Annotated in this window: 56 protein-coding genes; 25 read left to right on the top strand and 31 right to left on the bottom strand. The window is 70.9% G+C overall.

Going from position 1 to position 54,795, the window contains the following annotated elements; all coding sequences use genetic code 11:
• Positions 1–399: 399 nt before the first annotated feature.
• The gene (locus tag QWU11_RS05020) at positions 400–660 is read right to left on the bottom strand and encodes a hypothetical protein (protein WP_290103809.1); all 261 of its coding nucleotides are present in this window, start codon (positions 658–660) and stop codon (positions 400–402) included.
• Between the two features lie 545 nt (positions 661–1,205).
• On the opposite strand from QWU11_RS05020, the gene QWU11_RS05015 reads away from it, so the two are divergent.
• Both QWU11_RS05015 and QWU11_RS05010 read left to right on the top strand, forming a co-directional pair.
• Entirely contained in the window at positions 1,206–1,718 is a 513-nt protein-coding gene (locus QWU11_RS05015) for a DUF6879 family protein (RefSeq protein WP_290103808.1), read from the top strand.
• Positions 1,719–1,753: 35 nt separating this feature from the next.
• A complete protein-coding gene (locus QWU11_RS05010; protein ID WP_290103807.1) occupies positions 1,754–3,895 on the top strand; it encodes a tetratricopeptide repeat protein in 2,142 nt (713 codons plus the stop codon).
• A 23-nt stretch (positions 3,896–3,918) separates the two neighbouring features.
• Here the strand turns inward: QWU11_RS05010 and QWU11_RS05005 are convergent, their stop codons facing one another.
• Positions 3,919–6,756 (bottom strand): LuxR family transcriptional regulator, encoded by a 2,838-nt coding sequence (locus QWU11_RS05005; protein WP_290103806.1) that lies wholly within the window; start codon positions 6,754–6,756, stop codon positions 3,919–3,921.
• Positions 6,757–6,967: 211 nt separating this feature from the next.
• On the opposite strand from QWU11_RS05005, the gene QWU11_RS05000 reads away from it, so the two are divergent.
• A complete protein-coding gene (locus QWU11_RS05000; protein WP_290103805.1) occupies positions 6,968–8,080 on the top strand; it encodes a nitronate monooxygenase family protein in 1,113 nt (370 codons plus the stop codon).
• On the opposite strand, the gene add is transcribed toward QWU11_RS05000, so the two are convergent.
• Entirely contained in the window at positions 8,067–9,083 is a 1,017-nt protein-coding gene (gene add / locus QWU11_RS04995) for an adenosine deaminase (protein ID WP_290103804.1), read from the bottom strand. The genes QWU11_RS05000 and add overlap by 14 nt on opposite strands.
• Positions 9,084–9,150: 67 nt before the next feature.
• On the bottom strand, positions 9,151–10,287 hold the full coding sequence (locus QWU11_RS04990; RefSeq protein ID WP_290103803.1) for a GDSL-type esterase/lipase family protein: 1,137 nt from the start codon (positions 10,285–10,287) through the stop codon (positions 9,151–9,153).
• A 116-nt stretch (positions 10,288–10,403) separates the two neighbouring features.
• Here QWU11_RS04990 and QWU11_RS04985 point away from each other — a divergent pair, with 116 nt between their 5' ends.
• Entirely contained in the window at positions 10,404–11,042 is a 639-nt protein-coding gene (locus tag QWU11_RS04985; RefSeq protein ID WP_290103802.1) for a DJ-1/PfpI family protein, read from the top strand.
• 2 nt (positions 11,043–11,044) lie between these two features.
• Here QWU11_RS04985 and QWU11_RS04980 read toward each other — a convergent pair whose 3' ends face one another.
• The 10 genes from QWU11_RS04980 to QWU11_RS04935 all read right to left on the bottom strand — a co-directional run bounded on the left by QWU11_RS04980 (position 11,045) and on the right by QWU11_RS04935 (position 20,053).
• Positions 11,045–11,371, bottom strand: coding sequence for a hypothetical protein (locus QWU11_RS04980; RefSeq protein WP_290103801.1), 327 nt, complete (start codon positions 11,369–11,371; stop codon positions 11,045–11,047).
• Positions 11,372–11,429: 58 nt separating this feature from the next.
• Positions 11,430–12,206, bottom strand: a complete 777-nt coding sequence (locus QWU11_RS04975) for an SRPBCC family protein (RefSeq protein WP_290103800.1) — start codon at positions 12,204–12,206, stop codon at positions 11,430–11,432.
• Positions 12,203–12,682, bottom strand: coding sequence for an SRPBCC family protein (locus QWU11_RS04970; protein ID WP_290103799.1), 480 nt, complete (start codon positions 12,680–12,682; stop codon positions 12,203–12,205). The genes QWU11_RS04975 and QWU11_RS04970 overlap by 4 nt, the downstream gene beginning before the upstream one ends.
• Positions 12,679–13,026 (bottom strand): metalloregulator ArsR/SmtB family transcription factor, encoded by a 348-nt coding sequence (locus QWU11_RS04965; protein ID WP_290103798.1) that lies wholly within the window; start codon positions 13,024–13,026, stop codon positions 12,679–12,681. The genes QWU11_RS04970 and QWU11_RS04965 overlap by 4 nt, the downstream gene beginning before the upstream one ends.
• Before the next feature lie 111 nt (positions 13,027–13,137).
• Positions 13,138–13,611, bottom strand: coding sequence for a MarR family transcriptional regulator (locus tag QWU11_RS04960; protein ID WP_290103797.1), 474 nt, complete (start codon positions 13,609–13,611; stop codon positions 13,138–13,140).
• 138 nt (positions 13,612–13,749) lie between these two features.
• On the bottom strand, positions 13,750–15,330 hold the full coding sequence (locus QWU11_RS04955) for an acyl-CoA synthetase (RefSeq protein ID WP_290103796.1): 1,581 nt from the start codon (positions 15,328–15,330) through the stop codon (positions 13,750–13,752).
• A gap of 13 nt (positions 15,331–15,343) precedes the next feature.
• Positions 15,344–16,501, bottom strand: coding sequence for a thiolase domain-containing protein (locus QWU11_RS04950; RefSeq protein WP_290103795.1), 1,158 nt, complete (start codon positions 16,499–16,501; stop codon positions 15,344–15,346).
• Positions 16,502–16,504: 3 nt separating this feature from the next.
• Complete coding sequence (locus QWU11_RS04945) at positions 16,505–17,551, bottom strand: thiolase domain-containing protein (RefSeq protein ID WP_290103794.1); 1,047 nt, start codon at positions 17,549–17,551, stop codon at positions 16,505–16,507.
• A complete protein-coding gene (locus QWU11_RS04940; protein ID WP_290103793.1) occupies positions 17,551–18,486 on the bottom strand; it encodes an OB-fold nucleic acid binding domain-containing protein in 936 nt (311 codons plus the stop codon). Before QWU11_RS04940 ends, QWU11_RS04945 begins: the two co-directional genes overlap by 1 nt.
• Positions 18,487–18,505: 19 nt before the next feature.
• The gene (locus QWU11_RS04935) at positions 18,506–20,053 is read right to left on the bottom strand and encodes an acyl-CoA synthetase (RefSeq protein WP_290103792.1); all 1,548 of its coding nucleotides are present in this window, start codon (positions 20,051–20,053) and stop codon (positions 18,506–18,508) included.
• Positions 20,054–20,184: 131 nt separating this feature from the next.
• On the opposite strand from QWU11_RS04935, the gene QWU11_RS04930 reads away from it, so the two are divergent.
• Positions 20,185–20,997, top strand: coding sequence for a crotonase/enoyl-CoA hydratase family protein (locus tag QWU11_RS04930; protein ID WP_290103791.1), 813 nt, complete (start codon positions 20,185–20,187; stop codon positions 20,995–20,997).
• On the opposite strand, the gene QWU11_RS04925 is transcribed toward QWU11_RS04930, so the two are convergent.
• Entirely contained in the window at positions 20,984–21,604 is a 621-nt protein-coding gene (locus QWU11_RS04925; protein ID WP_290103790.1) for a TetR/AcrR family transcriptional regulator, read from the bottom strand. The genes QWU11_RS04930 and QWU11_RS04925 overlap by 14 nt on opposite strands.
• A gap of 67 nt (positions 21,605–21,671) precedes the next feature.
• Between QWU11_RS04925 and QWU11_RS04920 the strand changes: the two genes are divergently transcribed.
• The 3 genes from QWU11_RS04920 to QWU11_RS04910 all read left to right on the top strand — a co-directional run bounded on the left by QWU11_RS04920 (position 21,672) and on the right by QWU11_RS04910 (position 24,829).
• Positions 21,672–22,715: an aldo/keto reductase gene (locus tag QWU11_RS04920; RefSeq protein WP_290103789.1), complete on the top strand. Its 1,044-nt coding sequence runs from the start codon at positions 21,672–21,674 to the stop codon at positions 22,713–22,715.
• A gap of 24 nt (positions 22,716–22,739) precedes the next feature.
• Complete coding sequence (locus QWU11_RS04915) at positions 22,740–23,084, top strand: VOC family protein (protein ID WP_290103788.1); 345 nt, start codon at positions 22,740–22,742, stop codon at positions 23,082–23,084.
• Between the two features lie 617 nt (positions 23,085–23,701).
• Entirely contained in the window at positions 23,702–24,829 is a 1,128-nt protein-coding gene (locus QWU11_RS04910) for a methyltransferase domain-containing protein (protein WP_290103787.1), read from the top strand.
• On the opposite strand, the gene QWU11_RS04905 is transcribed toward QWU11_RS04910, so the two are convergent.
• The gene (locus QWU11_RS04905) at positions 24,777–25,706 is read right to left on the bottom strand and encodes a LysR family transcriptional regulator (protein ID WP_290103786.1); all 930 of its coding nucleotides are present in this window, start codon (positions 25,704–25,706) and stop codon (positions 24,777–24,779) included. The genes QWU11_RS04910 and QWU11_RS04905 overlap by 53 nt on opposite strands.
• Before the next feature lie 95 nt (positions 25,707–25,801).
• Here QWU11_RS04905 and QWU11_RS04900 point away from each other — a divergent pair, with 95 nt between their 5' ends.
• Positions 25,802–26,341 carry a cysteine dioxygenase family protein gene (locus tag QWU11_RS04900; protein ID WP_290103785.1) on the top strand — a complete coding sequence of 180 codons (540 nt, stop codon included), beginning with the start codon at positions 25,802–25,804 and terminating at the stop codon, positions 26,339–26,341.
• On the opposite strand, the gene menC is transcribed toward QWU11_RS04900, so the two are convergent.
• The 4 genes from menC to QWU11_RS04880 form a co-directional block, all read right to left on the bottom strand.
• Positions 26,317–27,438, bottom strand: coding sequence for an o-succinylbenzoate synthase (gene menC, locus QWU11_RS04895; protein ID WP_290103783.1), 1,122 nt, complete (start codon positions 27,436–27,438; stop codon positions 26,317–26,319). The genes QWU11_RS04900 and menC overlap by 25 nt on opposite strands.
• Positions 27,435–28,196 (bottom strand): GNAT family N-acetyltransferase, encoded by a 762-nt coding sequence (locus tag QWU11_RS04890; protein WP_290103782.1) that lies wholly within the window; start codon positions 28,194–28,196, stop codon positions 27,435–27,437. The genes menC and QWU11_RS04890 overlap by 4 nt, the downstream gene beginning before the upstream one ends.
• A gap of 52 nt (positions 28,197–28,248) precedes the next feature.
• The gene (locus QWU11_RS04885) at positions 28,249–29,277 is read right to left on the bottom strand and encodes an MCE family protein (protein ID WP_290103781.1); all 1,029 of its coding nucleotides are present in this window, start codon (positions 29,275–29,277) and stop codon (positions 28,249–28,251) included.
• 227 nt (positions 29,278–29,504) lie between these two features.
• Complete coding sequence (locus QWU11_RS04880; protein ID WP_290103780.1) at positions 29,505–30,719, bottom strand: MFS transporter; 1,215 nt, start codon at positions 30,717–30,719, stop codon at positions 29,505–29,507.
• Between the two features lie 71 nt (positions 30,720–30,790).
• On the opposite strand from QWU11_RS04880, the gene QWU11_RS04875 reads away from it, so the two are divergent.
• Positions 30,791–31,651 (top strand): LysR family transcriptional regulator, encoded by an 861-nt coding sequence (locus QWU11_RS04875; RefSeq protein WP_290103779.1) that lies wholly within the window; start codon positions 30,791–30,793, stop codon positions 31,649–31,651.
• 21 nt (positions 31,652–31,672) lie between these two features.
• On the opposite strand, the gene QWU11_RS04870 is transcribed toward QWU11_RS04875, so the two are convergent.
• Positions 31,673–32,560 carry a serine hydrolase gene (locus QWU11_RS04870; protein ID WP_290103778.1) on the bottom strand — a complete coding sequence of 296 codons (888 nt, stop codon included), beginning with the start codon at positions 32,558–32,560 and terminating at the stop codon, positions 31,673–31,675.
• Positions 32,560–33,297, bottom strand: a complete 738-nt coding sequence (locus QWU11_RS04865) for a Clp protease N-terminal domain-containing protein (RefSeq protein WP_290103777.1) — start codon at positions 33,295–33,297, stop codon at positions 32,560–32,562. Before QWU11_RS04865 ends, QWU11_RS04870 begins: the two co-directional genes overlap by 1 nt.
• Positions 33,298–33,485: 188 nt before the next feature.
• Here QWU11_RS04865 and QWU11_RS04860 point away from each other — a divergent pair, with 188 nt between their 5' ends.
• On the top strand, positions 33,486–34,052 hold the full coding sequence (locus QWU11_RS04860) for a hypothetical protein (protein ID WP_290103776.1): 567 nt from the start codon (positions 33,486–33,488) through the stop codon (positions 34,050–34,052).
• A 3-nt stretch (positions 34,053–34,055) separates the two neighbouring features.
• On the opposite strand, the gene QWU11_RS04855 is transcribed toward QWU11_RS04860, so the two are convergent.
• The 7 genes from QWU11_RS04855 to QWU11_RS04825 form a co-directional block, all read right to left on the bottom strand.
• Entirely contained in the window at positions 34,056–34,691 is a 636-nt protein-coding gene (locus QWU11_RS04855) for an MBL fold metallo-hydrolase (RefSeq protein ID WP_290103775.1), read from the bottom strand.
• Positions 34,692–34,733: 42 nt separating this feature from the next.
• The gene (gene lysA, locus QWU11_RS04850) at positions 34,734–35,993 is read right to left on the bottom strand and encodes a diaminopimelate decarboxylase (RefSeq protein ID WP_290103774.1); all 1,260 of its coding nucleotides are present in this window, start codon (positions 35,991–35,993) and stop codon (positions 34,734–34,736) included.
• Complete coding sequence (locus QWU11_RS04845) at positions 35,990–36,277, bottom strand: Lrp/AsnC ligand binding domain-containing protein (RefSeq protein ID WP_290103773.1); 288 nt, start codon at positions 36,275–36,277, stop codon at positions 35,990–35,992. Before QWU11_RS04845 ends, lysA begins: the two co-directional genes overlap by 4 nt.
• Complete coding sequence (locus QWU11_RS04840) at positions 36,274–36,579, bottom strand: SAV_915 family protein (protein WP_290103772.1); 306 nt, start codon at positions 36,577–36,579, stop codon at positions 36,274–36,276. Before QWU11_RS04840 ends, QWU11_RS04845 begins: the two co-directional genes overlap by 4 nt.
• 143 nt (positions 36,580–36,722) lie before the next feature.
• Positions 36,723–37,016 (bottom strand): Fe-S cluster assembly protein HesB, encoded by a 294-nt coding sequence (locus QWU11_RS04835; protein WP_290103771.1) that lies wholly within the window; start codon positions 37,014–37,016, stop codon positions 36,723–36,725.
• Between the two features lie 123 nt (positions 37,017–37,139).
• The gene (locus QWU11_RS04830; RefSeq protein WP_290103770.1) at positions 37,140–38,084 is read right to left on the bottom strand and encodes an LLM class F420-dependent oxidoreductase; all 945 of its coding nucleotides are present in this window, start codon (positions 38,082–38,084) and stop codon (positions 37,140–37,142) included.
• A 10-nt stretch (positions 38,085–38,094) separates the two neighbouring features.
• Complete coding sequence (locus QWU11_RS04825; protein WP_290103769.1) at positions 38,095–38,868, bottom strand: SDR family oxidoreductase; 774 nt, start codon at positions 38,866–38,868, stop codon at positions 38,095–38,097.
• Positions 38,869–38,946: 78 nt separating this feature from the next.
• On the opposite strand from QWU11_RS04825, the gene QWU11_RS04820 reads away from it, so the two are divergent.
• Genes QWU11_RS04820 through QWU11_RS04810 form a run of 3 tightly spaced genes read left to right on the top strand, consistent with a single transcriptional unit; the run spans position 38,947 to position 42,551 of the window.
• Positions 38,947–39,732, top strand: a complete 786-nt coding sequence (locus QWU11_RS04820) for an SDR family oxidoreductase (RefSeq protein WP_290103768.1) — start codon at positions 38,947–38,949, stop codon at positions 39,730–39,732.
• A 24-nt stretch (positions 39,733–39,756) separates the two neighbouring features.
• Complete coding sequence (locus tag QWU11_RS04815) at positions 39,757–40,737, top strand: phosphotriesterase-related protein (RefSeq protein WP_290103767.1); 981 nt, start codon at positions 39,757–39,759, stop codon at positions 40,735–40,737.
• Positions 40,738–40,772: 35 nt separating this feature from the next.
• Positions 40,773–42,551 carry a hypothetical protein gene (locus QWU11_RS04810; RefSeq protein ID WP_290103766.1) on the top strand — a complete coding sequence of 593 codons (1,779 nt, stop codon included), beginning with the start codon at positions 40,773–40,775 and terminating at the stop codon, positions 42,549–42,551.
• On the opposite strand, the gene QWU11_RS04805 is transcribed toward QWU11_RS04810, so the two are convergent.
• Entirely contained in the window at positions 42,497–42,811 is a 315-nt protein-coding gene (locus QWU11_RS04805; protein ID WP_290103765.1) for an L-rhamnose mutarotase, read from the bottom strand. The genes QWU11_RS04810 and QWU11_RS04805 overlap by 55 nt on opposite strands.
• 41 nt (positions 42,812–42,852) lie before the next feature.
• Positions 42,853–43,629, bottom strand: a complete 777-nt coding sequence (locus QWU11_RS04800) for a FadR/GntR family transcriptional regulator (protein ID WP_290103764.1) — start codon at positions 43,627–43,629, stop codon at positions 42,853–42,855.
• A gap of 145 nt (positions 43,630–43,774) precedes the next feature.
• Here QWU11_RS04800 and QWU11_RS04795 point away from each other — a divergent pair, with 145 nt between their 5' ends.
• The 11 genes from QWU11_RS04795 to QWU11_RS04745 are packed head-to-tail and all read left to right on the top strand — an operon-like array spanning position 43,775 to position 54,698.
• Complete coding sequence (locus QWU11_RS04795; protein ID WP_290103763.1) at positions 43,775–44,608, top strand: fumarylacetoacetate hydrolase family protein; 834 nt, start codon at positions 43,775–43,777, stop codon at positions 44,606–44,608.
• Positions 44,605–45,888, top strand: coding sequence for an enolase C-terminal domain-like protein (locus tag QWU11_RS04790; protein ID WP_290103762.1), 1,284 nt, complete (start codon positions 44,605–44,607; stop codon positions 45,886–45,888). Before QWU11_RS04795 ends, QWU11_RS04790 begins: the two co-directional genes overlap by 4 nt.
• 1 nt (position 45,889) lies before the next feature.
• On the top strand, positions 45,890–46,633 hold the full coding sequence (locus tag QWU11_RS04785; protein WP_290103761.1) for an SDR family oxidoreductase: 744 nt from the start codon (positions 45,890–45,892) through the stop codon (positions 46,631–46,633).
• 8 nt (positions 46,634–46,641) lie between these two features.
• Positions 46,642–47,694: a sugar ABC transporter substrate-binding protein gene (locus QWU11_RS04780; protein ID WP_290103760.1), complete on the top strand. Its 1,053-nt coding sequence runs from the start codon at positions 46,642–46,644 to the stop codon at positions 47,692–47,694.
• Entirely contained in the window at positions 47,691–49,217 is a 1,527-nt protein-coding gene (locus QWU11_RS04775) for a sugar ABC transporter ATP-binding protein (protein WP_290103759.1), read from the top strand. The genes QWU11_RS04780 and QWU11_RS04775 overlap by 4 nt, the downstream gene beginning before the upstream one ends.
• Positions 49,210–50,223, top strand: a complete 1,014-nt coding sequence (locus tag QWU11_RS04770) for an ABC transporter permease (protein WP_290103758.1) — start codon at positions 49,210–49,212, stop codon at positions 50,221–50,223. The genes QWU11_RS04775 and QWU11_RS04770 overlap by 8 nt, the downstream gene beginning before the upstream one ends.
• A gap of 2 nt (positions 50,224–50,225) precedes the next feature.
• Positions 50,226–51,143, top strand: a complete 918-nt coding sequence (locus QWU11_RS04765) for an aldo/keto reductase (protein WP_290103757.1) — start codon at positions 50,226–50,228, stop codon at positions 51,141–51,143.
• On the top strand, positions 51,140–51,934 hold the full coding sequence (locus tag QWU11_RS04760; RefSeq protein WP_290103756.1) for an amidohydrolase family protein: 795 nt from the start codon (positions 51,140–51,142) through the stop codon (positions 51,932–51,934). Before QWU11_RS04765 ends, QWU11_RS04760 begins: the two co-directional genes overlap by 4 nt.
• Positions 51,935–51,938: 4 nt before the next feature.
• Positions 51,939–52,640, top strand: coding sequence for a (Fe-S)-binding protein (locus QWU11_RS04755; RefSeq protein ID WP_290103755.1), 702 nt, complete (start codon positions 51,939–51,941; stop codon positions 52,638–52,640).
• Between the two features lie 40 nt (positions 52,641–52,680).
• Positions 52,681–54,075, top strand: coding sequence for a lactate utilization protein B (locus tag QWU11_RS04750; RefSeq protein WP_290103754.1), 1,395 nt, complete (start codon positions 52,681–52,683; stop codon positions 54,073–54,075).
• Positions 54,057–54,698 carry an LUD domain-containing protein gene (locus QWU11_RS04745; protein WP_290103753.1) on the top strand — a complete coding sequence of 214 codons (642 nt, stop codon included), beginning with the start codon at positions 54,057–54,059 and terminating at the stop codon, positions 54,696–54,698. The genes QWU11_RS04750 and QWU11_RS04745 overlap by 19 nt, the downstream gene beginning before the upstream one ends.
• Positions 54,699–54,795 lie beyond the last annotated feature (97 nt).

Here is a 54,795-nt window from a genome sequence, read left to right as displayed (position 1 = left end):
GAAGAACGCCCGCAGATGGAGGAAGACGCCGCCCGCCTCTACGACCAGGGCTGGACCATTCGCCAAGTGGCGGAGAAATTCGACTACGGCTACGGCCGCATGCGCCGCCTCCTCCGCGAGAACACGACCTTGCGCCCACGCGGCGGGTGACTGTGATCGTCGGCCTTGGGAAGACCGTGCTAGGCGGCTGTGCCGGGGGTGTTCAGGCAGGACGCCCCCGGCCGGAATCGGGGGCGTTGTCCGAGGCGGTCGACGCCCGTGGCGGTTATGAGCGGTCCCCGGCCGGCACGGCGTCGAGTCGGCCTACGACGCCGTCCGCATGGCGCTGGCTGATCTCAGTGGCGTCTGTGGGGGACAGTGCACGGTACTGCTGCGCCTCAGTCCGCCGGTGCCGGGCGATCAGGTTCGCCGCGATCCCGTACAGCAAGGCTGGGCATCCGGGCGGGACAGGCCGTAGCGTTCACGCCGGTCGAACGCAGTCACGAAGGTCTCCGCCGCCACGTCGTCGGCCGTGCTCCGGCCCAGCCGGGCCGCCGCGAAGGCGTAGAACTGGGGGTGGTCGCGGTCGAAGACCGCGGCAAAACATTCGGGCTCCCGCCAGGGCCATTCGATGATCGCGGCATCGCCGAGGGCCTCCGTCGGAAGTTTGTGATGACGCATGATGCGCCAGGTCCGCTACGTCGCATGTGGCGTGGCCTGCTTACGGAGCGTAAATATACTATTACTGATGCTGTCGCGTAGACGTATCATCAAGACGCTCCAGGGCCATCGGCTGCGCATATTGCGAGTCGACATATTGAAAATAAGTGAGCCATGTAGCTCGGAACGAGCAGGATGGTCCTATGGTGAGTGGAGTGAATGTCGCCGCAGGTGACTCGGAGGAGTGGAAGCGGTTCTGTGTGGTTGGAAAACTCTACCCTTGACCCGCTGATTCTTTAGAGTGACCCTTACCTGAAGAAGCCCGGACTCTGCACTGGAGGCGACAGCAATGAAGCTAAGATTCATTGGGATCGATCCGGGTACCAACGGTGGAAACTGCCCGTCGGTCTGGGTAGACGACGAGACGGGTGACTTCCTCTTCCAGGGGTGGGAGGTCACCGACGGTGTAGCTCTGTCCGAGGTCTCGAGCAGGAGTCCGATTGCTGGTCATGAGCGGGTCGTGAGGCTGCCAGCGCGCATGCGGGAAATAATCCAGGAGGCATGTAGTGGCGGAGCGGCCGACCTTCAATGAGCTGTTCTCGGAGTGTAAAAGATCGGCAGTCCATCTGGAAATACGGGATGTCTACACGCCTGATGATTCGGCGTATGTCGCCTGGAAGGCCGGGGTGCAAATAGATCCGATCGAATCCTTTCGTGAATGGTATGACTTGATTGTCGACACGGTAAGTCGTGGCGTGGAAGTGCGTCGTGCGCGTGTCGTGTCGGAACCCATTACTGATTTCATTCGACATGAATATGAAGTAACATCCCGAATGAACATCCCGGCGGGCGAGCGTGTGCGCTGGCTGCCGCGGTGGAGGGCCTTAGATCTGGCCCTTCCGGCCAATGATTTTTGGGTCTTCGATGATCGGGTCGTACGGTTTGGGAATTTTGCTGGCGATGGGTCGTATCTAGGCCATCAGATCACTGAAAGATCTAATATTGTTAAGATGTGTGTCGAGGCGTTCGAGGCCGTGTGGGAACGTGCAACTGACCACTCGGATTATTGGCCGGATTGACGACAACTTGATATCGAGCGATCCGGCGATGGCCGATGGCTGAGGATCCGGGCGTCACCAACGATTTTTCGGGAACAGCCAACGTCGTCGTGCAAGCCGGATCCATTAATGGAGATGTGTACCTGTCGAACGCTCGCGGTCGGTCAACACCGCCTCGCCAGCTTCCGCTGGGGCCGAGTTCGTTCGTCAATCGCCGCGACGACGTCCGCAGGCTCGATGAGTTGCTCGACGCCCGTGCCGGCGCAGGTGGCGAGTGCTGGGCGACCGCCGTCGTATCCGTGGTGGCAGGGGCGCCCGGCGTCGGTAAGACCGCCTTGGCGTTACACTGGGCACACCGCATAAGTGATCGCTTTCCGGATGGCGCACTCTATGTCGACATGCACGGATATGGCTCCGGGTCGGTACTCACGCCCGAGCAGGCGCTCGACCTGTTCCTGCGCGCGTTGGACGTACCCGCTGATGGCATCCCGGAGACGCTCGACGAGCGCGCTGCGCTCTTCCGGACGATTGTCGACGGCAAGCGGATCTTCGCGCTCATCGACAACGCCGCCTCCTCGACCCAGGTCCGTCACTTACTTCCGGCGTCGCCCGAGTGTTGTGCCGTCATCACCAGCCGAAGTTCACTCCCAAGTCTGGTAGCAAGAGAAGGGGCCGTACGCGTGACTCTGGATGTTCTCTCACCGGGAGAGTCCGTCCAATTGCTCGCTGAGTTGATGGGGGCGTCCCGAGTGGAGGCCGACTCGGCGAGTGCGCTCCGGGTCGCCGAACTATGCAGCTATATACCGTTAGCGCTGAGAATAGTGGCCGAGCGTGCCGCAAACCGGCCTCGGCTGTCATTGGCGGAGCTGGTCGATGAACTGGCCGGTCAGCAGCGACTCGATGCGGTGGCCTCGGAGGACGACGAACTGAGTGACACCCGCACCGTCATCTCGTGGTCGTACAAAAGTCTGTCACCGGATCTGCGCAGGACGTTCCGCCTACTGGGCATTCACCCTGGTTCGGACATCGGTATCGAGGCCGCTGCGGCTCTGACCGGAGACGACGCGACTGTCGTCACGCGTCGGCTCCGGGCGCTCGCCGACGCGCATCTTCTGCAAGAAAGCGCGAACAATCGGTTCCAGATGCATGACCTGGTGCGTGTCTATTCGGTAGAACGCGCGCAGGCTGAGGAGAGCCAGAAAGATCGAATAAAGGCCATCCGGCGTATGCTGACGTGGTACCTGCTGGCTGCGGACAAAGCTCGCCGCGCGATTCTGCCGTACTCCGCATCCTTCCCTCTCGTTCCGGCAGGAGAGATAACGCCGATCGAGGGGTTCGGGAGCGGGCCGGAGGCGATGCGCTGGTTCGACACCGAGAGACGCAACCTGCAGGTGCTGTTGCGGCAGGCATCTGAGCTCGCCCAGTTCGACATCGCCTGGAAGCTTGCGATCGCCGTGAGCGGCTATCTTGAGCTGGGGGCATATTGGACGGAGTGGGAAGAGGCCGTATCAACAGGCCTCACTGCGGCACAGACCCTCGGAGATCGTTTCGGCGAAGCAGCCAGTCTGTCCATATTGGGCGACGTCTCATGGCGCGACGGCCGGCCCGACGAAGCGATCGAACGGTATGAGCGAACCGTAGCCATCGCCCGCGAGATAGCCGTGGGCTGGCTTGAGGGATTCGGGCTACGCGGCCTTGGCCTCATCAATGAAGAACGCGGACACTTGGAGGCCGCGTCCGGCTTCTTCGAGTCGGCGCTCGAGGTGTTCCGCTCCAGCGGCTTCCGGCGTGGAGAGGGAATGTCGCTGCTCAGCCTGGGCGCCTGCGCGCGAGCTCTGGGCGATCCGCGGAGTGCGACGGCCCGGGATGTCGCCGCTGTGGAGATCTTCGAGGAGATCGGTGACAGGTGGACCGTCGCCTGGGGCAGTGTCGACCTCGGGAAGAGCTATGTCGCCGAAGGACGCCTCACCGAAGCACTGAGCGTGCTCCGGACCGCTGTCGCGATCTTCGATGACTTCGGCGATCGACGTTGCCAAGCCCAGGCGTTGTTCCTGCTCGGTGATGTCTTGCGTGAATCGGGTGACGAGACCGCCGCGGCCGACTCCTGGCAGCAGGCTATGGCGCTCTACGAGCTTCTCGCCGATCCGAGGGCGCACGAGGTACGCCAACGGCTCGCGGACTTCGACGAGGGGGACTGAGGCGGCTGTACGACCGGAAGCCGTTATGAGGCGGGGCGGTCGTCGGGGTTGTGGAAGGCCGCCAGGCGGGCGATGTCGACGCGGGACCGTACGCCCAGTTTGCGGTACGTGCGGGTGAGGGAGGCCTCGACCGTCTTCACGCTCACGAACAGCCGGGCTGCGATCTCGCGGTTCGTGGCGCCCTCGGCGACCAGGACCGCCACGCGGCGTTCGATGCCCGCCAGTGCCCGCAACGGGTCCGCCTCGCCCGCGACGGTCGGGATGCCGACCTCAAGATGGTCCAGTTCGGCGGCCACGGCCGCCACCCACGGCGCCGCCTTGGCCCGCGAGAACACCCGGTGCGCCGACCGTAGCGACTCTCTCGCGGCCGGTGCGTCGCCCAGGCGGGCCCGCAGCCGGCCCAGTTCCAGCCGCGCGCGGCCCTCCTCCAGCGGATAAGGCAAGCCGGACAGCGTCGTCACGGCCCGCCCCATGGCCTCCGCCGCGGCCTCGACGTCACCCCGTGCCGCGATCACCAGTGCCGCCGAGCGGTCGAGCACCGCCAGGACCCCGCGCCGGCCCAGGCGCAACGCGTCGCGTCTGGTCTCCTCGATGACCTCGGCCGCCTCGTCCGGCTCCCCGATCGCGACGAGGGCCTCGGCGAGGTCGGGGTGCCAGCGGCGCAGCGCGGGTTCGGCCAGTCCCTGGGCGCATTCGAGGCGCCGTACGCGCCGGAGTGCCTCGGCGGCGCCGGCGGCGTCGCCGCGCAGCAGCCGGATGTGGCCGGCCGCGTGCAGGCAGTGCGGCAGGAACAGCAGGTCACCGTCGTCCTCGCTGTGCGCGACCGCGCGTTCGGCGGCGGCCAGCGCGCGGTCCAGTGAGCCCCCGGCCGCCTCGGCGAAGGCCGCCGCGCACCAGGCCGGCCCACGGGAGAGCTCGCTGTCCTCGGCCAGGCGCAGGCACTGTTCGGCCAGGTCGAGAGCGCGGTCGCAGCGACCGCGGAAGATCTCCACCTGCGACGAGCCGTACAGGCACATGAACAGGCTCTCGACCGCCCCCCGCTGGCGTACGGCGTAGGTCAGCGAGCGCAGCTCGGCGCGCGCCTCTTCCAGGCGGTCGTGCAGCAGATGGTGCCGATGGCGCAGGTAGACCGGGCCGTTGTGGTCGAACCGGATCGTCGGGTCCTGCGAGCCGGCCAGCGCGCGGGCCAGGGTCTGCTCGGCCTCCAGCCGCCCCGTGCTGAACTCCGCGAGCGCCTGCTTGGTCAGCGCCAGCACCTCCGTACGGCGATCGCCCGCCTCCGCCGCGAGCCGGGCCGCCAGCGCCGCCTCGTCGCGGGCCTTGGTCGCCGAGCCCTTGACCAGCCAGGCCCGCCAGGCGAGCCGGTAGTGCAGCGGGGCGAGCAGCGCGGGGTCGTCGCGCGCGTCGGCGAGGGCGCGCGGGAAGACGTCGTCGAGTTCGGCCAGCGCCTGGCCGCCGGAGTCGAGCAGCACGATCCAGGCCCGTACGCGCTCGGCCGGGACCGTGGCGTGTTCGAGCACCTCCTCGGCGATGCCGCGTGCCAGCCCGAACTCACCCGACGCGAGGGCGTCCTCCGCCGCGGTGAGCCGCAGGCCGGGCTCGTCCTCACGCCGGGTCGTACGGTCGGCGGCGAGCAGGCCGAGCCGGGCCGCCGCCGCGCGGGCGCCACGACGCCGTGCGGCCGTCGCGGCCTCGCTCAGAGTGGCGGCGACCTCGGCGTCGCGTCCGGGCGCGACGAGGGCGAGGTGGCGGGCACGCTCGACCGGGTCGGAGACCGCGTCGGCGAGCGCGGAGTGCACGGCGAGGCGGTCGTGTTCGGAGGCTTCGGCGTACAGGACCGCCGACAGTAGCGGGTGCGTGAACCGTACGACCTCACCCGGCGTGACGATGCCGGCCTCCCGCGCCTCCGCGAGGTCGGCTCCGGCGTCGGGCCGCCCGGCGCCGCGCAGGAGCACGAGTGTCGGGCGGGCGACCGCGCAGGCGGTGAGGAGGGTACGCCGCGCGTCGTCCGACAGCGCCATCAGCCGCCCGAGCATGAGCGAGCGCAGGCTGTCGGGGACCGGCAGGGGCGCGGCGGCGTCGAGCGGCCCGTCGTGTTCGGCGAGCGCGCGGCCGAGCTCCAGCGCGAAGAAGGGGTTGCCGTCGCTGGCGCGGTGGACCTTGGCGAGGACGGCGCGGGGGAGGTCGAGGCCGGAGAGCAGGCGGGTGACCTCGGCCGCGGTCATCGGGGGCACCTCGAACGCGCTCACCGGCGGCGGGCACAGGCGGGGGCCGGGCCGGGAGTCGGCCGGGTCCGTACGGAGGCCGACCAGGGCCTGGAGTGGCAGGCCGCGTGCGCGGCGCGCGATGAACGCAAGGAGTTCGGCGCTCGGCGCGTCGAGCCACTGGGCGTCGTCCACCACCATCAGGACGGGGCCCGCGGTGCACAGGGCGCGGAACGTCGCGAGTACGGCCATCCGCAGGCCGAGGACGTCGCGTTCGCCGATCGGGTCCGTGCGCCGGAGCAGCGCCGACTCCAGGGCGGCGCGCTGGTGTTTGGGCAGCGTGTGCAGGATGTCGTCGCCCGTGTCGGCCAGCAGGTCGATCAGGCCGAGGAAGGGCAGGTGGCGTTCGGTCTCCGACAGCGAGCACTGCAGCACCTGGAGCCCGGTGAACTCCCCGGCGAGCGCGGACAGCAGAGAGGACTTGCCGATGCCGGCCGGGCCGGTGAGGAGCACACTGCCTCCGCCGGCGAGCTGCTCGCGGGTGTCGGCGAGTAATGACTCATGGCCGACGAGGGCATGCGTGGACAGCCCGCCGACCGGTCCCGCCGCCGTTGGCGGACCGGCCGTCCCACGGACTGCTCCGAACGCTTCGGTCATCCGCGTCGGCCCTCCGGACGCTGCTCTCAGCGTGAGCCCCGGCGCGCAAGTTAACAACGCGTCATACCTGCGTCAACACCCAAGTCTGGACAACGATCGACGTAATTCTGGTACGTGTTTCATCCATCTTTCGCTCACCGCCTTGTGGCGGTGGACAGCAGGAACTAGAACACGTTGCAGTTTTGGGTCATGAATGCGTATTGTCGTGGGCGTGCGGACACGAGCAACGGAACTTCTCGGGATCGAGTATCCGATCTTCGCGTTCAGTCACTGCCGCGACGTGGTCGCGGCGGTGAGCCGCGCAGGCGGCATGGGCGTCCTCGGCGCCCTGTACTTCACTCCCGAGGAGCTCGAGACCGAGCTGAACTGGATCGAGGACAACACCGGCGGCAAACCGTACGGCGTCGACGTCGTGATGCCGGCCAAGTACGAGGGCGCGGACCTCGGCGACGCGGGCGAGATGCTCGACCGCCTGCAGGACATGATTCCCCAGACCCACCGCACCTTCGTCAACGACCTGCTCGACCAGCACGGCGTCGCCCCGCTGAACGACGAGGGCGTCAGCCGCTACCTGCTCGGCTGGACGGACGCCACCGCCCGCCCGCAGGTCGAGGTCGCGCTCAAGCATCCGATCGGGCTGCTCGCCAGCGCGCTCGGCCCGCCCCCGGCGGACGTCGTGGAGCAGGCGCACCGGCAGGGCGTGACCGTCGCCGGCCTGGCCAGCAGCGCCCGGCACGCCCGCAAGCAGAAGGACGTCGGGGTCGACATCATCGTCGCCCAGGGCACGGAGGCGGGCGGCCACACCGGCGAGATCTCCACGATGGTGCTCATCCCGGAGGTGGTCGACGCGGTCGGCCCGGACACCCTGGTGCTCGCCGCGGGCGGCATCGGCCGCGGCCGGCAGATGGCGGCGGGCCTGGCCCTCGGCGCCGACGGCGTGTGGACCGGCTCGATCTGGCTGACCGTCGAGGAGGCCGACACCCCCGAGGCCTCCCGCGACCGGATGCTCGCCGCGACCTCGCGCGACACCGTACGCTCGCGGTCCTGGACCGGGAAGCCGGCGCGGATGCTGAAGACCGCGTGGACCGAGGCGTGGGAGTCACCGGAGTCACCGGGCACACTGCCGATGCCCATGCAGTTCATGCTGATCTCGGACGCGCTCAAGCGCATCAACCGTGCGGGCGCCGGCGACCTGACGACCTTCCCGGTCGGCCAGATCGTCGGCACGATGAACCAGGTGAAACCGACCTCGCGGGTGATCTACGAGATGGTCGAGGAGTACATCGAGACGATGGAACGCCTCAGCGGCCTCATCGAGGACTGACCGCGTCGATCTCCCCGAGGATCGCCGTCTTGCGCTCCTCGGGGAGGAACGACGCGCGTACGCCGTTGCGGGCCAGGTCGGCCAGCCGGTCCGGCGCGAAGCCCAGGTCGTGGCCGACGGTGCGGTACTCCCCGGTCAGCGTGGTCCCGAACATCGGCGGGTCGTCGCTGTTCAACGTGACGTACAGGCCCTCTTCGAGAAGGTGCGGCAGCGGGTGCGCCGCGATGTCGGGCACCTGCCGGGTGCAGACGTTGGACGTCGGGCAGATCTCCAGGGGGATCTGCGTCTCGCGCAGGTACGCCATCAGTTCCGGGTCCTCGACGCAGCGGATGCCGTGGCCGATCCGTTCGGCACCGAGGCCGCGGATGGCCTCCCAGATGGTCTCCGGCCCGCTCATCTCGCCCGCGTGCGGCACGCTGTGCAGGCCCGCGGCCTTGGCGGCGCGGAAGGCGTCCCGGATCGCCTCCTCGTGGCCGGCGCGGTCCTGCTCGATGCCGCCGATGCCGAAGCCGACGAGGTTCTCCGGCGGCCGGCTCAGCGCGTGGTCGATCGTGGCGCGCGCCGCCTCGGCGCCGAACTCTCCGGGGATGTCGAAGACGTACGCGACCTGGATCCGGTCGGCGACCTGGCGCGCCGCTATGTCGAGCGCCTCGGTGACCGCCCGCACCGGCATGCCCATGGCGACGACGTGGGAGAACGGTGTGACGGTGAGCTCGACGTAGCGGACGTTCTGCGCCGCGAGGTCGTTCGCCGCGCCGACCACGAGGGCCGCGACGTCCTCCGGCTCGCGTACGAGCCCGTTGACCGCGAAGTAGATCTCGGCGAAGTGCGGGAAGTCGCGGAACTCATAGAACTTCCGCAGCGCCTCCTCGTCGGTCGGCACCGCGTGGCCGGTGTGCCGGCGGGCCAGTTCGAGCACGGTCGGCAGTGAGGCCGAACCGACCAGGTGAACGTGAAGCTCGACTTTGGGCAGAGCGTCGATGAACTCATCCAGCGCGGTCATGCGCCCGAAAGTAACAGCGGGCAAGTCGGCCTAGCGAGCCAATAAGCCGATATCTGACACAGATATGTCAGATATCGGCATGGAAGGCGCCGTCCGGGCCGAACACCCGGGTCGCGAACCGTTCGCCGATGCGCCGGTAGCCGGCCGCGTTGGGGTGCGTCCCGTCCGGCAGGTCCGCGACGTCGCCGGCGCCGAAGAGCTCCCGGCCGTCGAGGAAGTGCAGGTGGGGATCGTGCCGCGCCCGCAGGCGTACGATCTCGGCCAGCGTCTCGCGGACCACGGGCATCGTGAGCGGCAGCTTGGGCGCCACCGCGACGTCCGGGTCGACGTCGGGATCGACGTCCGGCACGTCCTCGGCCAGGGGCAGGATGATCGGCGAGATCACGAGCAGCGGCGTGTCCGGATGCCCGTCGCGGACCGTGTCGAGGAAGCCGTGGACCGCGGGGCCGAACGTCCGCGGCTTGAACGTCTCCCAGCCGACGATGTTGGCGCCCGTCTTGACGCTGATCAGGTCGGCCGGCAGGTCACGCATCGTACGAGCGACGTACGGGTCGAGCATCGCGTTCCCGGCGAAACCGAGATTGACCACCTCCACGCCGGCGCGCGACGCCGCGATCACGGGCCAGGTGCCGGTGGGCGAGTCGGCCTCGACGCAGTGGCTGATCGAGCTCCCGTAGTGCACCCAGCGTCGGCGGCCCGAGGGCGTCGGCCGGAGGAGAGGCGCGTTGGCGCGGAGTCCGACCAGCTCACAGGGGGTCTGCTGGGGCAGCCACAGCTCGACCTCCTTCAGGTGCGAAGGCAGCCCGGCGAACTCCACGGTGCCGGGCAGACCGTGGACGAGCTCGCCCTCGGCGCGTACGTGGGGGAGCCGCAGGACGCTCGACACCGGCACCTCGGCGTGGCCCGCGGCCTTCCCGTCCACCCGGATGTCGACCATCCCGGGCGGATGGGGCTCGGGATCGCCGTCGATGTGCCGTACGACGGTGAGGATGTCCAGCTCCAGGGTGTCGGCCTCGGTGCGGAAGACCAGCCGTACGCCGGAGGGCATCATCGTGACGAAGTCCATGAACGTGTCCGGGTACTGCTCCCGGGTCCACGCGGGCAGCCGGCGCGGCATGACGCCCCTCGTACGGCACTCCAGGTCCAGCGCCCCCCGGAACTCCACCGGGCCGCCCACGAGCGGTACGTCCCGCATCTCTGTCATCCGTACCCCCTTGCTGGCGGAAATCCGGCGGGACCTGGCAGTGATCCCCCTACCCGCCTCCCACCTCGGCTTTTAACGTCTAGGAGGGAAGGGCCGCCGACGTCCGGGAGGACGAGATGAAACATGCCCAGTTCGTACTGTTCGATGGCTTCGACCCGCTGGACGTGATCGCGCCGTATGAGGTGCTGGGCACAGGTGGCGCGGCCGGCGGGGGCGCGCTGAGCGTCGAACTCGTGTCGGCCGAGGGGCCGCGCGAGGTGCCCTCCGGCCTCACCGGGGTGTCGCTGCGGGCGGTCGCGCGCCTGGATCCGGAACGTGCGGACCTGGTCGTCGTGCCGGGCGCCGCCGGGAACATGACCGACGAGATCCCGGCCAGGCTCGCCCGCACACTGGAGACGGACCTGCCCAAGCTGCTGGCGGAGGCCCTGTCCCGTACGGACGTCACGGTCGCGACGGTCTGCGGGGGCTCGCTCATCCTGGCGATGGCCGGACTGATCAACGGGCGGCCGGCGACGACGCACCCGCTCGGCCTCTCGGTCCTCGCCGACTGCGGCGCGGCCATGGTCGACGCCCGGGTGGTCGACGATGGCGACCTGGTCAGCGGGTCCGGTGCGACCTCCGGCCTCGACGTGGGTCTCCACCTGGTCGAACGCGAACTCGGCCCGCGCGTGGCGCACGCGGTGGGCGAGGCGATCGCCCACGAACGCCGCGGTGTGGTCTGGCGGAGCGAGGGCCTCGTACCCGCGGCGCTGTGAGATCAGCGCTCCAGCAGCCAGGAGAGGATGCCGCCTCCGGCGAGGTAGACGCCCGCCGCGAGGAGATGGTTCTCGGTCAGCCGTTCCCGCGCGTCGGCGTCGCCGAAGACGTGCCGGAACGGTGTGGCCAGCCGGCCTCCGGCGCTCGTGAGGCCGTGCACGATGTCGTTGCCGGGGTCGGCGTGCGTCCAGGTCAGCGCGACGCCGGTGACCAGGACCAGCGCCGCGACGACGGCGATCAGCCAGATCGCCCGCCCGAGGACCGCGCCGAGTCCCCGCTTCTCGTGCCGCCATCGCCCGAACCGTAGGGGTCCTGCGTGTGCCGCCATGTCGTCCTCCCTACGGGAGGTGTCCCTCGAGAGGGCGTGGTCAAACGGCCACTTTCCGTCATTCCCAGATGGGGCGCCAGTCGTCCAGCTCGTGGTAGCGGCGCAGGCCGGAGACGGCGGAGAGCCAGCCGGTCCAGCTCGTGTACGGCGGCCGGTCGTACCCGCTCAGGGCGAGCGTCAGGCGGGTCCCCTCGCCGTCGTCGGCCAGGTCCCAGGTCGAGACACAGGAGTCCTCCTGGAGCGTCAGGCGTCGTCCCTGCTCGACCTCTCGTACGGTGCCGATCGGGCCGCCGTCGGGGATCGCCCAGCGGCCGCCGGCGTACGGCTCGATCTCGACCGTGATGCCGAACCATTGGCTGAACCTTTGTGACTCGGTGAGCGAGGCGAACACCTCTGCGCGGGGCGCGCCGATGACCACCTCCGTACGCAGGTCGGAGCGGGTGTAGTCGCAGCGGGGCGTGATGGGGCGGCCGGAGAGGTGGTCGACGAGGTTGCCGAGCGCGAAGGCCCAGAAGACGTGGAGGACGAGGGCGATGGGGTAGCCGTTCTCCTCGCCGTCGAAGGTGGTCTGGGAGAGCCGTAGTGCCCCGTCCTCGAAGAGCACCTCGACGGTCGTGTCCTCGGTGCCCACTTTCCAGGAGAACCGCAGCGTACGGTCGCCGAGGTGCAGGAGGCGCTGGCGAGGTTCGTCGCCCCAGGGGGTGTGGCGGCCCCAGAAGGCGAAGGGCTCCGCGTACTCCGCGAGCCATTTCCGCAGCTCTTCTGGGGCCCACGCGCGGCGGGCCGCCTCCTGCGAGGCGGGCAGCCGGACGCGGATCTCCACTGGGTCGCTCATCGGTCCTGGAGGGTTTCGAGCAGCTCGGTGAGGCGTTCGCCGGAGTCGCGGACGCCGTGCTCCATGCCGGACTCGACCATGCCGTCGCGGTCCTCGACCGACTGGAAGCTGGAGACCGTACGGGCCAGTGTGCGGCCGTCGCGCTCGACCAGGGTCAGGGTCTCCATCGCGACGTGGCCGGGCATCCCCTCGAACTCGAAGGTCTGCACGGTGGAGTCCGGCGAGGGGTCCCCGTGGAAGACGCCGTGGAAGGCGAACTCGTTGCCTTCGGGGTCGGTGGAGATGTAGCGCCACTTGCCGCCGTCGCGGGCGTCGAACCGCTCGATGCGCATCGTGAGCTCGCGCGGGCCGAGCCACTGGACGACGAGCTCGGGGTCGGTGTGAGCCCGGAACACCAGCTCGCGCGGCGCGTCGAACTCCCGCTCGATGATGATCTGCGGGATCCCGGGCTCGACGGTGATCTGCGTCTTGCTCATCGGTCGTCTCCTTGTTCGTGGTTCGTCTGCAACGCCGCGAGCAGCTCGTCGAGCCGTTCGTGACTCTCGTCCCAGAACCGCTGGTAGCGCGTCAGCCAGGTGGTGACCTCGCGGAGCGGCTCGGCCTCGAGATGACTGAGCCGCGCGGTCGCCCGCCGCGTACGCGAGATGAGCCCGGCGTTCTCCAGCACCTTGAGATGGCGAGAGATCGCCGGCTGAGAGACGTCGAACGGCGCCGCCAGCTCGGCCACGGTCGCGTCCCCGTCGGCGAGCCGGATGAGTATGGCCCGCCGGGTGGGATCCGCCAGCGCCCCGAAGACGAGACTGAGCACGTCGGCCGCCATCCATAACCACCTTGTTTTAGAACGAGTAAGTTAACAATGAGGGCAGTGGCCATCGATGTCAAGGCGTGGGTACGGCACAGGCCGGCGCATGAGTGCGCCGCCGGGGGAAGGTCAGCCGAGGCGTTTGACCTGTTCGATGACCTCGGGGGAGTTCGCGTTCGTGCGGTTCAGGTAGTCGAGGATCAGTGCCAGCTGCTCGTCCGAGTAGCCGTCCAGCAGCTTCCCGTAGGTCTCCGCGACCGGCCGGAAGCGTTCGCCCAGCTCGGTCACCGGGCGGTCCTCGGTGGCCTCGACCAGCACGCGGCGGCGGTCGTGGTCGTCTCGGCGGCGGCGGACCATTCCCGCCTTCTCCAGGCGGTCGATCACCGTGGTGATCGCGCCGCCCGTGGTCAGGAACATCGCGCCCGCGAGCTGGCCCGGGGTCATCGGGCCGCGAAGCTGCAGCAGGTTGATGCACTGCATGTCGGTCACGTTGATGCCCGACCGGCTGGCGATCGCACTGTGGAGCAGGACCGTCCACAGTGTGCTCACGCGCGCCTGGTGGCTCAGCTCCGCGATGAGCTTCGCGCGGTCCGGCGCCGTCATGGGGACCCCCAACTCCAGGCCCTCTCGGAGATGGAGAGGTGACTCGAGTTTACCCGCGTAAGCCCGGCATCTCGGCAACCACGCCGACGGCCATCACGACAGGTCGGACATCATTTCCGGCAAACGAGGACGCCGGTCTCACGCCTCCGAGGCGACCCTCTTCGCCCAGCGGTAGTCGGCCTTGCCCGCCGGCGACCGCTGGAGTTCGGAGACGAACGCGTACGTCCTCGGCACCTTGTAGCCCGACAGGCGGCTCCGGCAGTGGGCGTCCAGCTCGGCGACGGACGGCGAGGCGTCGTCGTACGGCTGGATCACCGCGGCCACCCGCTCGCCGTACCGCTCGTCCGCGATCCCGGTCACCACCGCGTCGAACACCCCCGGATGGCCCTTGAGCACGGCCTCGACCTCTTCGGGGAAGACCTTCTCGCCGCCCGTGTTGATGCACTGCGACCCGCGCCCGAAGATCGAGATCGTGCCGTCGGCCTCCACCGTGGCGATGTCGCCGGTCAGCAGCCAGCGGTCGCCGTCGACGTCGACGAACGTCTTCGCCGTCTTGACCGGGTCGTTCCAGTATCCGAGTGCGATGTGCCCGCGCTTGGCGACCTGCCCGATCACTCCCGAGCCCGGTTCGACCAGTTTGAGCGAGTCGTCCAGGACGCCCAGCCGCGCGTTGATCGGCCGGTACCGCAGGCCCGCCTCGGGGGAGGAGCCCTCGACGCCCGACGCCGTGTAGCCCGACTCGGAGGAGCCGAAGCTGTCGATGACGAAGATGTTCGGCAGCAGTTCGGTCAGCCGGTCGCGTACGGTTCCGGACAGGATCGCGCCCGTCGTGCTGACCACCGCGAGCGAGGACAGGTCGTACGAGCCCGCGGCGATCTCCTCGGTCAGCGGCCGGGCCATCGCGTCGCCGGTCATGCCCAGCGTGATGACCTTCTCGCGCTCGACCGTACGCAGCGTCTCCGCGGGGTCGAACCGCCGGTTGTAGACGACCGTCCCGCCCAGCCACCACGTGATGAACGTCGTCATCTGCGCCGCGCCGTGCATGAGCGGCGCCGTCGTCATCATCACGACGCCGTCCGAGGCGAGCGCGCCCTCGACGAGCGCCTCGGGCGTCTCGCGCGGATCGCCGTACGGGTTGCCGCCGCCGAAGGCCATGAACAGGTCCTCGCAGCGCCACATCACACCCTTGGGCATGCCGGTCGTGCCGCCCGTGTAGATGATGTAGAGGTCATCACCCGTACGAGGCCCGAAGCCGCGCTCCGGTGACCCGCTGAGGACGGCGTCCTCGTACGCGACGGCGTGCGGCGACGTGCCGCCGACCACGATCCGGTGCCGCAGCGTCGGGGCGGCCGGGACGGCGGCGTTCACCCGGTCCTCGAAGGACGCGTCGTAGACCAGCGCGACCAGCGAGGCGTCCCGGTAGAGGTACTCCAGCTCGGCCGAGACGTAGCGGTAGTTGACGTTCACCGGCACCGCGCGGATCTTCAACGCGGCCAGTACGGTCGCGATGTACTCCAGCCCGTTGTACAGGTGCACCCCGACGTGCTCGCCGGGGCCGACCCCGGCGTCCGCGAGGTGGTGGGCGAGCCGGTTCGCGTGCGCGTCCAGCTCGGCGTAGGTCAGCCGGGCGAGGCCGGACGGACCGGGTGCGACCAGCGCCGGCCGGTCTCCGATCGCGTCCGCGAGTCCCTCGAACAGGTCGGCGTGGTTGAACTCCATCGTGTCCCGTTCCTCAGGGCCGCTCGGCGCCGACGACCCACATCGCGTAGAACTGCGCACCGCCACCGTACGCGTGGCCGAGCGCGCGGCGGGCGCCGTCGACCTGATGATCGCCGGCCAGCCCGCGTACCTGCTGGGCCGCCTCGGCGAAGCGGATGAGACCGGACGCGCCGATCGGGTTGGAGGACAGCACACCGCCGGAGGGGTTCCACGGGATGTCGCCGTCCAGCGCGGTGCTGCCGGCCTCGGTCAGCTTCCAGCCCTCGCCCTCGCCGCAGAACCCGAGGTTCTCCAGCCACATCGGCTCGTACCAGGAGAACGGGACGTACACCTCGGCGCAGTCGAGATCGCGGCGCGGGTCGGTGATGCCGGCCTGGGCGTACACGTCGGCGGCGCAGTCCTTGCCGGCCTGCGGGCTCACCGTGTCGCGCCCGGCGAAGAAGATCGGCTCGGACCGCATCGCCGCGCCGTGCACCCAGGCGGGAGGGTTCGGCGCGGCGCGCGCGGCCGACGAGGAGGCCAGCACCATGGCCGCCGCCCCGTCGCTCGACGGGCAGGTCTCCAGGTAGCGGATCGGCTCCCACAGCATCGGCGTCGCCTCGACCATCTCGCGGGAGATGCCGGGAATCCGCAGGTGGGCGTACGGGTTCTTCAGCGCGTTCTGCCGGTCCTTGACCGCGACGAGCGTGCCGATGTGCGCGGGCGCGCCGGTCCGCCGCATGTACGCGCGAATGTGCGGCGCGAAGTAGCCGCCGGCCCCGACGACGAGCGAGGGCGTGAGCGGCGGGTGGGTGGACAGCGCCCAGGTCGCGTTGGACTCGGACTGCTTCTCCCACGCGACGACGAGCACCCGGTCGTGCACGCCGGCCTGGACGAGGCTCGCCGCGACGAGCGCGGTGGACCCGCCGACCGAGCCGGCGGTGTGCACCCGCGTCATCGGCTTGCCGCGCGCGCCGAGCGCGTCCGCGAGGTAGGACTCCGGCATCATGACGCCCTCGAACAGGTCGGGGGCCTTGCCGATGACGACCGCGTCGATGTCCTTGAACGTCAGTCCGGCGTCCTCCAGCGCCTCCAGCGCCGCCTCGCGTACGAGACCGGCCATCGAGACGTCGTTCCGCCGGGACCGGTACTGGGTCTGCCCCACGCCGATCACCGCGCAGGCCTCAGCCATGGTTCACGCCTCCATCACGCACACGAGGTTCGACTGCAGGCAGGGGCCGGAGGACGCGTGGGCGAGGGTGCGTGCCGCCTCGCCTCGGTGGATCCAGCCGGCCGCCTCGCCGATTCGGATCAGGCCCGTGGCCATGACCGGGTTGGCGGCCAGCGGGCCGCCGGACGGGTTGACGCGCACGTCGTCGCCGAGGCCGAGGGCCTCGCGCAGGATGAGCTCCTCGTGGCTGAACTGCGCGTGGAGTTCGGCCACCTCGATGCCGCCGGCGCCGGCCTTCCGACCGGCCAGCTCGGCCGACTCGGACCGGCCCAGGTCGCGGGCGCCGAGGGAGTGCGCCTCGATGCGGTGGTCGGCGCCGCGGATCCAGGCGGGCCGTTCGCACAGCTCACGTGCGCGGTCGCCGCTCGCCAGCACGATCGCCGCGCCGCCGTCGGTGACGGGCGCGCAGTCGTAGGGACGCAGCGGCGCGATCTCGTACTCCTCCTCACCCGGGTCGGGCAGGTCGAGGGCGCACGGGTTGTCGCGTCCGGCGGCGCGCGACCGGGCCGCCACCGCGCGCAGGTCGTCCTCCTTGTGCCCGCGGTCGAGGTACGCGCGGGCCTGCAACGCCGCCAGCGACACCTGGTCGAGGCCGAGCGGCGCGAGGTAGTAGGGGTCGAGCTGGAGGTTCGCCAGCTCCGGTAGCCCGGACTCGCCGTCGTTGCGGCGGACCTGTGACGGCTTGCCGAAGCCGTACACCAGCGCGGTGTCGACGTCGCCGTGCAGCAGCCGGACGTATGCCTCGTACAGCGCCCACGCGGCGTCCATCTCGACGTGGCTCTCGGAGATCGGCGGCCACGCGCCGACCGCGTCGAGCGCCGAGACGAACGAGAACGGCGCCCCGGCGAGGTAGTCGAGCGAGCCGGAGCAGGTGAAGCCGAAGCGCTTCAGCCCGGTCTCCTCCTTGACGCCGGTGATGACCGGGGCGAGGATCTCGACCTCCGACAGCCCGGAGTCCTCGCCCGTGTGCTTCGTCTGCGCGAACGCCACGACCGCGATGTCGGTGTTCATCAGAGATAGTCCTTGATCTCGTCGAACGGCACGTCGGGTTCGTCGATGGGCTCGAACCACTTGATGTTCGCCATCGTCTGGCCCCACTCCTCGCGTGGCCGCCACGCGGCGCGTACGCGCATGCCCATGCGGGCCTGGTCGGCCGGGATGCCCGCCACCAGCGCGACCATCGCGATGTCGGCCCCGTCGAGCAGCACGTACGCCGACACGAACGGCACGTCGGGCGCGCGCGGGTCGGGGATGTTGTTCACCGCGAACGTCGTGACCGTGCCGGTGCCGGGCACCTCCACCTCTTCGGTGGTGGGGACGCCGTCGACCGGGCACATGCCCTTCATCGGCACGTAGACCTTGCCGCAGACCTCGCAGCGGTGGCCGAGGATGCGCCCCTCGCCGATGCCGCCGAGGAAGCGGCTGAGCGCCTTGCCGGCGCTGAGGCGGTAGTCCGCGCGCACCGGCGCGTTGATCATCGTGACGTCGGGCCGGAAGCTCTCGATGTCGTTGATCGCGCCGGTGCGCTCCGCCCGCCACTTCGGGCGGACCCGCAGGCCGGCGCGCAGCGTCTTCGGCGGCTTGGCCCCGAGCTCGAACACGCCGAGGTCCAGGACGTGCAGCAGGGCGGTGTCGGCGCCGTCCGGGGTGAGGAGCGCCCAGGCGAACGGCCGGTCGAGCGGGTGGTCCGGGCGCGGGCGCGGCACCCAGGCGTACGCGCCGACGACGCATTCTGGACCGACGTCCACGAACTCCCCGGTGACCGCCTCGCCGTCCGCGTCGTACTCGGCGGGCGGGAACAGCACGCCGCCGGAGGCCGTACGGACCCCGACGAGCCGCCCGTCGCGCAGTTCGGTCAGGAACCGCCCGATCACCGGCCCGACCGAGCGCGTGTACCCACCCGGGAACGCGAGCGAGTGGTCTGCGGTCAGAACATCGTGTGTCATGGTCGCGCTCCCCTCCTGCTCAGATGGCGGCATCGCGGTCCTTCCAGTACGGGTCGCGGAGGCGGCGCTTGAGGAGCTTCCCGTTGGGCTCGCGCGGCATGTGCTCGATGAAGTCGAACGACTTCGGCCACTTCATCCGGGCCAGGCGGCCGTCGAGCGAGGCGAGGATCTCCGCTTCGAGCTCCGGCCCGGGCGGCACGCCCTCGGCCGGCTCGACCACCGCCTTGATCTGCTCACCCCAGTCGTCGTCCGGGATGCCGAAGACCGCGACGTCGGCGACCTTCGGATGGATCATGATCTCGTTCTCGATCTCGGCCGGGTAGATGTTGGTCCCGCCGGAGATGATCATGTCGGCCTTGCGGTCGGACAGGAACAGGAAGCCGTCCTCGGTGAGGTAGCCGATGTCGCCGACGGTGAAGTGGTCCTTCAGGCGGTTCGCCCGGGTCTTCTCCGCGTCGCCCTTGTACTCGAACTCGACCCCGGCCATCTTCATGTAGATCGTCCCGGGGACGCCGGTGGGCACCTCGGCGCCATCGTCGTCCACGATCAGCAGCTCGCTGATCGGCCAGGCGTTGCCGACCGTCCCGGGGTGCGCCCGCCAGTCCGCCGGGCTCGCGATCGTCCCGCCGCCCTCGGTGGCCGCGTAGTACTCCCAGACGCAGTCGCCCCACCAGTCGAGCATCGCCTGCTTGATGGGTACGGGACAGGGCGCGGCGGCGTGGATCGCCCACTTCATGGACGAGACGTCGTAGCGTTCTCTCGTCTCGGCGGGGAGCGTGAGCAGCCGCTTGAAGTGCGTCGGCACCATGTGCGTGTTGGTGATCCGGTGGCGTTCGATCAGCCGCAGGGTCTCCTCGGCCTCCCACTTGTCCATGTAGACGAGGGAGTGGCCCATGTGCAGCGCCGAACCGCCGAACTGCGTCACGGCCGTGTGGTAGTTCGGCGAGGTGACGAGATGGGCGTTGGGCTGCCCGGGGGTGAAGCCGAAGAACGTCAGCAGGAACGTCATCAGCTCGGCCGAGTCGTCCGGGTCCAGGCCGGTCAGCGCCCGGCGTACGCCCTTGGGCCGTCCGGTGGTGCCCGAGGTGTAGTGCATGGTCGCGCCCGCCGTACGCTCGCCCGGCAGCGTGTCCGGCTGCCCGTGCGTCAGCTCGGCGGCGTCGCGGAAGCCGGGGATGTCACCGCCCACCGCGAACCTCCGGCTCGCGTCGAGCCCGGCCGCTCCGGCCGTGCCCTCCTCGGCGAAGCGGTCGTGCACGAAGAACGCCTTGGCCTCGCTGTCGCCGACGATGTAGGCGATCTCGGGGCCGGCCAGATGCCAGTTGATCGGCGTGTAGTACCAGCCGGCCTGGAGCGCGGCGAGGTACAGGACCAGCCCGTCGACCCCGTTGGGCAACAGGCCGCAGATGCCGTCGCCGGGCCCGAGGCCGAGGTCGCGCAGGCCGTGCACGAGGCGGTTGCACCGCGCGAGCAGATCACCCGCGGTGTAGGTGGTGCCGTCCGGATCGACCGCGGCGACCCACGCCGGGTCGTTCGCGGCCAGGCGCCAAAAACCCAGCGAACCCATCGTTCCCTCCCGGTCATGGAGGCGTCTCGTCCCGCAGTAGATCACGTTCTCGTTTTGGGGAGCAAGGCCTGTTGGATGGTGGGCATCATCACTAGAATTCGTTCTTGTTTTGTGTCAGCGAGGAGGCGGGCATGGCCGAGCGGCTGCCGATCAGCACCGCACACTGCACGGTAGAACGTGACGGGCACGTCGTCACGGTCACGATGAGCCGGCCTGAGTCGCGCAACGCGCTCAGCGCCGACATGCTCGTCGGCATGGCCGACGCGTGGGCCTACATCACGGCCACGGACGAGGTACGCGTCGGCATCCTGACCGGAGCCGAGGGACACTTCTGCGCGGGCGCGGACCTCAAGGCCATGAGCCGGCCGTCCGAGGACGAGCGCGTCCGTCGGCGGGCCGCCGAGATCACGGACTACCACTGGAAGGGCCTGCTCCGCGACACCGTGCCGACCAAGCCGCTGATCAGCGCGATCGAGGGCTACGCCGTGGCCGGTGGCACCGAGCTCCTGCTCGGCACCGACATCCGGATCGTGGCCGAGGGTGCGACGCTGGGCCTGTACGAGGCACGGCGCGGGCTTTTCCCGATGGGCGGTTCTGCGGTGCGGCTGCCCCGGCAGATCCCCTACACCTTCGCGATGGACATCCTGCTCACCGGCCGGTCCGTGACGCCTTCGGAGGCGCTGCAGTACGGAATGATCACGCGAGTCGTCCCGGACGGGACGGCGCTCCAGGCGGCGCGGGAGTACGCGGACCTTCTCGCCGCCAGCGGCCCGCTGTCCGTCCAGGCGATCCTCCAGACCTACCGCCGGACCGAGGGGCTGGACGAGGAGGCCGCGCTGAAGGTCTCCGACGAGATCGGCTGGCCGGTGTTCGCCTCGAAGGACGCCGAGGAGGGCACCAAGGCGTTCCGGGAGAAACGCCCGCCGAACTTCACCGGCGAGTGACGTACACCCCGGCTCTGGCCGCCGCCGCCGCGGCCTCGGCGGCGCGGTCGGCCGCTTGCTCGTCGAGCGGATCGCCGCTCGCCAGCAGCCGGTAGTAGAGCGGCGCGGAGACCGCGCGGATCACCTCGCGGGCGTCGGTGCCCGCGGGTAGCTCGCCGCGGTCCACCGCCTCGTCCACGCACGGCGCCCACTCGCCGATGCGGGTGTCGTAGAAGCGGTGCAGGGCCTCGGCCGTACGAGCGTCGCACGTGGCGGCGGCGATCACCGCCGTGAACAGCGCGCGCTGCCGTGGGTCGGTGAGCGTGCGCTGGACGAGCCGGGCGTTGGCCCGCAGGTCGCCGAGCAGCTCGCCGGTACGGGCGCGCGGCAGCGACTGCTCGGCCATGTCCGTGAGCAGGTCGGCGACCAGCCCGGTCACCGTGCCCCAGCGGCGGTAGACGGTGGTCTTGCCCACGTCCGCGCGGCGTGCGACGTCGGCGAGGTCGAGGCGGTCGAAACCGTGCTCGGCGAGCGCGTCGCCGGCCGCCGTGAGGACCGCCGTCCGTACGCGCGCGGTCCGTCCGCCCGGTCGCACCGAGCCGGGCTCGTAATGGGCCTGGTGTTCCATTAGCCGCCTTTCGCGTGCTAGCGTCCTCTTGATGTTAATGGAACTCGGGGACCGTTAGGTGGGTGTCATGGAATATCGGCGGCTGGGTTCGTCGGGGCTCACGGTGCCGGCGCTGAGCTTCGGCGCCGGCACGTTCGGCGGCCGGGGCGAGCTGTTCGGCAACTGGGGCAGTACGGACGCGCGGGAGGCGCGGCGGCTCGTGGACGTCTGCCTCGACGCCGGCGTCACCATGTTCGACACCGCGGACGTCTACTCCGACGGCGCCTCGGAGGAGGTGCTGGGCGAGGCGATCAAGGGCCGCCGCGACGAGGTGATCCTGTCCACCAAGACCGGCCTGCCGATGGGAGAGGGCCCGCAGGACGCGGGCACGTCCCGTACAAGGCTGATCCGGGCCTGCGAGGACGCCCTGCGCCGGCTCGGCACGGACCACATCGACCTGTTCCAGCTGCACGCGTTCGACGCCGGCACGCCGATCGAGGAGGTCCTGTCCGCGCTGGATGACCTCGTACGGGCCGGGAAGGTGCGGTATCCGGGGGTGTCGAACTTCTCGGGCTGGCAGCTCATGAAGTCGCTCGCGCTCGCCGACGCGCGCGGCCATGAGCGGTACGTCGCGCACCAGGTCTACTACTCGCTGATCGGCCGCGACTACGAGTGGGAGCTGATGCCCCTGGGCCTGGACCAGGGCGTGGGCGCGGTCGTGTGGAGCCCGCTCGGCTGGGGACGGCTGACCGGGCGCGTCCGCCGGGGCGTGCCGCTGCCGGCCGGGAGCCGCCTGCACCGGACCGCGTCCTTCGGCCCGCCGGTGGAGGAGGAGCGGCTCTACCGGGTGGTCGACGTGCTGCTCGAGATCGCCGGGGAGACCGGCCGGGCGGTCCCGCAGATCGCCATCAACTGGCTGCTGCGGCGGCCCACGGTGGCCTCGGTCCTGATCGGAGCCCGCGACGAGACGCAGTTGCGCGAGAACCTCGGCGCGGCCGGCTGGGCCCTCACCCCGGACCAGATCGCCCGGCTGGACGACGCCGGCGCGGTGACCGCCCCGTACCCGTACTTTCCGTATGAGCGCCAGGAGGGCTTCGCCCGCCTCAACCCGCCGCTCTACGCCCCACGCTGATCTCCGGGCGGCCAGGATAGACGCATGATCAATGGCGCTCATGTGATCCTGTACAGCTCCGACGCGGACGCCGATCGGGCATTCCTGCGCGACGTGCTCGGCTTTCCCCACGTCGACGCCGGGGACGGCTGGCTGATCTTCCAGCTGCCGCCCTCGGAGGCCGCCGTCCATCCCGGGGAGCCGAAGCACGAGTTCTACCTCATGTGCGACGACCTTCAGGAGACCCTCGCGTCGCTGGCCGGCAAGGGCGTCGAACTCGCCCAGCCGGTCGTGAACGCCGGCTGGGGTTCGGTGGCGGCGATCCGCCTGCCGAGCGGCGCGGAGCTCTCGTTGTACGAGCCGCGGCACCCGACGGCGTACGACCTCTGATCGTCAGTGAGCAGGGCGAGGACCTTCACCACTTCGAGGGCGACGCAGCCCATCTCGGCGAACATCGCGACGATCCGCTGCCTGGCCTGCGCCGAGGACGCCGCGGGCGCCTGTGCGGAGAGCCGCCGAGCCGCCCAGCCGGCATCGGCCTGCTCGGCGCTGCGCGTCGAGCCGAAGTGCGTGGCCAGCACCTCGGCGAGCTCTTGGTAGGCGCTGCCGGCCTCGCGAGGCGGGGGCGTACGGCGGCCGCCGGGTGGAGGTGACGAGCCCGGCCTCGATGAGGATGCCGAGATGGAACCGCACGGTGGTGACGTGCTGCCCGGTCGCGCCGGCCACGGCGTGGGCGTCCATCGGCTCCGAGGCGGCACGCAGGTGGTCGAGGATCACAACCCGGGGCCGCGATTCACCTGGCCCGCGAAACCGTGAGTGACCGGTTCGCAACCATGAGGACACTCGATCTCCGCGTCGGGATAGCGTCCGCGGCAGGCGCATCGCATGGAGGTGACCATGGGCCAGCACGACAAGCCGAAGCCGCAGAATCCGCCACCACCGAACCCGCCCAGCCCCGACACCGGCCCCAGCACGGGCGGCGGGCGGCACGAGAAGAAGTGACCGACGTGAGCGGAGGCGCGTCTCAGCGGCAGGCTGCTCCAGGACGGCGGCAGGTGCCGTGGGCCGAGGTGATCGCGGGCCATCCCCGGCGGCTGGCGCTGCCGGACCTGGTCTGGCCGCTCACCCCGGACGGGTACCTCACGGTCGACCGGCGCGACGACCCGCGTGCGTGGGAGCGGTGGGCCGGCGAGGACGTCCCGATCGTCACCCAGTGGGACGACGGCCGGCACTCCGGGCGTGAGCCGGGCGAGGTAGCGACCTCCTCGTCCTCACAGCCGACGCTCGTTGCGGAAATGCTCTCTGACCTGGACGTACACCCGGGCCATCGCGTGCTGGACATCGGCGTCGGCACCGGCTGGACGACCGGCCTGCTCGCCCACCGGGCCGGCCCGGGACGTGTCGCGGGAGTCGAGATCGACGCCGGCCTCGCCGGGGCGGCCGCCGCGCGCCTGCGCGACGCCGGTGTCCAGGCGCTCGTCGTGGCGGGTGACGGCGCCGAGGGCCGGCCGGACGGCGCACCGTACGACCGGATCCAGGCCACGTTCGCCGTACGGGAGGTGCCACCGGCATGGGTCGGGCAGACCCGGGCGGGCGGGCTGATCGTCGTTCCGTGGCGCACCGGGTGGACGCACGCGGCGGCGGTCGTCCGGCTTCGTACGGCGGGCGACGGCACTGCGGAGGGCCGGTTCACGCGCCCGGTGGAGTTCATGCTCGACCGGCGCCGGCGCGGCACCTGGCCGGTGCACGAGGAGTACCTGCCGGGCGAGGACTGGCCGGTGGACCGGCGGGAGTCGGCGACCACGCTGCGGCGTGCCGAGCTCATCGCCGCGGACTTCTTCATCGGCCTGCGCGTCCCGGACGCCGTTCACGCCGCGAGCGCCGGCGAGGACGGCACGACGACGCTGTACGTCTACGGCCTGGCCGACCGGTCGTGGGCGGCGGTGTTCTTCTGCGACGACGGGTGTGAGGAGTTCGCCGTCTACGAGGGCGGGCCGCGCGACCTGTGGAGCGAGGTGGAGTCCGCCTGCCGGCGGTGGCAGGACGTGGGCGAGCCGGACCTCACGCGGTTCGGGCTGACCGTCACCCCGGCCGGCCGGCAGGTGTTCCTGGACTCGCCGGGGAACCTCTACTGAGCCGGTCGCCCATCGACGCGGTGGCCTCGGTGAGGGCCTCCAGGAGCGCGGTCGTGGCGGGGGGTTCGGGCGGCTGGCCGTACGTCGCGGCAAGGACGTACCTGGTCGACTCCGGCAGTACGGCCGTGTGCACCGAAGGGTTCCGGGCGGCGAGCAGAGGCAGGCCCGGCAGGGTCGTCACGCCCAGGCCCGCCGCCACGAGGGCCTGGACGGCCACGAAGTCGTCCGTCGTGAACGACACGCGGGGGTCGAAGCCCGCCCGCGAGCACATGTCCAGCAGGTGCAGCCGGCAGCGGTCGCAGCCCGCGATCCACTCGGCGTCCGCGTGGGCGGCGAGGTCCGGGTCGGCCGCGTCGGCCGTCACCAGGTAGCTCGGCTCGTCCAGCAGCCGCAGGGCGGCGATGCCGTCGTCCTCGCTGCCGAGGTCGTACCGGAAGATCACCGCGACGTCGACGTACCCGGCCCGCAGCATGCGGACGGCCTCCGGGGGCTCGGCCTCGGTCAGGCTCACGCGCAGGCCCGGGTGGCGTTCGGCCAGCAGGGCGGCGGCGGTCGGGACGAACGTGCTCAGCGCGGACGGGAACGCCGCGAGCCGTACGCGGCCCTGGCTCAGCCCGACGTGCGCGGAGAGTTCGGCCTCGGCGGCGTCGAGGCGGCCGAGGATCTCCGCACCGCGCTCGGCGAGCGTGCGGCCGGCCTCGGTCAGCCGGATGCCGCGCCCGGCCCGCCGTACGAGCTGGGCGCCGGTCTCGGCCTCCAGCCGGGCGAGGTGGTGGCTGACCGACGGCTGGGAGTAGTGGAGCTCCTTGGCCGCGGCCGTCACCGAGCCGGTACGGGCGATCGCCACGAGCACCCGAAGGCGGGAAACGTCCAGCACAGAGTCAACATATCAACCAGATCTATCGATAGATGGAGTAGTTGGCATTAGACCGATGAGTGGCCGACCGGCGATCCTGGAAGCGGAGGTGACCGATGACGACCATGGTGTTCGGAGACGTACGGCCCGGGCTGGCCGAGCTGGTGGCGGGCATCCGTACCGCCGTGGCCCGGCAGGCGGGGTGGCGCGAGACCGCCGTGCTCGTCGGCGCCGAGCTGCGCCGGCACCTGCCCACGCCGGACGTGCTGACCGCGGAGGAACGCGCCGGCGACCCGGACGCGTACCAGAGTCACACCCTGTACGCCGCGCCGGACGGCGCCTTCTCCATCGTCGGCCTCGTCTGGCGTCCCGGGCAGGTCACGTCGATTCACGACCACGTGACCTGGTGCGTCTTCGGCGTCCTGCAGGGCGTCGAGCACGAGGAGCTGTTCGTGCACGAGGGCGACCACCTGCTGAGCGTCGGTGTGAACGACAACCTGGCGGGCGACATCAGCGGCTTCGCCCCGCCGGGCGACATCCACCGGGTCCGCAACTCCGGCGACACCACGGCGATCTCCATTCACGTGTACGGAACGGACATCTCCCGCATCGACTCCAGCGTCCGCCGCGTCTACGAGCTGCCCGTACGCGACTGAGGGAGCCGTACGAACCGCTTGGACTCGGTCATCGCGTCGAGCACGTCCATGAGGGGCTCCACGCCCAGGCCGGGGCCCGACGGCACGGTCATCAGGCCGTCCACCAGCCGGAACGGCTCGGTGACGTCCTGGCTGTAGTAGCGGTCGGAGGCGGACACGTCGCCCGGCAGCGTGCAGCCCGGCAGCGCCGCGAACGCCAGGTTGGCCGCGCGGCCGAGCCCGGTCTCCAGCATCCCGCCGCACCACACCGGCACGCCGTGCGCCATGGACACGTCGTGGATCCGCCGCGCCTCCAGGTAGCCGCCGACCCGGCCCGCCTTCACGTTGATGACCGAGCACGCGCCGAGTGAGAGCGCGTCCGCGGCGGCCTGGGCGGACACGATCGACTCGTCCAGGCAGATCGGCGTCGTGAGCGCCGAGGCGAGCGTCGCGTGACCGAGCAGGTCCTCCTCGGGGAGCGGCTGCTCGATGAACAGCAGCTCGAACGGGTCCAGATCGGCGAGGTGGCGCGTGTCGGCCCGCGTGTAGGCGGTGTTGGCGTCGACCTGCAGCAGGATGTCACCGAACCGCTCGCGCACCGCGCGCACCGGATCGACGTCCCAGCCCGGCTGGATCTTGAGCTTGATGCGGGCGTACCCCTCGGCGAGGTAGCCGGTCACGTGGTCCAGCAGCTCGGGGATCGAGTCCATGATCCCGACCGAGACCCCGGTCGACACCCGGTCGCGGATCCCCCCGAGGTAGGCCGCGTACGACATGCCGACGCCGCGCAGCTCCGCGTCCAGGACCGCCATCTCGACCGCCGCCTTGGCCATGGCATGCCCCTTCACCGGCGCGAACGCCGGGCCGAGGGCGGGGGCGGTGACGTCCGCGGGCAGGCGCGGCAGCAGGAAGTCGCGGATGACCTGTTCGGCGCCGTCGACGTACTCAGGGGAGTAGAGCGGCTCGGTGATCGCCACGCACTCGCCCCAGCCCTCGGCGTCCTCGCCCAGCACCCGGACGAACAGCACCTCGCGCTCGGTCTCGGTCGCGAAGGACGTGCGGAACGGGGAGACGAGCGGGATCCGGATCCGCCGCAGCTCCACGCCGGAAAGCCTCATCGCGCCGCCTCCAGAAGGTAGTGGCCGGACCGGGCGAAACCGGCCACGCGGTACCCGGTGTCCAGCGCCCCGCCGAGCGCCGTCCGCTGGGCCCGCCGCCAGGCGAGGGCGAGCGGAGGATCGGCGGCGCGGAGCGCGGCGATGTCGGCCGGGGTGCCGACCGCCAGCCGCGCGGCGCCGCCGGGATCGGCCTCGGCCGGGCGGCCGTCCGGGTCTTCGGTGAGGACCGTGACCTGTGCGGCGGGCGGTGAGATCGGCGGCTCACCGCGTACGGCCGCCGCCACCGTCGGAGCGTCGAGGTCCCAGGAGAGCAGCAGGCGGTCGCTCGGGTCGCCGGCGTTCAGCTCGTCCGGCATCTCGCCGTAGAAGTCCGGCAGGTACTCCTCGACCCGTGCGGCCAGCTTCGCGAGGTTGAAGTACGCGTTGCGCCGGACGAGAGGGTCGAAGGTCCAGGTGATCGCGGTGACGCCGTGGGCGAGGGCCCACAGGCGCTGGTGCCGCTTGATCTCGAACCCGGCGCCCTTGCCGCGGGCGGAGACCCCGGTGATGTGGGAGTGCAGGCGCCCGTCCGCCGTCGGGAAGGCCGCGCAGGCCCCGACCAGGGCGCCGCCCTCGTAGACGCCGGAGATGTACCCGCCGAGATGCTGGAGGACGCGCAGCATCTCGTACGGCATGGGGTCGGTCGGCCGCCAGATCCCGGCGAGCAGGTCCGAGGCCGCCCGCAGGTCATCGGTCGTGGTCAGCTCGCGTACGTCCATATCCCGATCGTGCCGTGTCGCCGGTCATGCCGCCCACCCGGGCGGCTCCGGGTCACTTGATGATCGGGAGCGGATTGCCGTCCGAGGGTTTCGAGGGGCTCTTGGACGGCGCGGGCGTGGTCGCGCCCGGCAGCTTCACCGACAGGGGGAGCGGGACGATGTTCTGCAGGTAGACGTCGAAGAACCGGCCCGTGGCCGTGTAGTCGGCCGCCTCGGCCGCGAACGGGGCCATCGCCTTGAACGACTTATCCAGGTTCTCCTGGTTGCGGTTCAGGATGTTCTCGACCTGGTGGAGGTTCTTCAGCGTGGGGCCCAGCGTCGCCTGGTTCTCGTGGATCGTTCCGGTGATCTGCTGGGAGAGCGTGACCGTACCCGTCAGCAGCTGGCTGATCACCTGGCGGCGTGCGTTGATCTCCTGCAGCAGCAGGCCGCCGTCGTTCACGAGCGCGGCGAGGTCACCGCTGCGGTCGGCGAGCAGCTTGGTCACGTTGTTGGAGTGTTTGAGCAGCTCACTCAGCTCGTCGTCGCGCGAGGCGACCGCGCGGGAGACCTTCTGCAGGCCCGCCAGGGTGCCACGGACGTTCGCCGACGAGCCCTGCATCGTCTGCGACAGCGTGTCGAAGGACTTGGAGAGCTGCTTGGTGTCGATCTTGGCGAGCTGCGCGCTGGCGTCCTGGAGCGCGGGGACCACGTCGTACGGCGCGGTGGTGCGCGACACCGGGATCTCCCGGTGCGTGGACTGCCGGCCCGGCCCCTTGGGCACCAGCGCCAGGTAGTGCGACCCGAGGAGCGTCTTGATCTTGATCTGCGCGCGGGTGTCGGTGCCGAAGGGCGTGCCGCTGGTGAACTTCACCTTCACGTGGTCGCCTTCGAGGGTCACGCCCTCGACCTTGCCGACCTTGACGCCCGCGATGCGGACCTCCTCCCCCGGCTTGAGCCCGGCGGCCTCACTGAAGGCGGCGGAGTAGGCCGTACCGCCGGAGAAGCGCCCGAGGTTGAAGGCGAGCACCGCGAGCAGACCGACGGTCGCCAGTCCGGCGATGCCGATCGGCAGGGGGTTCCGTTCCCGGAAAGGGCGCATCTACGGGGGTACCTCGCGTCGGATCTCGGTGCCGTGCGGCGCGGCCGGGGAGGCTGGGCCGACGGTGATCATTACACCGCGTCGTCGCCCCGTCGCGTCTGTGAACCCTACTGACGCGTATTTTCTCACGACAAGGCTGTCGGCCTGGGAAAAAGCGGCAGATTATCGCTGCGTGCGGCGTCCGGGCAGGTCAGCAATGCCTTACTGATCTCGCGCAGTGACGCATCTCACGCGTCGCCGGCCGGTTCCGCGGCGCGTACGCCGAGGGTCGACACCAGGGCGATCGTGAGCAGGACCAGGCCGTACGCGACCGTCGCGGGCCAGCGGCCGTGCTCGTACGCGAGGCCGCCGGCCGATCCGCCGACGCTGCTGCCGAGGTAGTAGGCGAACAGGTACAGCCCGGACGCGTGCGCCCGTCCGAAGGTCGCGCGGCGGCCCACCCAGCCGCTCGCCACCGAGTGCGCGGCGAAGAATCCGGTGGTCATCACCAGCAGCCCGGCGCCCACGACCGGCAGGGAGTCCGGCAGGGTCAGCAGCAGCCCGGCCCCGGTGACGACGCAGGCGCCGAGCAGCACCGGCCGCCGGCCGACCCGGTCGGCGAGCGAACCGGCGGCGGGCGAGCTGAACGTCCCCGCGAGGTACATCACGAACACCAGCGCGACCAGCGACTGCGGCAGCCCGAACGGCGCGGCGATCAGGCGGTACCCCAGGTAGTTGTAGACGGTCACGAACGTCGACATCAGGACCAGGCCGACCAGGAAGAGCCGGCGCATGCCGGGGTCGGCCAGGTGCCGCAGCGCGCCGCCCGTCTTCGTCGGCGTGAAGAACCGCGAGCGCGGCAGCAGCGCCCAGAACGCCGCGGTCAGCAGCAGCGTCGCGATCGCGGTGGCGCCGAGTGCCCAGCGCCAGCCGGCCAGGCCGGTGACGACGCCGGGCAGGAGCCGCCCGGCCAGCCCGCCCACGGTGTTGCCGGCGATGTAGCGCCCCATCGCGCTCCCGAACGCCTCCGGGTGCACCTCGTCGGCGAGGTAGGCCATGGCCACCGCCGGCACGCCGGCCAGCGCGATCCCCTGCGCCGCGCGTACCGCCGCCAGCGCGGGAAACGACGGGCACAGCGGCAGCAGCAGGCCGAGCGGCGCCGCGATCGCCGAGCAGGCGAGCATGACCCGCGTACGGCCGAAGCGTTCGGACAGCGCGCTGACCGGGATGACCGCGAGCGCGAGCGTGCCGGTCGCCATGGAGACGAGCAGGCTGGAACCGGTCGGTGAGACCGCGAAGGCGCGGGAGAGCACCGGGAGGAGCGCCTGGGTGCTGTAGAGCGACATGAACGTCATCAGGCCCGCGACGAACAGTGCCAGGTTGACCCGGCGCAGCCCGGGCGAGCCGCGCCGGTGCCGTCCGTCCTGGGAGCCGGAATCGAGCGAGGGGGCGAGTCGGAGCACGCTCTCCACCCTGCGTCGCCATCGCTGATGCGTCCAATGAAAGTTCTTTCGGCAACCTATGCTTGGTGTGCATGGACCTCGTCACGGTGCGCTGGTTTCTGGCGGTGGCCGAGACCGGAAACGTCACCCGCGCCGCGGAAGGCCTGCGCGTCTCCCAGCCGGGACTCTCCCGCGCCATCGCCCGACTGGAACGCGAGCTGCGCGCCCCGCTGTTCGACCGCGAGGGCCGTACGCTCCGGCTGAACCGCTACGGCGAGATCTTCCGCTCCCACGCCGAACACCTGATCGCCACCGAGGACACGGCCCGCCGCGAGCTGGCCCAGGCCGCGGACCCCGACCACGGTGAGGTCGGCCTGGCGTTCCTGCACACGCAGGGCACCGTGCTGGTGCCGGAGCTGCTGCGCGTCTACCGGTCCGCCCATCCGCACGTCGGCTTCCGGCTGATCCAGGGCAGCTCGGAGCGCATCGAGGCGGCCGTGGCGTCGGGGCACGCGGACATGGCCATCACCAGCCCACGCCCGGAGGGACTGGCCTGGCATCCGCTGAGAACGGAACGCCTGCGCCTGGCGGTGCCCGCCGGCCATCGCGCCGCGGGCCCGGCCGAGGCGAACCTCGCGGACGTCGCGGACGAGCCGTTCATCCTGATGCGCGGAGGGTACGGCCTGCGCACCGTCACGGACGAGCTCTTCCGGGCGGCCGGCGTCCGGCCGGAGATCGCCTTCGAGGGCGAGGAGGCGACGACGCTGCGAGCGCTGGTGGCGGCGGGCCTGGGCGTCGCGATCGTGCCACCAGGTGAGGGCGTCGCGGGCGTCGCGGAGGTCGTGATCGCGGACGCCCGCCGTACGATCGGCCTCGCGTGGGCGGAGAACCGCACCCGCCTGCCGGCGGTCGAGCACTTCCGCCGCTTCGTCATCGCCCGCTCCGCGCCGTGACCCCGGGCCGCCGTCGCGGCGTCAGGCCCAGTCGGAGCCCAGGATGAGCTGGCCGATACGGCGGAACTCCAGGTGGGACACCCCTTCGATGGCGACGTCGGCGCCGGCGTTGCGGGCGATCGCCAGCTCGTCGGGGACGGCCACCCGGTGCACCACGACGAGGTTCCGGTCCGGGATTCCGAACAGGAACTGGCCGAAGTTGCCGATCGCCATGAAGGCCCGGCCCTGGGGGAGCCGAGGGAGCCACCACTGGTAGCCGTAGTTCTTCGCGTACGGGGTCATGCTGCGGGTGAGCCACTGCTCCGGGACCAGGCCGCGGCCCCGCTCCAGCACGAGGAGCCCGACCCGGGCCAGGTCGCGGGCGGAGAGGAACGGGTGGTGGGCCAGGTGCCGCGAGACCTCCGGCCGGCCGAGCAAGCGCTGGCGGACGGGGTCGAAGTCCTGGAAGCCGAGTGGCCCCGCGAGGTCCTCGGCGACCGCGTCGAACACCCTCCGGCCGGTCTGCTGCTCGTAGATCGTGCCGAGGGCGTTGGCGTCCCACGCGGTGTAGTGGAACTCGGTGCCGGGCTCGACCGTGCCCCGTTCGGGGAGTCGCGCTTGGAGCTCGTTCGAGCTCGCGGCCGGGTGGTAGACGCCGGAGCGGCCGGTCAGCAGGTCATGGACGGTGGCCCGGCGCTCGCGGGGGAGGAGGCCTTGGACGTCGTCGATGCCGAGGTCGTCAAGGGTGCTCTCGAGGTCGATGACGCCGTCGGTGACCGGGCGTCCGTAGAGGAGGGAGAGGACGGGTTTGCGGGCGGAGGCCAGGTAGCCGACCTCGGCGGGGTCGCCGTACTCATAGACGGTCCTGCCGTCCTTGATGACCATTACGCAGGTCGTGGGGAGGGCGTCCAGCGCCTTCGTGAGCTCCATCAGTCACTCTCCTGCAGATAGCGGTTGAGGTGGTCCTCGATCTGCCGGGCGGCGGCGGTGCGGGTGACGCCGTGGGCGGCGAGGAGCCGGCCGGCCGCGCTGGCCGGGTTGCGGAGCAGGCCGAGGAGCAGGTGAACGGTGGCCACCTCGTGCCCGGCGGCGTGGGCTTCGGCGGCCGCGCCGTCCAGGGCCCGGCGGGCGTCGTCGGTGAGCAGGGCGGAGGTGTCCACGGCGTCTGTGCCGGCCGGTGCGGTGCCGGTCGCCGAGGTGAGAGCGGGGCGGAGCGTCCCGGGCGGGGCGCCGAGGGCGGTCAGGGTCGTGACGGCGAGGCCGCCGGTGTCGTCGAGGATGGCCAGGAGCAGGTGCTCGGTGCCCAGGGCGTCTCGGCCGCGGGCGTGCCGCTCGGCGACATGGAGGCGGTCCAGGGCCCGGGGTCCGAAGGTCGCCAGCGTGCCGGCGGCGATGATCTCGGCGAGCGTGAGCCGGGAGATGTACGGCGAATACCGCTGCTGCGCGGCCTGGCGGCTGATGCCCTTGTGGGCGCCGATGTCGGCCCAGGAGAGGCCCTCGGCCCGGGCCTGCTCCACGAAGTAGCCCACCAGCCGCTCGCCCAGCACCGAGATCTCCGCGGCCAGCCGCTCGGCGTCGTCGAGCTGGGTCAGTGGATCCCGAGGTCCGCCGATGCCCCGGAGAACGACCTGGCCGACGAGATCTCTGAGCTGAGGCACGTTCGACATGCCAACAGAATAGTTGGCGCATTGTGGGTGTCAATCATTTCGTTGACAGCACTCCTCGGGGTAGCCCCCGTACACCTCGGGGGCCGGCCCCAGCGACTTCTCCGGGTCGCACCCGTAGCTTCCCCTGATATGAGGCCGAACGTCTTCTCCGCGTCGTCCGGCCGGCGCATTCTCAAGGGGTGAGCACGATGAATTCGCTGATCACGGCCCTGTGGGCCGTCGCCGCGCTCTGGGCGGTCGCCGCCGTCCAGGCCTACTCGCTCGCCGTCCGCCGTGGGCGGATGGCCGTTCGCCGGAGTGCGGGGCGGGCCCGCGCCGCGTTGCTCGCCGGCGCCGTCGCCGGGCCCGTCCTCACGGCCGCCGTCGCCCTCGTCTCCGTCGCCGACGCGCTCCTCGTCGCGCCTCTGCTCGTCCTGCCCGCCGCCGTCGCGCTCCGGGGCGCCCTTCCGCCGCTGCGCGGGCTCGTCCGTACGCTGGGCACGGATCCGTGGGGGCCCAGCGACCCGGGCGTCCGGCGGGCCGCCGCCGACCCGATGCTGACCGTCCCGCCGGTCGCGGCGCTCGCCGGCGCGCCCGCCGCCGTCCTGGTGCTGACCGGCGGATGGCTCGCCGCGGTCGTCGCCTACGGCGTGGCCGCCGCCGTCACGGCCGCACTCGTCTGGCGCGCGCCGCACCGCCGCGAGACCGCGGCGCGGGCGGGAGTGCTGCACCGCGTCGTCGTACGAGCCGCCGTGCCGGCCCGGAAGGCCGCCTGAGCGTCAGAGCTCGACGGACTCGCCGGGCTTCAGCCGGCGGAAGTCCGCCTCCTGGCGCTTGCCCTCGCCCGTGAGCTGACTCTCCAGCAGGCCGAGGCCGAACTCGTTCAGCAGGCCGTCGTGGACCGCGTACGCGCGCCGCGGCGACACCGCCCTCAAGTAGTGGATCATCTCCGGGGCCTTCATCCACGGGGCCTGGCCCGGGACCAGCAGCGTCGGCGCCTCCAGCACCGTGAACGCGTCGCCCGGATGGAAGACCTCGCCGTCGATGAAGAAGCCGACGTTCTCCACCGCCGGTACGTCCGGGTGCACGATCTCGTGCTTCTGCCCGACCACGCCGACGTCGAAGCCCGCGATCTCCAGCGAGTCGCCCTCGCCGACCGTACGGACGCGGTCGCCGACGTCGCTCAGGATGTCGGCGACGGCGCGGCACGTGTAGACCGTCAGGCGCGGGTCCTCGGTGAGGGCCTTGCGCAGGCGTTCGGCCTCCAGGTGGTCGAAGTGCTCGTGCGTGATGAGTACGGCGTCGGCTCCCGTGATCGCGTCGTCCTCCGGCGTGAGCCCTCCGGGGTCGATGACGAGAGTGCGGTCGTCCTTCTGTACGCGGACGCAGGCGTGGCCCAGCTTCGTCAGCTGCATTCCTCTCACCTCTCCTCGACTACAACGATCTTTTCACGCGGCTCAGCCGACATCGCGGCGGATCAGGTCCTCGGGGGTCTCCCGCCGGACCAGCGGCCAGGCGCGCCCGCCCCGTACCGCGACCACCGGCGGCCGCGTGACCTGGTTGTAGTTCGAGGCCATGGAGTGGTGGTACGCGCCCGTGCACGGCACCGCGAGCAGGTCGCCCGGGCGCACGTCGGCGGGCAGCGGCACGTCCGCGGCGATCACGTCCCCGGCCTCGCAGTGGCGTCCGACGACGGTCACCGGCCGCGAGTCGGCGGCGCCGCGCCGGCCGGCGAGCGCGACCGCGTACCGGCTCCCGTACAGCGCGGGCCGCGGGTTGTCGCTCATGCCGCCGTCCACGACGACGAACGTCCGTACGCCGTGCTTGACGCCGAGCACCCGGTACAGCGTCACCCCGGCCGCGGCGACGATCGCCCGGCCCGGCTCGACGGTCAGCTCCGGCCGCGGGATCCCACGGGCGGCGCACTCCGAGGCGACCGCGTACGGCACGCGGTCGGCGAACGTCTGGACGTCCAGGCCCCGTTCGCCCGGCCGGTACGCCACGGCGTGGCCGCCGCCGAGGTTCAGCTCCGGGAGCCCGCCCAGCTCCGCCATGAAGGCGACGAGACGACGGGCCGCGGTCTCGTAACCGTCCGTCAGGCCGATCTGGGAGCCGATGTGGCAGTGCAGCCCGGCCAGGGTGAGTGAGGGCTGGCCGAGCACGCGGCGTACGGCCTCGGCGGCGGCGCCCGAGGCCAGCGACAGCCCGAACTTCTGGTCCTCGACCCCGGTCGCGATCGCGCGGTGGACGTGCGGGTCGACGGCGGGAGTGACCCTGACCAGGACCTTCTGCGGGTGACGGAGATCGTCGGCGAGCGCGGCCAGGCGCGTGACCTCGGTCGAGGAGTCGACCACGATCCGGCCGACGCCGTAGTCGAGCGCGGCGGCGAGGTCCTCGGGCGTCTTGCCGTTGCCGTGCAGCAGGATCCGCTCGGGCGGGAAGCCCGCGGACCGCGCCAGGGCGAGCTCGCCCGCGGAGCAGACGTCCAGCCACAGGTCCTCCTCGCGCACCCACCGGACCATGGCGCGGCAGAGGAACGCCTTGCCCGCGTACGCGACGCGGTGCGGGTGCAGCGCCTTGCGGTACTCCCGGCAGCGGTGCCGTACGTGCTCCTCGTCCAGGACGTACGCGGGGGTGCCGAAGCGTTCGGCGATCGCGGTGAGTTCGACGCCGCCGACGGTGAAGGGAGGTTCGGCGGTCAGGGGCCAGATGTTCATCGTTCGTCCAGGTTCACGCGGTGAAGGACAAGGGTGGTGGCGGTGTCGCCGCCGACGCCGCGCAACTCGCCGACGGCGGTGTCGAGGCCGGCGAGGGTGGGGCAGCGGAGGCGTACCTCGTAGTCGCAGTCCCCGGCGAGCCGCCAGGCGTCGACGACGGCGCTCTCGGCGCGCAGATGCTTCTCGAACCGCTCGTGGTCGGCGCCCCCGACGAGGCGGACCCGGACCAGCGCCTCCAGGGCGCTCGCCGGCGGCCGGGACCCGGGGAGCACGCCGACGCTCATGTGAACTCCTTCACGAGCGCGGTCGCGCAGGCGGGTACCCGCGCGCGAGGAATGGGGGAGGCGGGCGGCGCGATCAGGCCCGGGTCCACCTGCACCCGGGCGATGCCCAGCGGGGCCAGCATCGTCTTCATCGCCGCCTCGCTGAGGCGGATCCATCGCTGGCCGGCGCCCATGACCTGGATCAGCCGGCTCTCGGAGGTGAACGCGATTCCCACGCGTTCGCCGGTCGGCGTACGGCCGCTTCGGAGCGCGAGCGTCTCCGAACCCGCCACCGGTACGACCAGCAGTCCCGTTACGTCCATGCGATCGACGTTAGGGAGGATTCGGGCAGGTCAGCGGGTCCCGTACGGGGCCTTCACGGTGAAAGGACCATCGCTAACGCGTTCCTAACGCATGCCGATGGCCCCGGACGATGGCCGTCCGGGGCATCGACGCGTTTATTTACCTAAACGGCCTTGTCGGCGAGGCGGAAGGTCACATCACCCTGCTCGTCGACACTGGCGTCGAGTGTCATCTCATCCAAGATCGACGCCGCGTCAGGCTCGAGGTACACGCGCGCGCCCTGCTCCTCTACGATCTCGTCTCCGGCCTGAGGGCCTTCGGCGACCGCGAGAGCCAGGGTGCCCGCCTCTTCCGGCTGGGCCTGCGTGGCGATCCTGAGCCCGGTCTCCGGAGAAAGCTCGGGTTGGCTTGTGACGGTACGGATCACCTGGACCGCCGAGTCGGTCAGCGTGAGCACTGTCAACAGCTCCTTCTGTCGGTTTTTCCGTAATGAGCACGACCGGGGCCGTGCTTGCGCCTGCCATGCCCCACATCACGACCGGCAAACGTCGGACTCCGGAAAGTAGCCGCCGACCCGGACTCAGGGCGCCAGGGCACGCACCGCCTCGGGAATCTTTACTCCCTCCGCGGGCAGCACCGCCAGGATCGGCGTGTCGAGGCCGTTGTCCACGTACTCCCGCACCCGGTCGCGGCAGGCCTCCGGCGACCCGTGGACGACCAGCTCGTCCACGACGTCGTCCGGTACGGCGGCCAGGGCGGCCTTGCGGTCTCCTGCGGCCCAGGCATCGTTCATGGCCGCCAGGCGCTCGCCGCGTCCGAGCCACTCGTGGAACGCCGCGTAGACCGGCACGGTCAGGTACGCGGCGATCATCCAGCGGCCGAGGGCCCGCGCCTCGTCGGCGTTCGGGGTGGGGCAGACGAAGATCCGCGCGAGGAGCTCCTTCTCGGTGCCCAGCTCGCCCCGTACCTGCCGTACGTCCTCAGGAGACAGCCAGTTGGTGATCGCACCATCCGCCTCGCGGGCGGCCAGCCGGAGCATGCCGGGGCGCAGCGCGGCGAGGACGATCTCCGGCGGGGTCTCGGGCGCGTTGTCGAGCTTGAAGCCTTTTACGTTGAGCGCCTCGTCGGTGACCTTCTCCCCGGCCAGCGCGCGGCGCAGGAAGCGCAGCGTGTCGCGTACGCGCTGGTAGGGCTCCTCGAACGGGATACCGTTCCAGCGCTGGACGATCGCCGGGGACGACGTGCCGATGCCCAGCACGAACCGGCCGGGCGCGAGACCGGCGATCGTGGCGGCCTGCTGGGCGAGCAGCCCCGGCCCGCGCGTGTAGACGGGTACGATCGCGGGCCCGAGCCGCAGGCCCGGGGCCCACTGGGAGGCGAGCGCGAGCGGCGTGAAGGCGTCGGTGCCGTTGGTCTCGGCCGACCAGGCGTCGGTGTAGCCGAGGTCCTCCAGCTCGCCCAGGATCTCCTGGTGCTGGGCGAGCGGCATCCCCATCAGCGGAATGGTCAGTCCCCATCGCGACATGTACGACTCCTCAGGCGATCGTGGGGCGGACGGTGCCGCCGCCGTCGATGACGATGGTCTGGCCGGTCATCCAGCTCGACGTGTCGCCGGCCAGGAAGACGATGGCGTTCGCGATGTCCTCGGGCTCACCGATCCGGCCGAGCGGCATGTATTTGGCGATCTGCGCCTCGTTCTCCTCCCACAGGGCCTTGGCCAGATGGGTCCGTACGAGCCCGGGAGCGACACCGTTGACGCGTACGGTGGGAGCCAGCTCCATCGCGAACTGCCTGGTCAGGTGGATGACGGCGGCCTTCGTCGCGTTGTAGTACCCGATGCCGTGCTCGGTGACCATGCCGCCGACCGAGGCGGTGTTGACGATCGTGCCGCCGCGCTCGGCCATCGACAGCTTCCAGGCGAGCTGCGTCCACAGCACGATCGAGAACTGGTTGACCTCCACGGTCTTGGCCGCGCGCGGGGCGTCCAGATCGACCATCGGGCCGAAGTACGGGCTCGTGGCCGCGTTGTTGACGAGCACGTCCACGCCGCCGAACTCCTCGACGGCGGCCTGCACGCAGGCGCGCGCGGCGTCCTCGTCGCCGACGTGGGCGGCCTTCGGCAGCACTCCGGCGCCTGGATGCGCCGCCCTGATCTCGGCCGCGACCTCCTCCAGCGCGTCTTGTTTGCGGGAGGACAGGACGACGTTGCAGCCCTCCGCCGCGAGCGCCACCGCGGTCGCCTTGCCGATGCCGCGCGACGCTCCGGTGATGAGCGCGGTTCTGCCCGCCAGGCCGGTCTCGAGCCCCATGCTCCCGCCTTTCTCTCGGCCGTATTCGGCTGACACCCGAATCGGGTTCAGCCTAGTGACAGATGTTACGTTCCTGCCATGCGGGTGACTGGGAAGAACATCGTGATCACGGGAGCGGCCAGCGGGATCGGCGCCGCGCTGGCCGACCGGTTTGCCGCCGAGGGCGCCGCCGGCATCTGCCTCGCCGACCTGGACGAAGACGCCGCCGGCCGGGTCGCCGCCGGCCTGTCCTGCCCTACGGTCGTGTGCCGTACGGACGTGGGCGACGAGGCACAGGTCCAGGCGATGGTCGAGGCCGCCTCCGGGCTCGGACCGGTCGATCTCCTCTGTTCCAACGCCGGCATCGGCACCGGCGCCGGGCTGGAGGCGACGGCCGAGCAGTGGGCCGCGACGTGGGCGGTGAACGTCCAGGCGCACGTGTACGCGGCGCGCGCGGTCCTGCCGGGCATGCTGTCGCGCGGCAGCGGCTATCTGCTGAACACCTGCTCGGCGGCGGGCCTGCTCAGCCAGCCGGGCGACGCGCCGTACGCCGTGACCAAGCACGCCGCGGTGGCGTTCGCCGAGTGGCTGGCGCTGACCTACGGCGACCAGGGCATCGGCGTGAGCGCGCTGTGCCCGCAGGGCGTACGGACGCCGCTGCTCACCGGCAACCTGGACGGCCACCTCGCGGCCAAGGCGGTCGCGGCGGCGGGCAAGATCCTGGAGCCGTCGGAGGTGGCCGAGGCGGTCGTTCTCGGGCTCGAGGAGGAGAGATTCCTGATCCTGCCCCACCCGGAAGTGGCCGAGTTCGTACGGCGGAAGGCGGCCGATCCGGATCGTTGGCTCTCGGGGCTTCGCAGATTGGTGGCCGGGGTTCAGAATTAGCGTTCTAGTTCTCAGGAGGCCGCCATGCCCACGGTCGAGACCGTACGCGGAGCCGTCGACGTCGCCTCGCTCGGGACGACGCTGATGCACGAGCACGTGTTCTTCGTCGGCACGGAGTACCTCCAGAACTACGGCAAGGACTGGTGGGACGAGGAGGAACGGGTCGCGGACGCGATCGAACGCCTCCGCTCGGTGGCGGCGCGCGGCGTCCGTACGTTCGTGGACCCGACGGTGTGGGGCGGCGGGCGTTACATCCCGCGCATCCAGCGCATCAACGAACAGGTGCCGGAGCTGAACATCATCGTGGCGTCCGGTTTCTACCACTACACCGACGCGCCGCTGCCGTTCCTCAACCGGGGACCCGGGCTGCTCTTGGACGAGAGCCCGGACCCGCTCGCCAAGGAGTTCGTCCGCGACATCGCCGAGGGTGTCGCGGACACGGGCGTGAAGGCGGCCTTCTTGAAGTGCGCGGTCGAACACCCGAACCCGACCCCGGGTGTCGAACGCGTCTGCCGCGCCGTCGCGTACGCGCACCGCGAGACCGGCGCGCCGATCACCGTGCACACCAACGCCGTCGAGCAGACCGGCCGCTGGGTGATCGACCTGCTCCGTTCGGAGAACGCCGACCTGTCGAAGGTCGTCGTCGGGCACAGCGGCGACACGGGAGACCTGGACTACCTGATGTGGCTGGCCGACGCGGGAGCGCTGCTCGGCATGGACCGCTTCGGCGTCGACGTGTACCGCTCGACACCGGACCGGGTCGCGACGATCGTGGCGCTCTGTGAGCGCGGCTACGCCTCGCGGATGGTGTTGAGCCATGACGCGATGTGCTGGATCGACTGGTTCGGGGCTGATTTCCAGACGCTGCGCGACCAGATGCTGCCGAACTGGCACTACGAGCACATCCACGACGACGTACTGCCGGCCCTCCGGGCGGCCGGGGTGAGCGAGAAGGACATCGACACGATGCTGGTGGACAACCCGCGCCGCTACTTCACCCGGTAGACGCGTTGTCCACCACATGTGAGGCGATCTGGCGTGTGTCCAGCCACAGCCTCGCCGGTCCGACGCCGGCCTGTGTGCAGGCGCAGGCCGTCGATCTGCCCCGTGTCGAGAATCGCGGGGCGCTCCGGCGGGCGGGATCTCCTCCCCGGTCCCGGCCGGTGCGGCGTCCCTTCCACCAGCCTTCGGCGCATCGCCCGCGTTGGCTGACCGGCTATCCGGAGGCCGTCGCGCATCTGGGGGTCGCGCTGTGGCTTTCCGAGGCGGATGAGGACCATCTGCTGACAAGCGTCCTGTTGCGGGCCGCCGGGCGGTTCATGGCGGGCGTGAACACGCTCGAAGACCTGCGCGGCCGCCTTGCCGATGATCTGAACCGGCTGATGTATCCGCCGGCGGAGTTGTCCAAGAGGGAGAAAAGAGCGTCCGATCGGCTGAAGAGCTGGACGCTCCCGCGGGGAGTGACCCAGTGGCGGGAGGTCGCCGACGGAGTACGCGCGGGCGGCCGTGACTCTTTCTATGACCGAGTCGTCCTGTTCCAGGCCACCGTGACCTTTGGCCTGCGGTTCAGAGTCATCTCTAAAAGCCGTATCCCGGATGATTCAGGTCCCATCAACGGCCATCTTTTCGTCCTCGCCCGGGTCCCGGCGGAACCATCGGCCGGCGTCACGACCGACCTTTGGATACCGACCCGGCCCGTGCAGCCGGGGGCGGGACCTTGGACGCCCGGCGCCGGGCATGGTCTTGCCGGTGCGGCGGAACCATCATTCGCCACGCCTGAGCCGTCCGTCCGGGGCGGTGAGCACGTGCAACGGCGGCTGATGACGGTCTCCGCGGCGCGGGACCTCGTCGGCCGGCTGCGATGGCGTGGGGCGACCGGGCCTGAGCCGAAAGCCGGCTGGAGGTCGAGCGAGGTCACGAACGAGCGCCATCCGAACGACATGGCCCGGTGGCTCGCCCATGAGGATGCTCCCGAACCGGCGGAGACCGGCATCATGAACTGCTGGGACGCCATTCTCTTCTCGGCCTATCGCGCGCGGCTCGTCGACAAGAGGTGGTTGCAGCAGATCTATGACTACGCCTCGAATGTCGCGATCAATGCAACGCGATATCACCGTCGGTACGATCGGGGGGATGATTCATATGAATACCCCATGGTGAAGGATCGATTCGGGCGTAAGTGGTATCGGCCCATGGCGGAGTACTACGGCGCCCTGATGGCGACCCTGTACGGCGGGCCGCTCCAGCGCTATGCGGTGGACCCGGAAAGCGGCGTCGGCGGGCCCGACATACCTGCCGGCCATATCGTTTTCTTCGATTGGCCGGAACACGTGGCGATCAGCGCCGGCACTCGCGACGCGCAGGGGCGTCAGATCATATTCGGCTCCTGGATTCATCCCAAGAGCCTTCCGGATCCGGAAAACCCGGTCTGGAAGAAGCCGTTCGGCTTCATGCAGGAGACGACCGTGGAAGAGCTGATCCAAGCGGCCGGGATGAAGAACGCGACGATCGAGTTCGCCGCCCCGTCGTGGGCGGCCCCTCCGGACGCGGACGGCCGGGGTCCCCGTCCCGCGATCTCCCTGTCCGGGCAGCCGGACGACGGTCCCCCGCGTCGGGTACGGACCCGGCAGGTCGACTACGACCGGCAAGGCATCGCCTGGGGCTCGTCGAGCGCGAGCGCCCGCACCCATGACGGTGAACTGATCCCCTTCCGGCAACGCTCCTGCGTCAGCGTCAGCGTCATCGTCATCAGTGACGAGAGCGTTCACTCGCGAGGGAGGTGCCAGACCTCGGGCAGGCCCTTGTCCGCGTCCGAGTAGTCGTGCACCACGTCGAGGTAGCCCGCCATCCGGGCCTGCCAGGTCACGTTGACCGGCAGGTCGGCCAGCGCCGCCAGCAGTCCCGCGTAGTCGTCGCAGTCGATCACGTGGAACAGGTCCAGCCCGCTGCGCCAGATGGTCCACTCATGTGCGCCCGCCGCTCGGATGGCCGCCACCAGGGACGTCGGCACCTCCCGGTGGGCCTGTTCGTAGGCCTCCTCGCGGCCCGGGGCCAGACGAGTGTGCAGGGCGACGCGCATCGCGGTTCCTCTCGGGGGCTCTTGGTCCGGGTGCGGGGGAGTCACGGCGACGCCTCTCCGTCCTGCTGGGCGTGGCTCCAGTCGTCGACCGTGGCCTGGCGGCGGGCCCAATCCTCGACCGCGCCGATGTGCACCGCCGCCGCCACCCGGGCGCCGTCCGGGTCGCGTTCGACCAGCGCACGGTAGATCTGCTCGTGCTCGGCGAACGTCCGCGGAAACACGCCCTCCTCGCGGTACCCGCGCCACACCCGCGCCCGGAACGTACGGCTGTTCAACCCGCCCAGAATCGCCGCCAGCACCGGATTGGCCGCGGCCTCCGTGATGATCCGGTGGAACTCCAGGTCGTGCCCCACGATCTCCTCGGCCGTCGTCCCGCGCTCCATCGCCGTCATCTCGGCGCGCAGCCGGAGCAGGCCGTCCTCGTCGATGCGGGCCGCGGCCGCCGCTGCGGCGGCCGGTTCGAGGATCTTGCGGACCTGTACGAGGTGCATCAGCGTCGAGCCGCGCGAGATCTCCGCCACGACGCCGAACGTCTCCAGCAGGTCGCCCGGTTCGAGCCGGGTCACGTAGATGCCCGCCCCGTGCCGGGCCTCCAGCACGCCCATCACGGTCAGCGCACGGATCGCCTCGCGCATCGAGCTGCGGGACAGGCCGAGGTCGGCGGCGAGGTCGCGTTCGGTCGGCAGCCGCTGTCCCGGCTCCAGCTCCCCGGTGGCGATCTTGGCCTTGATCTCCTCGACCGCCCGCTGGGTGACGGTCGTCCTGGCGGCGGTCTCGTCCGGCACGTGGGTCCCCTCCCCGGCAGCCTGCCTGGTCATTGTGTCCGACTCGATTGGTCGTACCAATCCAGCGTACGTAACAAAGTCGTAACAGGGTATTGCCAGGACATCGGCCTCTAGTGGTCTCATGTCGGAAGCAAGTGGTCCGATGAATCACCAAAAAGCGACGAGGGGGTACGGCTGCGTGAAGCTGCTGCGTGTGGGACCGGAAGGCGCCGAGCGGCCGGCGGTCCTGGCCGACGACGGAACGCTCCTGGACCTGTCCGGTGTGACCCGCGACATCGACGCAGGTTTCCTCGCGACGGGCCTGGACGACGCGCAGGCGGCGTACGCGGCCGGCGACCTGCCGCCCATCCGTAACACCCGGCGCGTCGGCGCGCCCGTGGCCCGCCCCGGCAAGGTCGTCTGTATCGGCCTCAACTACCGGGACCACGCGGAGGAGACGAACTTCGACATCCCCGCCGAGCCGATCATCTTCATGAAGGCGGTCAACACCGTCGTCGGCCCCGACGACGACGTCAAGATCCCGCCCGGCAGCCAGAAGACCGACTACGAGGTCGAGCTCGCCGTCGTGCTCAAGGGCCGCGCCCGCTACCTCGGCTCGCCCGATGAGGCACGTGACACGATCGCCGGCTACGCGATCAGCAACGACGTCTCCGAGCGGGAGTACCAGCTCGAACGCGGCGGCACCTGGGACAAGGGCAAGTCGTGTGAGACCTTCAACCCGCTCGGCCCCCACCTCGTCACCGCCGACGAGATCGCCGACCCGCAGGACCTCGGCCTGCGGCTCTGGGTCAACGGCGAGCTCCGCCAGGACGGCAGCACGAAGAACATGGTCTTCGGCGTGGACCACCTCATCTGGTACCTCAGCCAGTTCATGGTCCTGGACCCCGGCGACGTCATCAACACCGGAACCCCCGCCGGAGTCGGGATGGCCGGCGGCTCGTACCTGCGTACCGGCGACCTGGTCGAGCTCGAGATCGACGGGCTCGGCCGTCAGAGGCAGAGGCTCGCATGAAGATCAGCGCGCTCGACGTGCACGACGTGCGGTTCCCGACGTCGCGGCGCCTCGACGGTTCCGACGCCATGAACCCCGACCCCGACTACTCCGCCGCGTACGTCGTCCTGCGCACCGACTCCGGCGCGGAGGGGCACGGCTTCTGCTTCACGATCGGGCGCGGCAACGAGCTGTGCACCGCCGCGATCGAGGCGTACGCGCCGCTCGTCGTCGGTCAGGACCTCGACCTCGCCGACCTGGGGGAGTTCGCCCGGCGGCTCGCGCACGACTCCCAGCTCCGCTGGCTCGGCCCGGAGAAGGGCGTCGTCCACATGGCCGCCGCCGCGCTCGTCAACGCGGCGTTCGACCTGGCCGGCCGCGTGGCCGGGGTGCCGGTGTGGCGGCTGCTGTCGGACATGACGCCCGACCAGGTGGTCGACCTGGCCGACTGGCGCTACCTCACCGACGCGCTGACGCCGGACGAGGCCCGCGACCTGCTCACCGCGGCCCGCGGCGGACGCGCCGAACGGGAGGCCGCGCTGCTCGCCACCGGCTACCCCGCCTACACCACGACGCCCGGCTGGCTCGGCTACACCGACGACAAGCTCACGCGCCTGTCTCTCGAGGCGGTCGCGGACGGCTTCACCCAGATCAAGCTCAAGGTCGGTGGCGACCTCGACGACGACATCCGCCGCATGCGGCTGGCGCGCGAGGCGGTCGGGCCGGACGTCCGGATCGCCGTCGACGCCAACCAGCGCTGGGACGTCACGCAGGCGATCGAGTGGGTACGCGCGCTCCAGCCGTACGAGCCGTGGTGGATCGAGGAGCCGACCAGCCCCGACGACGTGCTCGGGCACGCCGCGATCCGTGCCGGCGTCCGTCCCGTACGAGTGGCGACCGGCGAGCACGTCGCCAACCGGGTGGTCTTCAAGCAACTGCTGCAGGCCGAGGCGATCGACGTGCTGCAACTCGACGCCTGCCGGGTCGCCGGCGTCACCGAGAACGTCGCGATCCTGCTGCTCGCGGCGAAGTACGGCGTGCCGGTCTGCCCGCACGCGGGCGGCGTGGGGCTGTGCGAGCTCGTCCAGCACCTGGCGATGTTCGACTACCTCGCGGTCAGCGGCTCCACCGAGGACCGGGTGATCGAGTACGTCGACCACCTGCACGAGCACTTCACCGATCCCGTACGGATCGCCGCCGGCCGCTACCTCGCGCCGACGGCGCCCGGCATGTCGGCGGAGATCAGACCCGAGAGTCGTGCGGAGTACGCCTATCCCGACGGTCCTGTCTGGAGGTCATGACGTGGAGTTCACCGGAATCAGAGCCATCGTCACCGGCGGCGCGTCCGGCATCGGGCTCGCCACCGCCCGGTTGCTGACCGAGCGCGGCGCCGCCGTCGCCTGCCTCGACCTGAGCGATCCGCCCGAGCCGCTGTACGGCGTCCGCGCGGACGTACGCGACGACGCCCAGGTCCGTACGGCGGTCGGGCAGGCCGCGGAGCACCTCGGCGGCCTGGACGTGCTCGTCAACAACGCCGGCATCGGCGCGCAGGGCACCGTCGAGGACAACGACGACGCCGAGTGGCACGGGGTCTTCGACGTCAACGTGTTCGGCATGGTGCGGATGGCCCGCGCGGCACTGCCGCACCTGCGCCGGTCCGAGCACGCCGCGATCGTCAACACCTGCTCGATCGCGGCCACGGTCGGCCTGCCCAGCAGGGCGCTGTACTCGGCCACCAAAGGAGCCGTGCTGTCGCTCACCCTCGCGATGGCGGCGGACCACCTACGTGAGGGGATCCGCGTCACCTGCGTGAATCCCGGAACCGCGGACACCCCCTGGATCGGCCGGCTGCTCGACGCGGCGGCCGACCCGGAGGCGGAGCGGGCCGCACTCGAGGCCCGCCAGCCGACCGGACGCCTGGTCAGCGCCCAGGAGGTCGCCGCGGCGATCGCCTACCTGGCCAGCCCGTTCGCCTCGGCGACGACAGGAACCGCGCTGGCGGTCGACGGGGGCATGGACGGCCTGCGACTTCGACCAGAGAAATGAGGATCGCGATGAAGCGAAAGACCCTCGCGGCCGGCGCGGCGCTCGCCGCAGCCGCGTCGCTGGTGACGGCCTGCAACGACAACAGCGGCGGCGGAGGAGGCGGGGGCGGCAAGGTGGTCGGACTCGACTACCCCCGCTCTGACACGGACTTCTGGAACTCCTACATCAAGTACGTACCGCAGTTCGGCAAGCAGGACGGGCTGGACCTGAAGACCACCAACTCCGAGAACGACATCGCCAAGCTGACCGCCAACGTCCAGACGCTCATCGGCCAGGGCGTCAAGGGCGTCGTGCTCGCCCCGCAGGACACCGCCGCCGTCGCTCCCACGCTCGTCCAGCTCAAGCAGAAGAAGATCCCCGTCGTCACCGTCGACACGCGGCCGGACAGCGGCGACGTCTACATGGTCGTCCGCGCGGACAACCGGGCGTACGGGCAGAAGGCATGTAAGTTCCTCGGCGACACGCTCAAGGGCAAGGGCAAGGTCGCCATGCTCGAGGGCGACCTCGCCTCGATCAACGGCCGGGACCGTACCGACGCCTTCAACCAGTGCATGACACAGAGCTACCCGGGCATCAAGGTCATCGGCCTGGCGACCGAGTGGAAGGGCGACGTCGGCGCCAACAAGCTGCAGACCGCCCTCGCCGCCAACCCCGACCTCAACGGGATCTACATGCAGGCCGGCGGCGCGTTCCTGGCCCCGACGCTCAACGTGCTCAAGCAGAAGGGCCGCCTGGTCCCGCCGAGCGACCCCAAGCACATCGCGATCGTCTCCAATGACGGCATCCCCGAGGAGATGAAGGCGATCGGCGCGGGGCAGATCGACGCGACCGTGTCCCAGCCCGCCGACCTGTACGCCAAGTACGCGCTGTTCTACATCAAGGCCGCCATCGCCGGGCAGAAGTTCGCTCCCGGCAAGACCGACCACGGCTCCGTGATCGTCGCACCGCGGCCGGGCGTACTGGAAGACCAGCTGCCCGCGCCGCTCGTCACCAAGGACGGCGCGTATCCGGGCTCGCTCAAGGAGACGGACCCGCAGCTCTGGGGCAACCAGATCAAATGACGGATCCCGAAGGCGCCGCGGCCGGTCGTGTGGAGACGACACGACCGGTCGCGGCGGCACACACGATCAGCAAGAGGTTCGGCGTCACCGTCGCGCTGGACGAGGTGTCGCTGGAGGTCGAGGGCGGTCAGGTGCACGCCCTCGTCGGCCGCAACGGCGCGGGCAAGTCGACGCTCGTGTCGGTGCTCACCGGGCTGGTGGCGCCGGACGCGGGCACGGTGGAGTTCGGCGGCGAGCCCGCGCCCCCGCTGGCGGACCGCGAGGCCTGGCGAGGCCGGGTCGCGTGCGTCTACCAGCGCTCCACGGTCATCCCCTCACTGTCCGTCGCCGAGAACCTCTTCCTGAACAGGCAGGGTTCGGGCCTGATCTCCTGGGGCGCGCTCCGCCGCCGCGCGCGTGAACTGCTCGACGCCTGGGAGGTCGACGTCGACGTCCGCGCGCCGGCCGAGAAGCTCAGCGTCGAACAGCGCCAGCTCGTGGAGATCGCGCGCGCCCTGTCCCACGGCTCGCGCTTCATCGTCTTGGACGAGCCGACCGCGCAGCTCGACGGCAGCGCGATCGAGCGGCTGTTCGCCCGGATGCGCTCCCTGCGAGAGTCCGGCGTGACCTTCCTGTTCATCAGCCACCACCTCGACGAGGTGTACGAGGTCTGCGACACCGTCACGGTGCTGCGCGACGCCCGGCACATCGTCACCTCATCGGTGGCCGAACTCGACAAGACCGCGCTCGTCGCCGCGATGACCGGCGAGGCCACGAGCCTGATCGAACCCGACGCCGGACGCCCGGCGCCCGGCGAGGGCACCCCGGCGCTCGAGGTGAGCGGGCTCGGCCTGCCGGGCGTCTTCACGGACGTGTCGCTGACGGTCGCGCCCGGCGAGCTCGTCGGGCTGGCCGGGTCGGGCGGCTCGGGGAAGATGGCGGTCGGCGAGGCCGTCGTCGGCCTGCGCCGTGCCGCGTACGGCACGGTCGAGATCGGCGGCGTGCGGCCCAAGCCGGGCAGCGTGCCGGCCGCACTCCGCGCCGGCGCCGGTTTCGTGCCCCAGGACCGGCACCGCGAGGGCCTGGTCCCGGAGCTGTCGATCGCCGAGAACACCACACTCACCGTCCCCGAACGCCTCGGCCGGTTCGGTTTCGTCGGGTCGCGACGCCGCGCCGGGCTGGGCGCCGAAGCGATCGAGCGCCTCACCATCAAGGCGGCCGGCCCCGAACAGCCGGTCGCCGCGCTGTCCGGCGGCAACCAGCAGAAGGTCGTGATGGCCCGAGCCCTGGCCAACGACCCGAAGGCACTGGTCCTGATGCAGCCGACCGCCGGAGTGGACGTACGGGCCAAGGAGACGCTGCTCGGCGCCGCCTCGGCCGCGGCGGCACGAGGCGCCGGCGTCCTCGTCGTCTCCGACGACCTCGATGACCTACGCCCCTGCGACCGCGTGATCGTCCTGTTCAAGGGCGAGATCGTCGCCGAGATGGCCCGGGGCTGGACCGACCACGAACTCATCGCCGCCATGGAGGGCATCCGTGACTGAGACCCAGACGGCCGTCGCCGCGCCGGGCCGTGCCCGGATCGCGGCGCCCAGGCTCGCGCGACTACGGGATCTCGCGCTCGTGCCCGCGATCATCGTGATCGCGATCGTCGGCTACCTCGTCAGCCCGGTGTTCCTGCACTGGGACAACCTCGTCAACGTCCTGCAGCAGCAGTCGGAGATCTCGCTGCTCGTACTGGCCGAGGCGCTCGTCCTGATCTGCGGGCGGATGGACCTGTCGCTGGAGTCGACGTTCGGCCTCGCGCCCGGTGTCGCCGCCTGGCTGGTCCTCTCGCCCGGGATCGCGCACGGGCTCGGCTGGCTGTCCGGCGGCTGGTCGATCCCGCTGACGCTCGTCGCGGGCGCGGTCATCGGCTGGGTGAACGGCCTGCTGATCGTACGGTTCCGGCTCAACGGCTTCATTGTCACGCTCGGCATGCTGATCGTGCTGCGCGGCCTGCTGACCGGCATCACCGGCGGCAAGACGTTCTTCAACCTGCCGAGCTCGATGATCTACCTCGGCAACGCGGTGTGGCTCGGTCTGCCCGCCTCGATCTGGATCTGCCTGATCCTGTACGCCGTCGCGATCGTGGTGACCGGCTACACGAGGTTCGGCCGGTCGCTGTACGCCATCGGCGGCAACCCCGACGCGGCGCGGGCGGCGGGCATCCGCGTGGACCGGGTGCTGTGGGCGGCGCTCGTCATCGGCAGCCTGCTCGCCGCGCTCGGCGGCCTGCTGCTGACCGGCCGCCTCGCCTCCGTCGCGGCCAGCCAGGGCAACGGCGCGATCTTCACGGTGTTCGCGGCGGCGGTCATCGGCGGTGTCTCGCTGAACGGCGGGCGCGGCACGGTCTTCGGCGCCTTCACCGGCATCCTGCTCCTCTACATGATCCAGAACGTGCTGACCCTCGCCGGCGTCCCGGCGCAGTGGATCGGCGCGCTGAACGGTGGGATCATCCTCGTCGCCCTCATCATCAGCCGGATCACCTCGGGACAGGCCCAGGAGTAGCGGTGGAACTTCGCACGCTCGGGAACACCTCGGTCGAGATCACCACTTTGGGGCTCGGCGGCGCGGGCATCGCGGGACTGTACGCGGCCGTCTCCGACGCCGAGGCCGCAGCGACCATACGGCGCGCCCTCGACCGGGGCATCCGCTACTTCGACACCGCACCGCACTACGGTGCGGGCCGGGCTGAGAGTTACCTCGGCGGCGGCCTGACCGGCGACTGCGTGATCTCCACGAAGGTCGGGCGGATGCTCGTCCCGCTCCAGCCTGGGGAGCCGGCCGAACGGAGCGAGTTCGCCGACGCGCCCCCGTTCCGGCGCGTGTGGGACTGGAGCGCGGAGGGGATCCTGCGGTCGCTGTCGGAGTCGCTGGAGCGTCTCGGCACGGACCGCGTGGACATCGTGTTCATGCACGACCCCGACGACCACGAGGAGGAGGTGTACGCGGCGGCGTACCCGGCGCTCGCCGCGCTCCGCGAGCAGGGCGTCATCGGGGCCATCGGGGCCGGCATGAACCAGTCCGCGATGCTGACGCGGTTCGTCGAGCGCCTCGACCTCGATGTGGTCCTGTGCGCCGGTCGCTACACCCTCCTGGACCGGTCGGCCCTGGAGGACCTGCTGCCCGCCTGCGAACGGCGGGGTACGTCTGTGGTGGTCGGCGGCGTCTACAACTCCGGCCTGCTCGCCGGCGGCACGACGTACGACTACCGGCCCGCGCCGCCGGACCTGCTGGCGCGCGTGGCCCGGCTGGAGGAGATCTGCGCGGGCCACGGCGTACCGCTGCGCGCGGCGGCCCTGCGCTTCCCGCTGCGGCACCCGGCCGTGGCCTCCGTGGTCACCGGCTGCCGGTCCGCCGCCGAGGTCGACGACAACGCCGACCTGTTCGAACGGGACATCCCCGACGCCCTCTGGGACGAATTGTGATCGACGCGCACCACCATCTCTGGGACACGGCCAAGCGCGAGTACGCCTGGATGGACGGGCCGTGGGCCGACCCGATCCGGGGCCGCTTCGACCTCGCCCGCTACACCGAGGCCACGGGTGCCGAGTCGAGCGTCGTCGTCCAGGCGGTGATGGACGAGGCCGAGACGGCCGAACTCCTCGCCGCGCCGGTCGCGGGCGTGGTCGGCTGGACCGACCTGACCGCGCCGGACGTGGCCGGCCGCCTGGCCGCGCTTCGCGCCGCGGGCCCGCTCGTCGGCATCCGCCACCTGGTCCAGGACGAGCCCGACCCGGCGTGGCTGGCCCGCCCGCCGGTGATCCGCGGCCTCGCGGCCGTCGGCGCGGCCGGACTGGTCTACGACCTGCTCGTCAAGCCGCCCCAGGCCGCCGCGGCCCTCGACGTCGTACGCCGGCTGCCCGAGGTCTCCTTCGTGCTCGACCACGCCGGCAAGCCGGACATCGCGGGCGGCATGTGGGAACCGTGGGCGGGCTGGATCACCGACCTGGCCGCACTCCCGAACGTCACGGTCAAGCTGTCCGGCCTGGTCACCGAGGCGGCACGGGACTGGAAACCGGCCGACGTCCTGCCGTACGCCCGGCACGTCCTGTCCGCCTTCGGCCCGAGCCGGACGATGTACGGCTCGGACTGGCCGGTCTGCACCCTGGCCGCGAGCCCGGGCCAGGTCCGCGCGCTGGCCGAGGAGGCGGTGGCCCCCGACGACCGTTACGAGGTATTCGGCGAGACCGCCCGAAGGATCTACCAGCTAAGTTGAGGTCATGCGCGTCGCGCTTTTTCTCACCTGTGTCAATGACATGCTCTTTCCCGAGACGGGGAAGGCGGTCGTCCGATTGCTGGAGCGGCTGGGCTGCGAGGTCGACTTCCCGCCCGACCAGACCTGCTGCGGCCAGATGCACTTCAACACCGGCTACCGGGACGACGCCCGGCCGATGGCCAAGGGTTTCGTCTCCGCGGTCGGCGGTTACGAGGCCGTCGTCGTACCCTCCGGCTCGTGCGCCGCGATGGTGCGGGAGTGGTATCCCTCCCTCGGCGTCACGCCACCGGGCGGGGTGTTCGAGCTGTCGGAGTTCATCGTCGACGTGCTCGGCGTGACCGACGTCGGCGCGTACTTCCCGCACACCGTGACCTACCACCCGACCTGCCACTCCCTGCGCTCGCTGAAGGTCGGTTCGCGCCCGCTCGACCTGTTGTCGCAGGTACGCGGGCTGACGCTCGTGCCGCTCGGCGGCGCGGAGGAGTGCTGTGGCTTCGGCGGGACGTTCTCGCTGAAGAACCCCTCGGTGTCGGCCGCGATGTGCTCCGACAAGGTGCGCAGCGTCCTCGACACCGAGGCCGAGGTGCTCTGCGCGGCCGACAACTCGTGCCTGATGCACATCGGCGGCGCGCTGTCCCGGCAGCGCACGGGCGTACGGGTCATGCACCTCGCGGAGATCCTCGCGTCCACGGAGGCCGAACGATGAGCGAGCGGAACGGCGTCACTCCGCCGGCGAAGGAGGACTCATGAACACTTTCGTCGGAATGCCCGCTTTTCCGGAGGCGGCGAAGACGGCCGTGTCCGACGCCCAGCTGCGGCACAACCTGCGCAAGGCCACCCACACGATCCGGGCCAAGCGCGCCGCCGTCGTCGGCGAGCAGCCCGACTGGGCCGCCCTGCGCGATGCGGGCGCCGCGATCAAGGACCGTACGCTCCGGCACCTGGACGTCCACCTGGAGCGCCTGGAGGCCGCGGTCACGGCGGCCGGCGGCACCGTGCACTGGGCCGCCGACGCCGAGGAGGCCAACCGGATCGTCGTCGACCTGGTCAAGGCCACCGGCGAGACCGAGGTGGTCAAGGTCAAGTCGATGGCCACCCAGGAGATCGAGCTGAACGCCGCGCTCGAGACCGCGGGCATCCGCGCGTACGAGACCGACCTCGCGGAGCTGATCGTGCAGCTCGGCGACGACTGGCCCTCCCACATCCTGGTCCCGGCCATCCACCGCAACCGCTCGGAGATCCGCGAGATCTTCCTGGAGCACATGGCCGACTGGGGGCGCCCGGCGCCGGAGGGCCTTAAGGACGACCCGCGCGCCCTCGCCGAGGCGGCCCGCCTCCACCTGCGCGAACGCTTCCTGTCCGCCCGCGTGGGCATCTCGGGCGCCAACTTCGCGATCGCCGACACCGGCACTCTCGTCGTCCTAGAGTCCGAGGGCAACGGGCGGATGTGCCTGACGCTGCCGGAGACACTGATCTCCGTGGTGGGCATCGAGAAGATCCTGCCGACCTGGCAGGACCTCGAGGTCTTCATGCAGCTCCTGCCGCGCTCGTCCACCGGCGAGCGGATGAACCCGTACACCTCGATGTGGACCGGCGCCACCGAGGGCCAGACGTTCCACCTGGTCCTGCTCGACAATGGGCGCACGTCGGTGCTCGCCGACGAGGTCGGGCGGCAGGCGCTGCGCTGTATCCGCTGCTCGGCCTGCCTGAACGTCTGCCCGGTGTACGAGCGTGCGGGCGGCCACGCGTACGGGTCGGTGTACCCGGGCCCGATCGGCGCGATCCTGACCCCGCAGCTGCGCGGGATGGCCTCGCCGCTGGAGGAGTCGCTGCCGTACGCCTCGACGCTGTGCGGGGCCTGCTACGAGGTGTGCCCGGTCGCGATCAACATCCCCGAGGTGCTGCTCGACCTGCGGTCCAAGGTCGTGGCCCACGGCCACTACGGGCAGCGCCTGGCGATGGGCGCGGCCCGGCGCGTCCTCGAGTCCCCGCGCTGGCTGTCGATGACCCAGCGCTCGGCGAGCCGCTTCCGCCGCTGGACGCCGCGCCGCCTGCCCGGTCCGCTGTCGGCCTGGTCCGACACGAGAGACGTCCCACGGCCGCCGAAGGAGTCGTTCCGTCAATGGTGGGCGAACCGATGAGCTCCCGGGAGCGCATCCTGTCCCGCGTACGCTCCGCGCTTTCCGACGTCCCCCGCGACGAGGACTTTCCCGTGCCGCGCGAGTACGAGCGGACCCGCTCCGGCCCGGACGTGGTGGAGCTGCTGGTCGACCGGCTGGTCGACTACAAGGCCGTGGTGCACGAGGCCGACGACGCGGCCACGGCCGTCGCCGAGGCGCTGGCACGCCGGGGCGTACGACGGCTCGCCGTGCCGGCCGGCATCTCGGAGGAGTGGCTGGGCGAGGCCGAGGCGGTACGCGATGACCCGCCGCTGACGAACGCCGCGCTGAACGACCTGGACGGCGTGGTCACGGGCTGCGCGGTCGCGATCGCCGAGACCGGCACGATCATCCTGGACGCGTCAGAGGACCAGGGCCGCCGCGCGCTGACGCTGGTGCCGGACTACCACCTGTGCGTCGTCCGCCGCGACCAGATCGTCCGTACGGTCCCCGAGGCGCTGGAACGCCTCGACCCGACACGCCCGCTGACCTGGATCAGCGGCCCGTCGGCGACGAGCGACATCGAGCTCAACCGCGTCGAGGGCGTCCACGGCCCCCGCACGCTGGAGGTCCTGATCGCAGGTTCCGAGCTTGAGGAAGCGTGACTCGATCTTCGAGCAGGCAACGCGAGATGGTCGCTCAACGTATCCTGGGGAAGGCGCTGGCAGCGCCGGGTGCACTGAGTAGGCTTCTGGTCGCCGA

Origin of the sequence: Actinomadura sp. DC4 (assembly GCF_030406325.1) — a bacterium.
In the GTDB taxonomy this organism is placed as follows: domain Bacteria; phylum Actinomycetota; class Actinomycetes; order Streptosporangiales; family Streptosporangiaceae; genus Actinoallomurus.
The sequence above is the reverse complement of the archived record's forward strand: the minus strand, read 5'-3'. Positions and strand labels throughout refer to the sequence as shown.

Excerpts from the sequence above, each read along its gene's own strand:
- QWU11_RS05020 (WP_290103809.1), bottom strand. The coding sequence starts at position 660 with ATGCGTCATCACAAACTTCCGACGGAGGCCCTCGGCGATGCCGCGATC.
- QWU11_RS05010 (WP_290103807.1), top strand. The coding sequence starts at position 1,754 with ATGGCTGAGGATCCGGGCGTCACCAACGATTTTTCGGGAACAGCCAAC.
- QWU11_RS05005 (WP_290103806.1), bottom strand. The coding sequence starts at position 6,756 with ATGACCGAAGCGTTCGGAGCAGTCCGTGGGACGGCCGGTCCGCCAACG.
- add (WP_290103804.1), bottom strand. The coding sequence starts at position 9,083 with ATGACCGCGCTGGATGAGTTCATCGACGCTCTGCCCAAAGTCGAGCTT.
- QWU11_RS04990 (WP_290103803.1), bottom strand. The coding sequence starts at position 10,287 with ATGACAGAGATGCGGGACGTACCGCTCGTGGGCGGCCCGGTGGAGTTC.
- QWU11_RS04985 (WP_290103802.1), top strand. The coding sequence starts at position 10,404 with ATGAAACATGCCCAGTTCGTACTGTTCGATGGCTTCGACCCGCTGGAC.
- QWU11_RS04980 (WP_290103801.1), bottom strand. The coding sequence starts at position 11,371 with ATGGCGGCACACGCAGGACCCCTACGGTTCGGGCGATGGCGGCACGAG.
- QWU11_RS04975 (WP_290103800.1), bottom strand. The coding sequence starts at position 12,206 with ATGAGCGACCCAGTGGAGATCCGCGTCCGGCTGCCCGCCTCGCAGGAG.
- QWU11_RS04970 (WP_290103799.1), bottom strand. The coding sequence starts at position 12,682 with ATGAGCAAGACGCAGATCACCGTCGAGCCCGGGATCCCGCAGATCATC.
- QWU11_RS04965 (WP_290103798.1), bottom strand. The coding sequence starts at position 13,026 with ATGGCGGCCGACGTGCTCAGTCTCGTCTTCGGGGCGCTGGCGGATCCC.
- QWU11_RS04960 (WP_290103797.1), bottom strand. The coding sequence starts at position 13,611 with ATGACGGCGCCGGACCGCGCGAAGCTCATCGCGGAGCTGAGCCACCAG.
- QWU11_RS04955 (WP_290103796.1), bottom strand. The coding sequence starts at position 15,330 with ATGGAGTTCAACCACGCCGACCTGTTCGAGGGACTCGCGGACGCGATC.
- QWU11_RS04950 (WP_290103795.1), bottom strand. The coding sequence starts at position 16,501 with ATGGCTGAGGCCTGCGCGGTGATCGGCGTGGGGCAGACCCAGTACCGG.
- QWU11_RS04945 (WP_290103794.1), bottom strand. The coding sequence starts at position 17,551 with ATGAACACCGACATCGCGGTCGTGGCGTTCGCGCAGACGAAGCACACG.
- QWU11_RS04940 (WP_290103793.1), bottom strand. The coding sequence starts at position 18,486 with ATGACACACGATGTTCTGACCGCAGACCACTCGCTCGCGTTCCCGGGT.
- QWU11_RS04935 (WP_290103792.1), bottom strand. The coding sequence starts at position 20,053 with ATGGGTTCGCTGGGTTTTTGGCGCCTGGCCGCGAACGACCCGGCGTGG.
- QWU11_RS04930 (WP_290103791.1), top strand. The coding sequence starts at position 20,185 with ATGGCCGAGCGGCTGCCGATCAGCACCGCACACTGCACGGTAGAACGT.
- QWU11_RS04925 (WP_290103790.1), bottom strand. The coding sequence starts at position 21,604 with ATGGAACACCAGGCCCATTACGAGCCCGGCTCGGTGCGACCGGGCGGA.
- QWU11_RS04920 (WP_290103789.1), top strand. The coding sequence starts at position 21,672 with ATGGAATATCGGCGGCTGGGTTCGTCGGGGCTCACGGTGCCGGCGCTG.
- QWU11_RS04915 (WP_290103788.1), top strand. The coding sequence starts at position 22,740 with ATGATCAATGGCGCTCATGTGATCCTGTACAGCTCCGACGCGGACGCC.
- QWU11_RS04900 (WP_290103785.1), top strand. The coding sequence starts at position 25,802 with ATGACGACCATGGTGTTCGGAGACGTACGGCCCGGGCTGGCCGAGCTG.
- menC (WP_290103783.1), bottom strand. The coding sequence starts at position 27,438 with ATGAGGCTTTCCGGCGTGGAGCTGCGGCGGATCCGGATCCCGCTCGTC.
- QWU11_RS04890 (WP_290103782.1), bottom strand. The coding sequence starts at position 28,196 with ATGGACGTACGCGAGCTGACCACGACCGATGACCTGCGGGCGGCCTCG.
- QWU11_RS04885 (WP_290103781.1), bottom strand. The coding sequence starts at position 29,277 with ATGCGCCCTTTCCGGGAACGGAACCCCCTGCCGATCGGCATCGCCGGA.
- QWU11_RS04875 (WP_290103779.1), top strand. The coding sequence starts at position 30,791 with ATGGACCTCGTCACGGTGCGCTGGTTTCTGGCGGTGGCCGAGACCGGA.
- QWU11_RS04870 (WP_290103778.1), bottom strand. The coding sequence starts at position 32,560 with ATGGAGCTCACGAAGGCGCTGGACGCCCTCCCCACGACCTGCGTAATG.
- QWU11_RS04865 (WP_290103777.1), bottom strand. The coding sequence starts at position 33,297 with ATGTCGAACGTGCCTCAGCTCAGAGATCTCGTCGGCCAGGTCGTTCTC.
- QWU11_RS04860 (WP_290103776.1), top strand. The coding sequence starts at position 33,486 with ATGAATTCGCTGATCACGGCCCTGTGGGCCGTCGCCGCGCTCTGGGCG.
- QWU11_RS04855 (WP_290103775.1), bottom strand. The coding sequence starts at position 34,691 with ATGCAGCTGACGAAGCTGGGCCACGCCTGCGTCCGCGTACAGAAGGAC.
- lysA (WP_290103774.1), bottom strand. The coding sequence starts at position 35,993 with ATGAACATCTGGCCCCTGACCGCCGAACCTCCCTTCACCGTCGGCGGC.
- QWU11_RS04845 (WP_290103773.1), bottom strand. The coding sequence starts at position 36,277 with ATGAGCGTCGGCGTGCTCCCCGGGTCCCGGCCGCCGGCGAGCGCCCTG.
- QWU11_RS04840 (WP_290103772.1), bottom strand. The coding sequence starts at position 36,579 with ATGGACGTAACGGGACTGCTGGTCGTACCGGTGGCGGGTTCGGAGACG.
- QWU11_RS04830 (WP_290103770.1), bottom strand. The coding sequence starts at position 38,084 with ATGTCGCGATGGGGACTGACCATTCCGCTGATGGGGATGCCGCTCGCC.
- QWU11_RS04825 (WP_290103769.1), bottom strand. The coding sequence starts at position 38,868 with ATGGGGCTCGAGACCGGCCTGGCGGGCAGAACCGCGCTCATCACCGGA.
- QWU11_RS04820 (WP_290103768.1), top strand. The coding sequence starts at position 38,947 with ATGCGGGTGACTGGGAAGAACATCGTGATCACGGGAGCGGCCAGCGGG.
- QWU11_RS04815 (WP_290103767.1), top strand. The coding sequence starts at position 39,757 with ATGCCCACGGTCGAGACCGTACGCGGAGCCGTCGACGTCGCCTCGCTC.
- QWU11_RS04805 (WP_290103765.1), bottom strand. The coding sequence starts at position 42,811 with ATGCGCGTCGCCCTGCACACTCGTCTGGCCCCGGGCCGCGAGGAGGCC.
- QWU11_RS04800 (WP_290103764.1), bottom strand. The coding sequence starts at position 43,629 with ATGACCAGGCAGGCTGCCGGGGAGGGGACCCACGTGCCGGACGAGACC.
- QWU11_RS04790 (WP_290103762.1), top strand. The coding sequence starts at position 44,605 with ATGAAGATCAGCGCGCTCGACGTGCACGACGTGCGGTTCCCGACGTCG.
- QWU11_RS04780 (WP_290103760.1), top strand. The coding sequence starts at position 46,642 with ATGAAGCGAAAGACCCTCGCGGCCGGCGCGGCGCTCGCCGCAGCCGCG.
- QWU11_RS04775 (WP_290103759.1), top strand. The coding sequence starts at position 47,691 with ATGACGGATCCCGAAGGCGCCGCGGCCGGTCGTGTGGAGACGACACGA.
- QWU11_RS04755 (WP_290103755.1), top strand. The coding sequence starts at position 51,939 with ATGCGCGTCGCGCTTTTTCTCACCTGTGTCAATGACATGCTCTTTCCC.
- QWU11_RS04750 (WP_290103754.1), top strand. The coding sequence starts at position 52,681 with ATGAACACTTTCGTCGGAATGCCCGCTTTTCCGGAGGCGGCGAAGACG.
- QWU11_RS04745 (WP_290103753.1), top strand. The coding sequence starts at position 54,057 with ATGGTGGGCGAACCGATGAGCTCCCGGGAGCGCATCCTGTCCCGCGTA.